The following is a 54,877-nucleotide window of genomic DNA, read 5'->3' as shown; positions in this document are numbered from 1 at the left end:
CGCGGGCGAAGGTGCAGCGGCTGTCCCTACGATCGGGTTTCCCGTCTTGCGCAAAGCGAGACACGAAGAGAAAGGAACGTCATATGAGCAAGGTCGCAGTCGTGTACTGGAGTGGCACGGGTAATACCGAGGCGATGGCGGAGTTCGTCGCCGAGGGCGTTAGCGAAGCGGGTGGAGAGGCCGACGTCATCCAGGTGTCCGACTTCTCTGCCTCGAATTTGGACGACTACGATGCGTTTGCATTCGGCTGCCCGGCCATGGGTTCGGAGGAGCTTGAGAGCGATGAGTTCGAACCTGTTTGGGACGAGATCGAGCCGGAGCTGCCTGGACGTAAGGTTGCTCTGTTTGGAAGCTACGATTGGGCGGACGGCGAATGGATGGACCTGTGGCGTGAGCGCGCCGAAGCTGCAGGCATCACGGTAGGCGACACGGTCATTGCCAAAGACTATCCCGATGAGGTTGCCGCAGGCGCCTGTCGGTCGCTAGGCGCTGCCCTCGTGTAGACGCGTTTCATGCTTCGCGCGAAGGAAGCATGATGCGGGCTGACCGCCCGCCCATGCGCGCCGTATCCGTCGTAATGGTGTCCTATACTGGCTGAACAATGCAGTCGATAGGGGAGATGGCGCATGACGGCACAGGATTGGCCTCACGTGGTTCTTGCAACCGAACGGCTCGTTCTTCGTCCGTGGCGCGACGAGGATGCCGAGGCGTTGTACGAGCTGGCACGTGACCCGCGGGTGGGAAGCGCCGCTGGATGGCCACCTCATGCAAGTGTGGCGGAGAGCCGGCAAACGATTCGCGATGTCTTGTCGACGCCATATACGTTCGCGATGTTTGAGCGCGTGGCGGATGAGGATGCCGCGGCAATCAACGCGAGTGCTGCGCGAGCTTGCGATGTGCCGGTGAGCAACGTGCGCGAAGAGGCGGCGCCCGCGTCGGACGTATCGTCAGCCGTCCAGGAAGCCGCGTCCCAGGTGTCTGCCACGGCAGGGCGGCTCGTCGGATGCATCGGGCTTACCGCCGTGAGGCATGTGGACGCAGACGACGTGTTGGAGATGGAACTCGGCTATTGGTTGGGCGTGCCGTTTTGGGGCAAGGGATATATGACCGAGGCCGCGCGCGAGCTGGTGCGTTTTGGCTTCGACGACCTGGGACTTTCGACCATATGGGCCTGCTATTTCGATGGGAATGAGCGGTCAAAGCACGTCATGGAGCGTCTGGGCATGACGTATCATCACGTTCAGGACTGTAAAGAGAGAACCGGTGGGGCACACGATCTGGAGCATGTCATGGTGCTGCGCCGCCCCTAGACTTGCTTGTCCCTGCAACCCAACATGCGCACCGCGGGGTGCGGGCGCACCATGGGGGTCGCGCGAGAGCGTCTTCGACGAGGGGATCTTCGACGAGAGGGGAGGCGTATGGACGGGCTTGAGCTAGCGCTGCTTCATGGTATCCAGACCGTGCGGTCTGTGGGGCTCGACGCGTTCATGGTCGCTGTAAGCTCCCTCGCAAACGGCGGCTTGGTATGGATCGTGCTCGGCCTAGCCTTGCTGCCGCACCGCCGTACGCGTCCGGTGGGCGTTGCAGTCCTGCTTGCCCTGGTTGCAAGCGAGCTCGTATGCGATCTCCTGCTCAAAAACATCGTCATGCGCCCGCGACCCTGCATGATCGACCAGAGCGTCGACATGCTTGTTGCCTGCCCGACCAGCTGGTCGTTTCCTTCGGGGCATGCCGCGCGGGCGTTCGCCGCGGCGGCAGCCCTGGCATCGGCGTTGCCTAAGGGCTGGCGGCGTGCGTCACTTCCCGCATTTGCCTTTGCTGTTCTGGTCGGCTTCTCTCGCCTCTACCTGTTTGTGCATTTTCCCACGGATGTTCTTGTCGGCGCGCTCATCGGAGCCGTTCTGGGCCTGCTTGCTGCGCGCGCGGCGCAGGCGCTATTTGGGCTGGCACGCAAGGCGTGAATGCGCGGGTCTGGGTGTCTCGGCAGGGCTGCATCGGCGCTGCCGGGCTCTACGCCCGGCCCATGCCGGCGCTCAGGAACATAAACAAACCGAGGCAATTTGTTTATAAATCGTGATGATACTTAGGTACCCATGAGATATTGGCTATAGTACCCACCCGGAAAAACGGAAGCATGCCCGCGCCGGCCCCCGAAGTCGTTGCGCTGGGTGTTGCAACAACGTTACCGATGGGAGCTGATTATCTTGGCCGCTTCTACCTCTGCTGTGGTGGACACCCGTCAGCGGGCGCTCATCTTCATCAACATCGTGGTGACCTGCATTGCGTCCTCAATGCTTTCGACGGCTTTGACGACGGCGCTGCCGCCCATCATGTCCGAGCTCTCGCTCGATGCTTCGACGGGGCAGTGGCTCACCAGTGGCTATTCGCTTGCCATGGGCATCATGATGCCGCTCACTGCCTTTCTCATCACGCGGTTTCCCACACGTCGTCTCTACCTTACGGCGCTTGGTACGTTTATCGCGGGCTCGGTGCTCTGCGTGATTGCCCCGGGTTTCGAGATCATGATGGTCGGCCGCGTCGCCCAAGCACTCGGTGGAGGCGCGCTCACCTCCATGGCACAGGTCATCATCCTTACCATTTTCCCGACCGAGCAGCGCGGACAGGCGATGGGATGGTACGGTCTCTCGGTTGGCGCGGCGCCGGTCGTGGCGCCCACGCTCGCCGGCATCCTGGTGGATTCGGTGGGGTGGAGGTGGATCTTCTACCTGGCAATTCTCATCATGGCGTTGTCGTTCATGCTTGCGCTGCGCGTGTTTGGCAACGTGCTCGAGACCAAGCGCAAGCAGTTCGACATCGTCTCGTTCGTGCTGAGCATCTTCGCGTTTGGGGGCGTCACGCTGGGTGTAGGCAACATCTCGAGCCTTGGTCTTGGCAACGTGCAGACGCTGGTTCCCCTTGGGGTGGGAGCGGTCGCCGCCGTCATCTTTGTGTGGCGTCAGCTGCATATGGACGAGCCGTTCCTTGAGCTTCGCATTCTGCGACAGCGCGACTATGCGCTCTCGGTAATAGGCAGCATGCTGCTCTATCTGGTTATGATGGGTTCCTCGGTGCTTATGCCGCTGTATGTCCAGAACATCCTGGGCGAGAGCGCCACCGTGTCCGGCTTGGTCACATTGCCCGGCTCGCTTGCCATGGCCATCGTGAGCCCGTTTGCCGGACGTATCTACGACGCGCTGGGCATGAAGCGCCTTTTTGTCGCGGGCGCAGCCTTCATGCTTGTCAGCAACATAGGTATGACCTGCGTGAATCTTGAGACCAGTGTGGCCGTGGCCGCCGCGTTCAACGCCGTGCGCTGCGTCGCGATCGGTTGCCTCATGATGCCTCTGGTCACCTGGGGAACAAGTCGCATCGGGCTCGACCTGACCGCCCACGGAACCGCGCTGCTCACGTCGCTGCGCACCATTGCGGGCGCCATCGGTTCGGCGGTGTTCGTAGGCGTAATGACGAGCGTCGCCGCTGGAGTCGAGGCGGGCGCGGAGTCACAGGCGGCAGCCTCTATGCAGGGCTTTTCCATCGCCTTCATGGCGATGTCCGTCGTGACGGCGGTGCTGCTGTTCATAGCGGTGTTCCTGGTTCGCGGCAAGCGCGCTCGTCGCACGGGGACGTGTCGCTAGCGGTCGCTGCCGCCCTGCGTCTTGCTGTCTCCGGCCGCACGGGGAACACGTATGGTGACACGCGCCCCTAGGACGTCTCCGTTTGCGTCGCGGCGGTTTTCCAAGCCAAGCGATCCGCCGTGTGTTCGAAGCGTCTGGGCCGCGGCGAAAAGCCCTATGCCATAATGGCCGTCTCCGCCGCGCGCGCTGTCATCGCGGAAGAAGCGCTCACAGCCGTGCTCGAGCGCCGCCGGCGTGAAGCCGGGACCGTTGTCATCCACGACGAGGACGAGCTCGCGTGCATCCATGTGCGCGGACAACTTCACCGAGGTGCGCGCGTGGTCGCAGGCGTTCGAGACCACGTTTGCAACGGCGCGCTCCAGCGCGGGCGCGTCAGCCAGGATTGTGGCGCTTGCTAGCGTCGGGTCAACAGCGGCGCGAAACGATATGCCGGCCGCACGCGCAAGTCCGGCCGCCTCGTCCTGCACGTTGCGAATAAAGGCAGCGACGTCGACGGCCTCGCGCCCCAGGGGCTCCGCGTCGCCGCGGGAAGCCTCGATCAAGAGGTGGATGTAGGCATCGAGGCGCGTGGCTCCGCGGGCTATGTCGTTTGCCGCCGCAACAAGGTCTACGAGCTCCTTGGAGGCGGGCAGCGCGGCGGCCTCCTCGGCCACAAACTCGGCGTTTGCGCGCACGATGGTGAGCGGCGTCTTAAGGTCGTGCGCAAGGGCCGCCACCTGCTCGCGCTGAGCTCGCTCGGCCTGGAAGCGCGCCTCGAGCGACGCTTTGAGCTCGATGCGCATGCGGTCCATGGCCAAAAGGACGTCGTCGACCTGGCGGACGTTGCTTGTGCCTACGGGCTGATCGAGGTCCTGGTGGGCTATGGCGTCTGCGGCGGCGGTGAGCGGCGCCATCTTGCGGGTGAGCACGCGGCTAGCGCGGTGGGCGACGGCCGCAATCACCAGGATGCTCGTCGCGCTGCCGGCGACAAGCAGCAGGTCCTGGGGATTAGGCAGGGCGTCGCGCAGGGCGCGGTCGGCAAACTGGGGCAAATAGCTGCAGACCAAGATGCAAGCCGTTCCGTCGTCCAGCGCAAACGCCGTATAGGTCGTGCCGTTGCCGCCGCCAAAGACCGCGGGTTCGGCGGGGTAGACTGCGTCCTCCGATGCGTCGCGGCCTGCAAGCTCGGCCCGCACGGCTGCAAGGGCGTCTGCCCGCTGCGTGGCGGACAGGTCGCCTTCCACAACATTGCCCGCAGCGTCCAAGTGAAGGTACCGGTAGGCGGTCGGGATGGTCTGCGCGTCAAAAGAGGTCTTGTCCTGCAGGCTCCGAGCCACCTCGGCGGCATGGGCCGGACCGAAGTTGGCGGGATACACGAAACCGAGGTTCATGGAGACCGAGAACGCGGCGAACAGAACGAGCCACGTCGCGGCAAGGCCGACAACGATATAGGCGAAGTACCGGGCGATTACCAGCGCAAGCGGCATGCGCCACCGGCTCGCACGGCTGCGAGAGGCTGTGTCGCACGAATCTAGAGCTGCCATTTATATCCCATTCCCCAGACTGTCGCGATGGGGTCTGCCCCTGCCGTGGCGAGCTTCTTGCGAGCGCGGCTCACGTGCATGGAGACCGCCGCTTCATCAGCCTCGCGTTCCCAGCCAAAGGCCGCCTCAAGGATTTGCGAGCGCGAAAGCACCTGGCCGCGCCGGCGCGCCAGGAGCTCGCAGATGGCGTATTCGGAGGGCGTGAGGGCCACGACCGTGCCATTTACAAGCAGCTGGCGCGCGCCGAGGTCGATGCGCACGTTCCCAAACGAGAGTGCGTGGGTGTGGGCGCGCCGCTCGCGTCGCAGATGCGCCTGCACCTTCGCGCGCAGCTCGGCGGCCCCAAACGGCTTGCGAATGTAGTCGTCTGCCCCCATGCCGTAGCCTGTGACGGCGTCGTCTTCGGCGACCTTCGCCGTGAGGAAGAGGATGGGGCCGTCGAAGCGCGGGCGAATCTGACGCACCAGCTCGAAGCCGTCGATTCCCGGCATCATGACGTCGCAGAGCATGAGGTCGAAGCGCCCCAGGTCGAGCGAGGTGACCGTTAGGGGGTCCGTGACGGCGGTAACGTCGTGGCCGTCGCGCTTGAGGATGCGCGCGAGCGTGTCTAGGATCGCCTGCTCATCGTCGACGGCAAGGATGTGCGCCATGACCTTTGTCTCCTTTCCGGCTGCGTCTGTGCGTATGCCTCCTGGCATCATAGCGGTCCCGACGCTAGTGCGGGGCGTCAGTGTCATCGAGGGCGTCGAGCGCTGCCTGGGGCACCTCTGCGTCCTCGACCGTTTGGTAATGCGCACCCGATGCCCCCTGCGCGTCGATTTCGAGCCAGCCCGTGCCCGCTGCCTTGCGTCCAAAGAAGATGACCGTGAGCGTGCGCAGATCGCCGCGTTCCGTTGCGGCCTCGACGCGATAGACGTAGTTGGTTCCCGCTCCCGTGGCGTCGCCATACGACTCGACAAAGGAGTCGGGCGCGGGGGCGGGCGCCCACATGGTCACCTGGGGGCTCGTGAGCCGGTCGAGCACCGACTGAGCTGCGTATCCCCAGGCTCCGCACCCGGAGAGGGTGGTCGTGCATACAAGAGCGGCTACGAGGGCGCAGATCGTGAGTGCTCGACGGCGTGCCGGGCGGAGCGTGCGGGGTGCGTCGGCTGTGTGGGGCACCCGGGGCATGCGGCGTGCACGGGGTGTGCGGGCTGCGCGGGCAGTGCCGGCTGTATGGGGCTCCCGGCGTATGTGGGGCGTGCGGAACGCGTCGGCCCCGCGCCACGCCGTACCGGGTGTGTCGGTCACGTTGGTTGCGCGACGTGTGTCGTCAGTCATGGCTACTCCCATCTTCGAAGCGGTCGAACCAGATCACCAGTGCGATAGTGCTTACGACCACAACGATGAGGGCCGTGGCAGCAAGCGTGAGGTAGGAGCCCTGAATGGCGGAGAGCAAGGCGCCGCCGGCGTGTTCCGCCGCGATGCCGGCTTCGATGCCAAGCGATCCCAGGCGCGCCGGCCAGGAGAAGGGAATCCATCCAAGGACGCCCGCAGGCGCGGCTCCGGTGAGCTCGCCGGTCATAAGGCCATGGGCAAGGCCTCCCACCGAGAAGAACGCGATGACGAGCCCCGCGGCGCCGACGGCTATGGAGGCGTTGCGTCCCCATCTGAGGGAGAGGGCGACCATAAGCACATAGAATGGGGCGCTTCCCACGGCAAGGCCGCCCAGGGCGGCGACGAGGTGGGCCGGTCCGAGTACAAGCCTTCCTGTGGCGGCAAGCACGGTGCAGAAGATGCCAAGGGCAAGGGCCAGCGCGCCTGTTCCCATGATCCAGAGGACTGCCGCTTTGGCGGTGATTGCGATGCGGCGTGAAGGTACGGCGACGAGGTTTGCTAAGCGGCCCGCGCGGCGTTCCTCGTCCAGGGCGAGCCCGCAGACGATGCCTGCCATAAGCGGCATCATGGCACCGAGGAATTGCACGTAGGCGTCGACGCCCATGTTCGGATCCCAGGGCGCGACGGAGAAATAGGCTCCGCAGGCAAGGCCAGCGGCAATCGCGCAGACAAGGTGCACGGGTAGCAGGGCGGAGCGGACGAGCCGCCGTACCTCAGAGCCCAGCGCGCGGGGCATATTCATGGCTGCAGGCGACATCATTGCAACCATCACCGCCCCTCCGATCGCGAGAACCAGGCGGCTCCGAGTGCGGTGAGAAGCACAAACGCACCTGCGCACACAACAAGGCCGAAGGCGATGATTGCTCCTCCCTGGGCAAGTGCCCCGCCCAGCGCGACATCTGCTCCAAAGGGCTCGCCGCTCGGCAGCACAGGGATGAACGCCGTGGGTATGACCATGGTCGCCGACGGCGGGAAGAGCTGCGGCAGTGGGATGAGCGACCAGGCAAAGCCTCCTGCGAGCTGGATGGCGAGCGGCGCGAAAATGCCGGCGAGCATGCCGGCTCGCACGGTGAGGAAAAGTCCCGCAGGAATCATCCACGAGCAGGTGAGGGTGTTGACGCCTGCGCAGGCAAGCATGGTGAGCGTGCCTGCCGGCGTGATGCCCTGCGCCGAGAACGCCGAGCCTGCAAGATAGACCAAAAAGACGACAAGATTGGAGAGCGCGCTCAACGCGAGGCACAGGAGCGCCTTGGCCCACCAGGAGTGGGCGGGCGGAGTGCCCTGTCCCAGCACAGAGCGCATACCCAGGCGTGCGTCCGCCTGGGCGACGCATGCGGCGATTAGCGCCGAGGCGACCGGCATGAAGAGCGCGTACCAATAGTTCCAGGCCGAGAAGGACTGGTAACCGTGGTATGGCATGGCGCCGAGCAACGGCATCGGCAGCGCCAGGCCGATGGCGAGGCGGAGCGGGGCGGCATGCCGGAACTTGCGGGCCTCGGCGCGAAGCGTCGCGATAAAGCCTGGACGCGCGTTCGGCGCAGGACGTCCGGACGGCTCAGCGGCCGTCGGGTTGAGATGGGTCGCGACTGAGTTCGTCATGCTGCCCACCCCCTCTTGCCGGCGCGGCTCGTTCGGCAGACATCCATAAACAGCCGTTCGAGGTCGTCGCCGGGACGCAGCTCGTCCTCGTAGGCAAGGCGTCCGTCTGTGATGATGCCAATGCGGTCCGCCATCTGCTGGACCTCGGAGAGAATGTGGCTCGACACGAGCACCGTGATGCCCTGGGCGGGAAAGTCCCGTATCAGGTCGCGGAGTTCCTCGATGCCGATCGGGTCGAGGCCGTTGGTGGGTTCGTCCAAGATGAGCAGCCGCGGGTGTGCGAGCAGCGCGAGGGCGATTCCCAGGCGCTGGCGCATGCCCATGGAGAACCTGCCGGCCCGCTTCTTGCCGGCGCTCGTCAGGTCGACGATCTCGAGGACCTCGTCGATGCGCTGCTCGGGCAGCCCGAGCAGTGTGGTGCGCACGCGCAGGTTCTCTCGCGCCGAAAGGTTGGGGTAGACGGGTGCCTCCTCTATGAGCGAGCCGATCTCGTAGAGGTCGTCGCGCCGCCAGGGGTGCCCGTCGAACACGATGTCCCCGGAGCTTGGGCGAAGCATGCCGCAGATCATCTTCAAGGTGGTCGACTTACCCGCACCGTTCGGCCCGAGCAGACCGTAGACGCGCTGCCGCTCGACGTGGAGGCAAACGTCCTCGACGGCGGTCTGCGTGTCGTGTCCGCGGCCGAACCGCTTGGTGAGTGCTCGCGTCTGGAGTATGCAGTCCATCGGAATCCTTTCCAGTCGTGTGGTTCCTACGCCTTCAAGGATGGATGCCGTCTCTAACGAATCCCTAACGGCGGCGAAAAAAGTGATCCCGCCTGCGATGAGCCGCCAGGGTGCCGCCACGCAACGGGCTGTTGCTTGCGGCTGCCTGTGGGCCGGGGGATACTGTGGTCAGCGGTGACCGCCGACCTGCAACGAGCCGACGAGAAGGGAATCGTCATGGCAATCAAAGACGTGCTGCCCCGCTTGCGCAACGAACGCGGGCTTACCCAGGAGGACCTGGCGAGCAGGCTCTTCATTACCCGTCAGGCGGTGAGCCGCTGGGAATGCGGCGAGACGACGCCGGGAATCGACATGACCAAGCTCATAGCCCGTGAGCTCGATGTCCCGGTGACGGAACTGCTTGAGATGCCCGACCACTACTGCCAGAGCTGCGGCATGATGTTCACGGGGCCCGATCAGCATGGGCACGAAGCGAACGGCGCCGAGGTCGCCGACCTCTGCCGCTGGTGCTACGACGACGGGGCCTGGGTGGAGGACATCTCGATGGAGGACATGATCGAGGACTGCGCGCCACGGATGGCTGAGGCCGTGGGCTGGTCTGTCGACGAATGCGCCTCACTGATGGGCGCCGTGCTGCCTACGCTCAGACGTTGGCGCGACGACGCGGCGGAGGACGCCTTCAAGTAGCTACGTGATGTTGAGGACGTGGGGAAGCGTGCTGGAACGGAGGCAATCATGGACTTGTCTCGTATCGATGCCGTGCTGCCTTCGCAGCCGGGCGCATCCGAAGGCCCCTGCGCGTGTCTGATAATGGCACTGCTGTCTGCGTTCGAGCTCGCGTTCAGCGATACCCTGACCGACACCACGAGCGGACTCTCGGCTGTGTGGCCTTCTTCGCGCCGATTCTCTCGTTGCCGGCAAGCTGAACGGGCAACACGGCCGCCCCCCGGCCTCGGCGAGGCGTTTCTGAGCCGAGGTGGACAAATAATCGAGAAGTCTGTAGCCAGGGCCGCGGATTCGGGTTCATGTATAAGCTTTTGGGCGATATAAGGCCCGGAATCGCATTAACCGACCCTCTGTCGGGCCCCGATTCGGGCCGTCGCGTACAGACTTCTCGAAAATTTGTCCACCCCGGCCGCTCTGACCGCCGCCGTGCCCCGCCGGGAGCCCAGAAGCCCCCGAATCCTATGCAAGCCGGGCTCGATATTATGCATGCCGGGAATCGTGCGGGGCGTCGCGCCGGGAGGGACGGGGCCGGGCTGCGGCGGGACGCTCTATAAAGGCCACGGCGGCCTTTGTCGTAAACGAGCGCGGCTCGCAGCCCATACAAAGGCTGCGAGCCGCGCGGTTTTCATGTTCGATCATCGGCGATAGAGCCACGTCGCTCTGAGGCCGCCCGAAGAGGCGAGCGCCGTTGCTGGCTATCGTACGTCGATGGTGACGTTGACCTCCTGTACAGGCACATCGTAGAACGGGTCCTCGCGGCGCCCCAGGAAGTCGCGAGCCTGCTCGGGGAAGAGAGCGTAGGACAGCACGTCTTCCTCAGAGCGTGCGTAGCAGGCGATCTCTTCGCGAAGGCGGGGCAGCTGCGGCTCGATAAGGTCCGCCGGCCTGCAGGAAATGACCTCGTCGTCACCGATGATCTGTCGGCGAATGCTCTTCGAGATGGATACCGGGGGCCGCCCATACATACCGCGCACGTAGTCGCGAATCTCTTTCGGAACCACCTTGTAGCGCTCGCCTGAAAGTACGTTCATAAGGGCCTGCGAACCCACCATCTGCGAGAGCGGCGTCACGAGCGGAGGATAACCCAGCTCGGCGCGGACGCGCGGCACCTCTGCCAGGACTTCGCCATAGCGGTCGCTCGCGCCCAGGTCGGCAAGGTTGCTGATGAGGTTTGAAAGCATGCCGCCCGGCACCTTGTACAGCAACGCCTTGGGCTCGACCTCGAGCACCTTGGGGTTCAGTCCGCCGTCGGCGATGAAGCGGTCGCGCACCGTCGCGAAGTGTTTCGCGATGCGGTCGAGCCCGTCCACGTCGAGCCCGGTGTCGTAGCCCAGCGCGTCGAGCGCGATGGCGAGCGACTCGGTCGCGGGCTGCGAGGTGCCTTCGGCGAAGGGGGACAGGCAGGTATCGATGATGTCCGCGCCAGCCTCGACGGCCTTGAGGTAGGTCATCTGGGCGATGCCGGCTGTTCCGTGGGTGTGTACCTGAAGCGGCAGGTCGGTTGCTTGCTTGATTTCGCGCACCAGGTCGTATGCGACGTCGGGCGTGAGAACGCCGGCCATGTCCTTGATGCAGATCGAGTCCGCGCCGGCGCGCTCCATCTCGCTTGCGAGCGACACGAAGTAGCGGATGGTGTGTACGTCGCTCGTGGTGTAGCAAATGGCGGCCTGCACCTCGCCGCCGGCCTCCTTGGCGGCGCGAATCGAGGTGGTCAGGTTGCGCGTGTCGTTGAGCGCGTCGAAGATGCGCAGGATATCGATACCGTTTTCCACGGACTTCTTGACGAAGGCCTCCACGACGTCGTCGGCGTAGTTGTGGTAGCCCAGCAGGTTCTGGCCGCGCAGCAGCATCTGCAGCTTGGTGTGCTTCACGTGCTCACGGATGATGCGCAGGCGCTCCCAGGGGTCTTCGTTGAGGTAGCGCAGGCAGGCGTCGAACGTCGCTCCGCCCCAGACCTCCAGCGCCTCAAAGCCGCACGAGTCGAGCGGCTCCAGCATGGGGATCATGTCCTCGATGGGCATGCGCGTGGCGATCTGGCTTTGCTGGCCGTCGCGCAGGATGGTCTCCATGAAACGGATCTTGCGGGTCATATGGGTTGCACCTCCTTCAAGGTGGCGAGGTTATTCGTTCTCGGGCGGGAACATCCGCGAGAGCACGAGGGAGACAAGGTAGATGACGAACATCACCAGAAAGATGCCGCCCCAGCCCAGGCCGAGGATCTCTACGGCGATCACCAGGTTCTCAGACATGTGTCACGCCTCCTTTTAGAGCAACAGGCCCAAGATCAAGCCGCCGGCGACGACCGAGGCGATCTGGCCGGCAACGTTCGCGCCCGCCGCCTGCATGAGGATGAAGTTCTGCGGGTCCTCTTCGGTGGCAAGCTTTTGGATCACACGCGAGCTCATGGGGAAGGCCGAGATGCCCGCCGCGCCGATCATGGGGTTGATCTTCTCCTTGCGGAACAGGTTGAGCAGCTTAGCAAACATGACGCCGCCCACGGAGTCCATGACGAAGCCCACGAGGCCGAGCGCCATAACGATGAGGGTGTCGACCTGAAGGAATTCGCCCGCCTGCATGCGCACGGAGACGCACAGGCCCAGCAGGATCGAGATGAGGTTCACCAGCTCGTTTTGGGCGGTGTTGGACAGGTTGTTGAGCACGCCGCATTCGCGCAGCAGGTTGCCGAACATGAGGAAGCCCACGAGTGGCAGCGAGTCGGGGGCAACGAGGCCGGCGACCACGCAGATGATGACGGGGAAGAGGATCTTGGCCGTCTTGGAGACCGCGCGCGGGTTGTAGGTCATGCGGATGCGACGCTCTTTTTTGGTGGTGACGGCCTTGACCGCGATGGGCTGGATGATGGGCACGAGGGCCATGTACGAATACGCCGCCACCATGATCGCACCCATATATTTCGACCCCAGCGAGTTCGCAACGAAGATCGAGGTGGGGCCGTCCGCCGCGGCGATGATGCCTGTGGAGGCCGCGTCGGCGATGTCGAAGCCCAGAAGCGTCGCCACGATGATGACGAAGAAGATGCCAAACTGGGCGGCGGCGCCAAAGAGCAGCAGGAACGGGTTCGAGAGCAGCGGGCCGAAGTCTATCATCGCGCCGATGCCGATGAACAGCAGCAGCGGGAAGAGCTCGGTCTCGATACCCATATTGAAGAGCACCTGGAACGGGCCGTCGGCGCCTCCTGTCGAGAGCACGCCCGAGTTGGGGATGTTCACCAGAATGGTGCCGAGTCCCATGGGAACGAGGAGCGTCGGTTCGTACTCCTTCTTGATGCCGAGATACATGAGTATGCAGCCGATGACCATCATCACGATGCGGCCCGGCTCGGCTGCGAGCCCCATCACTCCTTCAATCAAAACTTCCAACGGAAATCCTCCTGTCGGTCGCATGCCGCCGCGACGAGATGCGCGGCGCCGGCACACGAAGCCTGGTTATTCGATGCTGAAGAGCGTGTCGCCCGGATTGACCATGTCGCCCTTGGCGACGTTGATGGAAGCGATGACGCCGTCCTTCTCGGCGACGATTTCGTTCTCCATCTTCATGGCCTCGAGCACCATCACGCGCTGGTTGGCGGTCACGGCGTCGCCCACGTTGACGTGGATGTCGATGATCTTGCCGGGCATGGGGGCAGCCTGGACGTGCGCCCCTGCGGGCGCGGATGCCGACGGGGCCTCGGCGGTAGCGGGAGCCGGAGCCGGCTGTGCGGCGGGGGCTGCGGGAGCAGCAGGCGCCGCCGGGGCGGCAGGTGCCGGTGCGGGCGCGGCGGCAGGGGTTGCGGGAGCGGGGGTCGGCGCGCCGATCTCCTCCATCTCCACAAGGTACTGGGTCCCGTCGATAGAAATCTTGAATTTACGCAGCATGGGTGTTCTCCGTCACTTTCTTTCGATAGATGCGTTTAATCGTGAACGAGCTTGTTTCCAGCGCCCCCGCGCCCAAAGCGGTGGCGATGCACGCCACGCGCGTGTACTCGGGGTTTGCCACGCTTATCCGACGCAGCACGAGGTTACTCTCGGCGTGCTCGCCGGCAGCGATGGCGGCGGCGACGATGCACGCCACCTTGTGACCTGCCGGGTCGACGGGGAGGTATGCAGGCAGCTCTTCCCAATCGGCCGCGGGGCAGCCGGGCGCGATCATCTCCACATGCGGTGCCGCGGATCCTCGTGGCGGACGGGCCCGCCTGTTTCCACGGCGCCGTGCCATGCGCGAGAAGCGCTCGCGCAACCAGGAGCGAAATCCCATAGACCGTCCTCTCCCGCGCGCCTGGAGGCGTCGCCCGGCTTCTTGGGGGCGGCGCCGCAGGGGCGCGAAGTCCAATAGTGATGATTGTATAGAGAATTTGAGGACATGCGAAGGGATGGATGTCAAAAAGCGGTGGACGGTAGGCGGTTGTCGTCGCTGCTATGTACGGGCAGGTGGCATCTGTTTCATGGCGCGACGCCGGCGGGCGCGGGCGCGTGCCGTGGGTGGAGGGGGTGTGGTCTGACCCGCGCGAGATTAGCTGACATGCATGAGGGGAATACTGGAAGGGATTGTAGACAGACCGTTTATATCTTGAAGGGATATCGATCATGGCAACGTTTTACAAGGACTCTCAGGGCAATCTATTCGCGGCGTTGAAGGCCGACGCGCCCGCCCCGCAGGGCTTCGAGGCTATCGAGGCGAACTCGGTCGACGCCGCTCAGGAAAAGCACGTGCCTGTTGTCGACCTGCAGCGCGACGGCCACGTGGTGCACGTGACGGTGGGCGAGGTCGAGCATCCCATGCTCGACGAGCACTATATCGAGTGGATCGCGCTCGAGGCGGACGGCCGTCTGGAGGTCCACGAGCTCAAACCGGGCCAGACCCCTGCCACCTTCTTCGCCGGCGGCATGAAGACGGGTACCGTGTACGCCTATTGCAACCTGCACGGCCTGTGGAAGAAGTCGTTCTAAAGGCCATGCAGCCTGCAGCAGACCGCTTGACGGAGCGCTGAGGTCCGCCGGAAGGTCAGCCCGACCAAACCGCGTCTCGGCGTACCGTCGCGCCCCCGGTTGGAGTAAGGTTGCTATAACGAGGGGTCGCCTTCGGGCGACCCCTTTTCGCGTTCGAAAGGATGGTGGCGTCGGTGAACATCGCGCTCGCGCAGATTGACATGCGCCTTGGCGATATCGAGGGTATCTGCGCCCGGGTCGAGAGTCAGGCTGTTCTCGCGAAGCAGCAGGGGGCAGACCTGCTCTGCGTCCCCGCCCCGCTGCTTGGCGGCATCATGCCCGGCGGGCTCATCGACGCCACCAACTACGAGCACGAGCTCGTGTGCAGCCTGGAGCGCCTGGCGACCCGTCTGGAAGATCTGGGCGTGGTGGCGCTCGTGCCGGCCATGGTCTCGTACGGAGGGGCACCGCTGTTCGAGGTCTTCGTTTTGGATAGGGGACATGCAGTTCCCGCCCGCACCATGCTTGCCTATCGACGCGAGCAGAACTCCGACGACCTGTGGGCGCCGCCGGTCTTCGACGTCGCGGGCACGCGCATCGCGGTGACCTTTGACGCCCGCCGGGACCTCGAGCTCTTGCCGCGCGGCTGCGACATCGTCGTCTATTTCCAGGCGAATGCCTTCGACGTGCACGACGAGTCGTCGAGCGCCGTCGCTTCGGTTGCCGACGGGCATTTTCGTCGCAAGGTGGCCGATGCGGGGGTCTGGCTGGCCTGCATGGCCCCGGTCGGCGCGTTCGACGAGGCGGTGTATACCGGCGGCTCGTTTGTGATGGACGAGGCAGGTCGCGTCGTGGCCGCAGCGCCTTGCTTTGAGGAAGCGCTGCTGGTGCAGGAGGTGCGCCGTGGGATGCAGCTGCCGTGCATCGAGACGCACGAGCTGCCGCAGTACCGTCGCGAGGAGTGGCTCTGGGAGGCGCTCGTGCTCGCCGTTCGTGACACCGCTGCTGCCCGCGGTTGCCATCGCGCCGCGCTGGTGCTCGCAGGGGATTTGTCTTCGTCGCTTGCCGCGGCGCTGTGCGTCGATGCGCTCGGCCCCCGCAACGTGGTGGGGCTGCTCGTCGAGCGCTCGGAAGTCTTCACGCCGGCACAGGAGGCCGAGGAGCGGGAGCGTGTGGAGCAGGTGCGGGCACTTGCCACAAATCTGCATATCCGCCTTGTCGAGCACGAGGCGCCGGACACCGCCGCGCTTGCCGACCGCACCCTGACGCGTCGGGAGGAGCCGTTGCTGCGCGAGCAGGCCGAGGGCATCCTGCTGGAGGACCTCGCGCGCCAGGAGCATGCTCTGCCAGTCTCGTCGATCACCAAGACGGATGCCGCCATCTCGGCGCCCGCCCTCGCGTCCGCATACCGTGGCGTCATGGCGCCGTTCGGCGACGTGTATTTGTCGAATCTGGAGTTCCTGGCGCGCGTGCGCAACCGTTCGGGCGCTGCGGTTCCGGCTCGGCTCGTCACGCTGAACGCCGTCGAGCATGCGCTCTCGGAGGCCTTTGCGCGCGCCATGAGGGGTGGTTGGGACGAGACCGAGTGGGCGGACCACATCGCACGCGTCCTCACGCCGCTCGAGCCCAGCCAGGTCGATGGCATCCTTGAGGCCCATGTCGACCGCAACCTGCCCTTTGAGGACCTACCGTTGGTGGAGACCGACCGCGAAGCCGTGTCGCTGCTGCTGGTGTTGGTGCGGCAGGGGGAGTATGCCCGCCGCATGCTGCCGATGGCGCCGATCGTGTCGGGTCGCTCGTTTTCCGAGCGTCTGTGGCCCTCATCGCTTGCCTGGTCCGACCTGGGACGTCACGGCGAGGAGCCGCGCGGGGTCGATGCGCTTGCGAGGGAGGAGCTCGGCCGCATCTCTAAAAAGGGTGACGAATACGGAGAGCGCGTGCGCGGCGAGGTCATGGGGCTCATCGGGGACATGCTGGGCATCACGCCCGAGCAGCTCGAGCACCTGCAATCCGAGGAGGGGCAGCGAAAGATTCGCGAGAACCTTCAGCGATTTGAAGGACAGGTGCAAGAGGCCATCAACCGCATAATCGAACATGCGGGCCAAGAAGGGCCGTCCGATGGGCGTCCCTCGGCTGCGGGCGGTTTCGAGGTGCCGCATCCTGACCGGAATTTCCCGTTTTTCTCGCAGAACTAGGCGCGCGCACATCGGTCATGCTATAGTAGAACAGATGTTCGAAGATGTGCGGCTGCACCGCGCATGGCATGCGAGAAGGAGGTGCCCGTGGTCATTCTGGGTCTCGATCCCGGCCTGGCTAACACCGGCTGGGGCATCGTCGAGGAGCGCCGGGGCGAATGCCGCTGCCGTGCCTACGGGTGCATCCACACCACCACCGATCAAGAGCTCGCGCCGCGTCTCAGGCACATTGTCGATGAGCTCGCCGCGGTCGCGCGGCGCTATCATCCAGACGTCGCGGCCATCGAGAGCATCTTTTTTGGTGCCAACACGCGCTCGGCCATTCCGACGGCGCATGCGCGCGGGGCGGCGCTCGTGGCCTGTTCGCTTGCGGGGCTCGAGGTGGGCGAGTATACGCCCATGCAGATTAAGCAGGACGTCGTAGGCACCGGCGCCGCCGACAAGCGACAGGTTATATATATGGTGCGCAACCTGCTGCACCTGGACCACGATCCTCGTCCTGACCATGCGGCCGACGCCCTTGCCTGCGCCATCTGCCATGCCCACCGCTGCTCCACGGCGGAGCTCACGAACGGCCGGTTCGTGCAAGAGAAAGGGAATCCGTACTCATGATCGCTCAACTGCGTGGAACGCTGCTGGAAGCCACCATGTCCACCGCTGTGCTGGACGTAGGGGGTGTTGGCTACGAGGTGGGCATTTCGGGTACGACGGCCGCCGCGCTGCCCACACCCGGTGAAGAGGTCCGTCTCTATACGCGGATGCGCATCTCGAACGACGTCGTGTCGCTCTTTGGGTTCTCGACCGCGGCAGAGCGCACCGTGTTCGACCGGCTCGTCTCCGTTTCGAGCGTCGGGCCACGCCTGGCGCTGTCGGTTCTCTCTAAGTTCACGGTGGGACAGCTCTACACCGTCGTGCTCTCGGAGGACGCCAAGGCCATGGCGACGGTTCCCGGCGTGGGCAAGAAGACGGCACAGCGCTTGATCTTGGAGCTCAAGGGCACCTTTGCAAAAGACCGCGGCCTGGCCGGGGAGGCCGTTCCGGCCGCCGGGCAGCTTCCCATCGGGGCCGCCTCCTCGGACGCGCTCGGCGATGCGCGCGAGGCGCTGCTCTCCATGGGCTTCAGCCCGCAGGAGACAGACCTTGCTCTCGAGGGGTATGATGGCCGTGACATGCGGGTCGAGGATATCCTCGCCGCCGCGCTCAAGCGACTGGGAATGGGAGCATGATGTGGGAAGCCGATGACTCGCGAGACCTGTGGGAGGACGTTCCGACAAGCTCCGGCTCTGCCGTTTCCCACGGCGGGGCGCATGGCGATCGGTTTGTCACGGGCAGCCTGACGAGCGACGACCTGGATGTCGAGCGATCGCTACGCCCGCAGCGCCTGGACGACTACTGCGGACAGGACCATATCAAAGAAAGCCTGCGCATCCTCATCGAAGCGGCGCAGAGCCGCGGGGAGTGCCTGGACCACGTGATCTTCTCGGGCCCGCCGGGCCTGGGCAAGACGACGTTGGCCACCGTGGTCGCCAACGAGCTTGGCTCGCAGATCAAGACTACGTCGGGCCCGGCAATCGCGCGGACGGGCGACCTCGCCGCGATTCTCACCAATCTCCAGCCCGGAGACGTGCTCTTCATCGATGAGATTCACCGTCTCAACCATTCGGTTGAGGAGGTGCTCTATCCCGCGATGGAAGACTTCGCGCTCGACATCGTGATTGGCAAGGGGCCGGCGGCGCGCTCCATTCGCTTGGAAATTCCCCATTTCACACTGGTGGGCGCGACGACGCGCTCTGGCATGCTTACAGGTCCCCTGCGTGACCGCTTCGGCATCTCGTTTCGCTTGGACTATTATTCGGTGCGCGACCTGGCCCAGATCGTGACCCGCTCGGCGACGATTCTCAACGTGCGTATCGATCAGGAGTCCGCCGAAGAGATCGCCTCGCGCTCACGCGGCACGCCGCGCCTGGCAAACCGTCTGCTCAAGCGCGTTCGCGACTACGCGCAGGTGCGCGGCGGGGGAGACATCGACCTTCCGATCACCCGCGAGGCACTTGAATTCTTCGAGATCGACGAGCTGGGGTTGGACTGGATGGACATCCGCATCCTCGAGACGCTGGCGCGCACGTTCCGCGGAAGGGCGGTGGGTCTGAGCACCCTGGCGAGCGCGGTGGGAGAGGACCCGGCCACGTTGGAGGACGTCTACGAGCCCTATCTGCTGCAGCGCGGCCTCATGGTGCGCACCAAAAACGGTCGCATGGCAACGCTTGCCGCCTACGACCATCTGGGCATGGAACCCCCTGCGAATCTGTAAATGTGCTTACGCGGCAGTATTACAAAAGAGAAGAGGCCTGTCTCGCACGAGCGGGGCAGGCCTCAAGGCATATTGTGACGAGTGCTCAGCATACAACGCAGTTCTCATAGAGCTCTTCCGGCGCTATGTCCACACCGCACGGCCAGACCGCCGTGAAGCCATCCGAGCAAACGGAAGCGAACTCCGAAGGGCTGGAGAGTTTGGCAAACACGCCTTTCCCAATGAGCGGCGCCATATCGTATGTTCCGTGGCGTCCGTCCTGGAATTCCAGGTAGAGGGTTGAGTTGTCAATAGCTTTGGCAAGCGTGACGTGATACTTCATGGCGACTCCTACAGCGGGCGGATTCTGAAAAGCTCCTGTTTGTTGCGAGCCAGTTCCCAGTTTGCGTTGAGCTCGTCAGTGTTGAGTACGGCCCATGCTGCTACGAGTTTCTTCTGCTTGGTCGGAAACTCTTCTTGTAGAAGCTCTCCGTCAAAGGTGAAGCACGCTTCTTCGTCTTGATAGCGCGCATGAAAATGAGGCGGTACGTGATCTTGGTAGTACATGTAGATGATGATGCCATAGAACATCGAAATTGCTGGCATACCAACACCTCCATATGGATGCGTTGTTACATGCGGTTACAATGCCTTTGAAGGAGCGCATGCGGTCCCGTTGAGAAAGATCAGTGATAATTATGCCCATTTTTGCTCATAGCACCATCGTCAGTGTTTTGCGAGCATGCTGCGTCATCGTTGGCGCGGGAGTTGCTTATGGACGGCTTGAGCTGATGTATTGAGGAGATGTCCGGAGAATTAGCTCGAGAGAACGCACGGACATGACTTCAGCCAACTTGAGTATTGTATCGAGCGGCTATGCGGGAAAGAAAACAAAACGGGGCGTCCCACGCCAGCTTTTGATCTGAGCTCAGAAGCTTGAGGGGACGTCCCGTTTAGCGCTGCAGCGGCTTAGCCGATCTTCCTCACGTTGAGGGCCTGTGTCTCGCCCGGCTTCTTGCCCGGACCGACCTCATACTCAACGCGATCGCCCTCGTCGAGAGACTTGTAGCCATCCATCTGAATGGCGCTGAAATGCACGAAGACGTCGGAATGAGGAGCGTTTTCCGGAGCCTCGTCCGGCTCGATGAAGCCATACCCCTTCTCACGGAAGAACGATTTCTTAAGCGTACCGGTAGCCATGCTAACCCTTTCTTCGTAGGCCCCGCGCGGGGCTCATGCGGTGTGTCGCGGTCGCGGCACACTGATTGGGCATCATACCCCGGGACGCGCCGCCTCATGCATGAATTTGACAGATTGCAATCCGCCGACGACAGAGCGTTTCCGCGCAGCCCGACCACGTCTGCAAGGTACCTCTCTTCGCGTGTCGGGGGTGTCTGCGTGCTACCCTGTGGAAGGTATGACTTCGATCTCAGGAGGAACCCCATGGCATGTACCACCATCTTGATCGGCAAGAACGCCAGCTATGATGGGTCGACCATCATCGCCCGCAACGAGGACTCGCCCAACGGGCAGTTCGAGCCCAAGCGTATGCACGTCGTGAGCCGCGAGGAGCAGCCGCGCGTCTATACGAGCGTCGAGTCGCATCTTACGATCGAGCTTCCCGAGGAGCCCATGCGTTACACCTCCGTTCCGGACGCTCTGCCGGGTCACGGCGTGTGGGCGGCCGCGGGCTTCAACGAGCGCAACGTGGCGATGACCGCGACCGAGACCATCACCTCGAACGAGCGCGTGCTGGGCGCGGACCCGCTTGTGGTCTACACGCCCGCCAGGGGCACCGAAGGCGAGGACGGCTATGTCCCCGAGGTGCCCGGCGGCATCGGCGAGGAGGACATGGTCACCCTCGTGCTGCCCTATATGACAAGCGCTCGTGACGGCGTGCGCCGCCTGGGCGCCTTGCTCGAGCGCTACGGCACCTACGAGATGAACGGCATCGCGTTTTCCGATGTGGACGAGATCTGGTGGCTCGAGACCGTGGGCGGTCACCATTGGATCGCCAAGCGCGTGCCCGACGACGCCTATGTGACCATGCCCAACCAGCTGGGCATCGACTCCTTTGACCTTGCAGACGCCGAGGGTGAGGCGCGAGAGCACATGGCGAGCCCCGACCTGCGCTCCTGGATGGCCGAGAACCACCTGGACTTGACGCTTTCCAGCGCACGGGTCGGATTCTCTGCGGAGCGCTCCGCCAAGGGAGGTTCGGTCTTCAATCCGCGTGACGCGTTTGGCTCGCACAGCGATTCGGACCACGTATACAACACGCCTCGCGCCTGGTATATGCAGCGCTGTCTCAACCCGAGCGATCGCTGGGACGGCCCAGCCGCGCCGCTGCGTCCCGAGTCCGACAACATTCCGTGGTCGCGCGTTCCCGAGCGCAAACTCACCATTGAGGATGTCAAGTATGTCCTTTCGGCCCATTACCAGGGAACACCTTACGACCCGTATGGCAAGGCGGGCACCGACGCGACGCGCGGCATGTATCGCCCCATCGGCATCAACCGCAACGGCCAGCTCGCGGTGCTGCAGATTCGTCCGTATCGTCCCGAGTCCTCGCGCGCCGTGCAGTGGATGGCCTTCGGGTCCAATCCGTTCAATGCCCTCGTGCCCTTCTATGGCAACGTCGACGAGGCTCCCGAGTACCTGTCCAACACGACGGCGCGCGTGACCACAGAGAGCTTCTATTGGGCGAACCGTGTGATCGCGGCGCTTGCCGACGCGCGTTTCCACGAGAACTCCGCCGCGGTCGAACGGTATCAGGAAACGGTAGGGGCGCTCGGCCACAAGATGCTGCGCGAGACCGATGCGGCCGTGGCCGACCTGCCCGCCGCCGAGGTCCCTGCCGCTCTGGCAAAGGCCAACGAGCGCATGGCGGCGACGCTCAAGAAAGAGACCGAGGGGCTGCTGGCGAGCGTGCTCTATACCACGAGCTGCGCCATGAAAAACGGCTTCGCGATGTCCGACAACGAGCGATAGCGAGCTCTGTTCGGGGCCGTCGGCACACGGCGGCCCCGCAGCGGGGCGCGCCGTCTGTCCGCACGCCTCGTTATGCTGTGAGCCAATGGGGTACAAGGAGGGAAACGCCGGCCGGCCCAGCACCGCCGGCTTCCAGCAGAAAAAGGAGACACCATGGCCACGACTTTCGAAGACCTCGTCAACAACATGGTCAATATCGGCATCGGCATGGCTGCGACTGCGGCCGAGAAGGGCAAGGAAGTTCTGGATGACTTCAACGCCAAGGGCGAGCAGGTTCGCAGCGAGAAGCCGACGTCCGATTTCGCGCGCTCCATGTCCGACGTGTTTGTGCGGGCCGGCGGGGCGTTTAGCGATGTGACCGAGCGTCTGAGCTCCCAGGGTTCGACTGTTGCCGAGCGCGTGCTCGACGAGCTGATCTTGGCCCGCGTGCGCACGCTTACCATGGCGGAGCGCACCGCCTTCCTGGCTCATGTGCGCGACCTCGTCGATTCGGTTGACGATGCGACGGTCACCGTCGAGGTCGAATCGGTCGAGGAGGACTCCGAGGAAACCGCGCAGCCCGATGCGGACGCGGCGGACGCCTCGAGCACGGACGGACAGGACGCTTAAGCACATGCCTATCGATGCCGGCAAGCCTGAGACACATCGCGAGCCCCTCATTCCCGAGGAGCCCGGCTTTACCGAGGATGAGCCGTTCATCCCCTCGCGCTCGATGCTCCATCGTGAACGGGCGGTGGACGAGTTTCCCGAAGAGCCCGAGGTCATGGCTGAGACGGAGAAGTACCAGCTCAGCTTTGCCGGCCGTCGCAAGCGCATCGCAGAGATCTTCCGCCTGGCGCGTAAATACGAGGTCTGGAACAACATCACCCCCGTGCGTCTGCGCTGCCTGCTCGAGGAGCTTGGCCCCATGTTCGTCAAGATGGGGCAGATTCTTGCCAACCGCTCTGAAATCCTGCCGCAGCGTTTCTGCGATGAGCTGCGCCGTCTGCGCACCGACGTGGAGCCGGTTCCTTATCCGGTGGTTCTGGAGTGCCTTGAAGCGGAATACGGCAAGAAGCTGGGAGATCTTTTCGACGCCATCGATCCCAATCCGCTTGGCAGCGCTTCGCTCGCCCAAGTGCATCGCGCGCGCCTCGTTTCCGGCGAGGACGTGGCCGTAAAGGTCCAGCGACCCGGCGCCCAGCAGGTCATGGCACAGGACATCGACATCATGCGCTCGCTGGCCCGGCATGTGTCGCGCTTCATCAAGACCGACCAGATCGTCGATTTGCGCGACGTGGTGGAAGAGCTGTGGCAGTCCTTCCGCGAGGAGACCAACTTCCTCATGGAGGCACGCAACCTCGACGAATTCCATGCGTTTCATGCGAGTGCCTGGGGCATCTCGTGCCCTCGATCCTACCTTGACCTCTGCACCGAGCACATCGTGGTCATGGACTACATCGACGGCATCTCGATTGCCGAGCCCAAGCGGCTGGAAAAAGCGGGATACAAGCTTCGCGACATTGGGTCGAGAATCGTCGACGACTATGCGACGCAGGTACTCGACGACGGTTTCTTCCATGCCGACCCCCACGCCGGCAACATCATCCTTTCGGACGGCGTGATTTACTTTATCGATTTGGGGATGGTTGGCCGCATGTCCTCCCATGACCGCGGCGTGGTGAAAGAGATCATCTTTGCCGTGGCGCAAAACGATGTGCCGCGCCTCAAAGATGCCTTCATGCGTTTTGCCGTCTCGCGTGGGGACACCTCTCAGATCGACCACACCGCGTTTCTGACGGACCTCGACTATATCGTGCAGGACTTCGGTGGACGCGACCTGGCAGATCTTGATATCGGCCGCTTCCTGACCGCCCTTATCAATCTCGCACGCAAAAACGAGATCGAACTACCCAGCGTGGTCACCATGTTCGCACGCGGCATGGTCACACTTGAAGGGCTGCTTTCCGAGTACATGCCCGACGTGAACATGATCCAGATTATCTCGGAACACATTGCCAACGAGACGAGTTCCTTCGAGCGCGCCGAGCAGGCCCTGCGCGATTTGGTCTCGGGGACCGGCCGCGCGGTCAAGGGATCTCTTGAGGCTGCGGAGTACCTGGGCCTTGCCTCGCGCATGCTCACGCGCGGGCAGCTCAAGGTGAACACGGAGCTCATGGGCTCGGAAGAGGTGCTGCGCCATGTGGGCGGCATCGTGGACCGCGCTTCGATGGCCATCGTCATCGCCGGCCTGTTCATCGGGTCGTCGGTGGTGTATTACGCAAAGATCGAGCCGGTCATCTTCGGCATCCCCGTTATCGGGTTTCTAGGATATCTGTCGGCGCTCGTGCTCGCGTTGATGCTGGGCCGCGAGATTTGGCGCAACTCCCATGGGAAGCGCCGATAGCGGACATTCCGGTTGGCGCCCTTCTGATTCCCCGCGGGCGTTTCCCGCAGGCGAAGCCGAGGACCACGCCCGCGGGGAATCAGAAGGGCGCCTTGCGGCGGAGTCTTGGCTCGAGCTTAGGCCTGGTCCGCCTGGTTCACGATGCGGGTGTTGGTGAACGTGTGGTCCTTGGGGTCGTAATCAAAGACAAGGATGCAGCAGTTGCCCAAGAAGACGTCTTGGGGGCATGTTGCGCGGGATTCCCAGGCGAGTTTGAACTGCGTGATGATCGCCCCGTGCGCGACCGCTAGCACGTTTTGGCCGGGGTGCTCGTCCATGGCGCGCGTAAGCGCCTCGACGATGCGCTTACGCGCATCCAGCTCACGGTCGCCGCCACATGCCACGAGCTCGTCGTGGGGGTTCCACGGGCTGATGGGCATGTCGGCCATCGGGCCTGCCTCGTAGGTGCCGTAGCAGCGCTCGATGAGGCCGGGCTCGTCGGCTCGCGGGACGCTCGCAAACGCCGGATTCTCATCGATCACGATGCTCAGGGTGTCGTGGGCGCGCCCGAGGGGAGAGGAGCATGCATAGCCGATCTCGACGTTTTGGTCGGCAAGCCATCGCGCCGCCTCGCGTGCCTCGTCGATGCCCTTTTGGGTGAGCGGCGAGTCGCAGTGACCCTGCACGAGGCCCTTGAGGTTGTATTCGGTCTGGCCGTGTCGCATGAGATACAGCCGTTGCATGGTGCTCATCTTCCTTCCAGCGGGCGCGTTCCCGCAATCTGAGGTCTCACGTAAGGGACGTTACAGCAGCTTTTCATAGCCGATGCGCACGACATCGGTCTCCTGGTCGCCCTTGGTGGCAAGCTCGAAGCGCCCAAGCTCGGTAAAGCCGTTGCGCTCCAAAAAGCCACGCATAGCCAGGTTGCCCGGATGTGTGTCGATGCGGATGCTCTGGCGACCCGCTCCACGCGCGACGTCCTCGGCGGCAGCAAACAGGAAGCCCATCACCCCCCGTTTGAGCGCAGACGCGGCGGTCGCGCAGCGGTGGATGGCAGCGTAGGGGACGGGCTCTTCCGTGGGGTTCGGGGTAAGCCAGGGAATGTTGGCAATCGAATACTCGGGGTCGACGTCAAGCCGGAGGGCGAGCGTGCCCACAAGCTCCCCTTCATGGTCGACGGCGACATAGCAGGCGTTCTGGGCAAGGTCTCCCTGCACGGAGTCCAGGTTGGGGTAGCCGCACTGCCACTGCTCGATGCCGAAGCGGGCGATTGAGCGCTTGCCGTCTTCAAGAATTTCAAGTACGCGCGTCGCCTCTTCGGGGAGGGCGCGGCGCATGGTCAGCGTATCGGTCATCTGTGCCTTCCTATGCCTTTCGGTAACCGGTCACATGGATTGCATGCGGCGCAACTTCTTGGCTGCACTACGATAGGCCATCTTTTCGCCGGCGTGTCGTTCGCTTGCCGACTTGAGCAAACCGGCACAAAAGGCTGCCTGTCGTGCTGGCTTGCATCGTGCTTTCGGCTCCACGTACGGCCGGGTTGCGTCTCTAGGAGGCTGAACCCGGCCGCCCGCGCCTGTGGATTCGGTCCACGTGCCGCGCTGCGACGCGCTGTGCTACGAGATCTTGCGGAAGTAGGCAAGCTGCCCCGCGTTGCCGGAGACGATGGCGTGAAGCTCTTCGATGATGTCGGCCGAGTCTGCCATCTGCTGGTACATGTTGCGGTTGCAGATCCACACCTGGCCGTTCTGTACGGCGCGGAACTGTGCGAGCAGCGGGTTTTTGGCCACGAGGTCGTCGATGGCGTCAATGCTGTCGTCGGTCGTGCCGTTGTAGATGATGATGTCGGCATCGCGGGCCATGGCATAGAACTGTTCCATCTCGACCGTGACGGTGGAGGACGAGGTCCCGTCATCGCCGGGGAGGTCCGAGAAGAGGTACGTGCCGCCGGCGAGCTCGATCATCTGCGATACGTAGTCGTTCGAGCGCCGGGTCACGGCCGCTCCGTTGGAGTTGATGTAGAAAAACGCCACCGTCTTGCCACTCGGCTCGTCCGCCGAGACCTGCTCGATGCGCTCGCAAGCCTCGTTGAAGAAGCTCGTCGCCTCGCTTTCGCGTCCGAAGAGCACGCCGAATAGCTTGACCCACTCCAGCCGTCCCAGGACCTCGGTCTCGCGGCTCGAGAGCTCGGTGAGGACGGTGACTCCCAGGTCTTCAAGCTTTTCGCGAACCTCGGGCGTGTGGTAGATCATGGTGTTCTCGACGGCGAGCGTGCAGCCGGCTTCGGTGATGACCTCGTAGTCGGGGGTGTTGTAGCGGCCCGCATAGGGGATGGACCCGTCTTCGATGGCGTCCTTCAGGCGCTCGACCGAGCAGGTCTGAGGGGTTACCGAGGTCGCGGCCACATGGTCGAGCGCATCGATCTTATCCACAAGACACGCCACGGCCGACGACACCAGATAGACCTGGTCTGCCGGCTGCGCGACGACGCGGATGTCCGAGGCAAGGCCCTCCGGAGCCTGCTTGCCCTCGGGAACGAGCAGGTACCTGCTGCCATCGGCAATGCAGATGAGCCGATAGCCGCCCTCGTAGTCATCGACTGTGAAGTTCTTCGCGTGTGAGAGGTCAAGCGACGAGACAGGCGCCCATCCACAGCCCAGATCGGGATTGTGGTAGTCGGCGACCAGGATCGCGTCCCCATCGCTTGCCGTAGAGGCACCTTGGTTTTCGTCGCCAGCATCGCCAAGGTGCAGGGTGTAGGAGATGAGGTGCGGGTCGCCCATGGCGGTGGTCCGCGCCTCGACCGCCACGTTGCCTTCGAGCGCGGGCACGGCGATCTCGAAGGTCGAGCCGTCCTCGGTCGAGGTGGGCGCGTATTCGACGCCGTCTACGACCATGAGGTCATAGTTCGAGCTCGACCACACGACTTCAAGCGTGATGCGCCCATCCTCCACACGCGCCTCGGCAGGGCTTTCGACCGTCGCCCTGCCGGAGCCGCCCTCAAGCTCAAGCGATACCTGGTAGGAGCCATCGGCGGGCGTACCGTCGGCTGTAGGCGCCGAGGTGCATCCGACGGCTGTCAGCAAGGCGAGCACCAGCAGCGCGACGCATGCGAGGCGTGCAAAGGGGGCTCTAGTCGTGGAGGCGCGCATCATGGGGATCCTCGTTTTTCGATTAGGCGTTGGCTGCGAAGGCGTCTGCCGGCAGGCTGTCGGAGCGGAACACGAGCACGCGGTCGTACCACTTCTGCTTGCGGATGCTGAACGCCGCGCAATCGACGTCGCTGTCCAGGGCGGGAACCGCGACGGTGTAGGAGTAGGAGCCGTCGGCGCCCTCGACGAAGTACGAGCAGTCCTCATCCGGGGCTGCGGCGGCCTGCTCGCCCGTGCCCATATAGAGCTTCTCGTAGCCGGTGCCCGAAAGCGTCATGGTGCAGGTCATGCCGTCGTTCGTCACGTCGAGCGTCGCTGCGACGATGCGGAACATGCTGGAGCTCGAGTCGACGTCGATCTCATAGGACCCCGGCACGAGCATGTCGGCCGTGATGGGCGTCGTCTTTTCGCTGGAGGACGCGTCCGTGGAGCCTGTGGATACGACAGCGGAGCCTGTGGCCGCCGGCGCGGAACCGTTTGTCGCTGCTGGCTGAGCGCTGCAGCCGGAAAGAGCGACGATAAGGGTGAGCGCGCACGCGCCGTAGGTGAGCTTCATGAATACCTATCCTTTCAGGCTGTCGATGGCAGCCGAGACGTGGTCGACGTAGATTGAATCGATGCCGGCGTACTGACCCAGGCCGGCGAGGATGCAGGTGGTCTCGATGCCAGCCGCCTCGAAGCGCGAGACCCAGGACTCGGGGTCGTTTCGGTCAGCCATGTCGTTGGTTGCATGGTCGCCGGCGACGACCATGAGCGGGGAGAGCGCGGCGCGCGTATAGCCGGCCTCGGTCACCGCGCGGATCACGTCGTCGCAGGTGGGTTCGGCCTCAACCGTGCCCACGAAGAACTGGTGCTGCCCGCGGGCGTCGAAGGTCTTCTGCAGGGCGGCGTAGACACCGTTCGCGTCGGATTCGGTGCCGTGCCCCATGAGGACGAGCGCGCACGATCCGTCGTCGTAGTCGGCGAGTTCCTCGGTCAGCGCGTCGGCGACGGCGTCGAGGTCCTCCTGCGTGTCGAGAAGCGGCCGTCCGAGCACCACGTCGTCAAAGCTGTCGCGCACCTTCTCGAGCGCGTCGGCGAGGTCGGTGTACTCGTAGCCCTCCATGAGATGCGTGGGCTGGACCACCAGGGTGCGCACCCCGTCGTCGATGCAGCGGGAGATCGCCTCGTCGACGTTGTCGATGGAGATGCCGTCGCGCTCTTTGAGGATGTCGATGATGGTGTCAGAGGTGAACGCGCGTCGCACGTCATACGTGGGCTGGAAGCGTTCGCGGATCGCCGACTCGATCGCCCCGATCGTGCTGTGACGGCTCGAGGCATAGCTCGTGCCAAAGCTCGTTACGAGGATGACGGGCTTGACGGCGGCCTGCGCGGCCGTCTGTGCGGCGTCGTTGGCGCAGCCGGCGAGCATCGCGGCGGCGGCTCCGACGCCTGCCACCGTCGCTCCTTTCACCAGGTTTCTGCGAGTCATGCTGGTTTTGGCCATGGCTTCGTCCTTTCTTTGTGCGTATGGGGTCCGCCCGTGCGGTCGCACGGGCTCACGGGACGTCTCGCGCATACGAAAAACGCTCTTCGACCGGTCGGAGAGCGCACAGGACGAAGCGCCCGCCGGCCTCCATGCCGACGCGGCTCTTGAATGTGCGGTCCCTCCGGGGTTCACGGAAGGTCGGCGCCACGGCCTCGAGGGCCGAGAGGGGACGGCAAAGCAGTCTGGCTCGCGCGGTGAGGCCGCGCACACAGTAATGGCCCTTGCTCAGGATTCGCACCTGATTCCCTTTGATGACCCGGCGGTACGAGCGCCGGCCGTCTCCTGGTTCATATGTCGGCCGCCCCGCTGAGAAGCGGCACCGCCCCATCTTAACGCGTCGCGCCCCGCGCGTCTCACGGAGCGGGGCTGCAGGCTAAATGTGCGCAAGGAATCCGCAGCAGGTCCGTCGGCGGCGGACATGGGTGGCCGTGCGCTACAATGCTCCCACACGCGCCCGGCCGGACGGGCGCCGCCATGACGAAGGGAGCGACCCCTATGGTGCATTTCGTGGGTGCCGGCCCCGGCGCGCCCGACCTCATCACGTTGCGCGGGGACGCGCTGCTGCGCCGTGCCGACATGGTGATATGGGCGGGCAGCCTGGTGAATCCCGAGCTGCTGAAGGTCTGTCGCGAGGACTGCGAGATCCTCGACAGCGCCCGCATGACGCTCGAAGAGGTTCTCGATGCCATGGAGCGCGCCGAGCGGGACGGCCTTGAGGTGGTGCGCCTGCACACGGGCGACCCAAGCGTCTACGGCGCGATCCAGGAACAGATGGACGCTCTGCGCGAGCGCGGTATCCCCTTCGACGTGGTCCCCGGCGTGTCGAGCTTCTGCGGCGCGGCGGCCGCATTGGAGCAGGAGTTGACCCTGCCGGGAATCAGCCAGACGGTCATGCTCACGCGCCTGGCAGGGCGTACCCCCATGCCTGCAGGGGAAGACATGCGGAGCTTGGCCGCCCATGGTTCTACGCTCGTGATCTTTTTGAGCGCGGGGCATCTTGAACGGCTGCAGGAAGAGCTGCTCGCCGCGGGCCGCAGCGAGCGGGAACCGGCGGCGATCGTCTACAAGGCGACCTGGCCCGACGAGGTCGTCCTGCGCTGCCAGGTGGGAACGCTTGCGAAGACGGGCAAGGAGCACGGCATCCGCCTGACCGCCCTCGTCGTGGTGGGGCGTGTGCTCGACGCATCCTACGAGCGCAGCCGCCTGTACGACCCCGGGTTTGCGACGCTGTTCCGCCCGGCGCACGACGCAGGTGCCGACGCCCACGTCGACGGCGAGCCGCGCGAACCTTCGTCTGCAAGTCCGGGCTGCGAGGCGTAAGGCCATGGCGCTCGATTTGTACCGCTGGTCGGGCAACCGGAGGCTTCGCTGCGGATACACAACGGGAACCTGCGCCGCCCTGGCTGCGCAGGCTGCCTGCACAGGCCTGTTGCGCGGCGCCGTCCCTCCGCGGGCATGGGTGACCACGCCGGGAGGGGTCGTCGTCGAGGCCGAGGTGCTCGATTCCACCGTCGCCTCGGGCGTTGCGCGTTGCGCGGTGCGCAAGGATGGCGGCGACGACGTGGACGCGACCGACGGCATGCTCATCTACGTCGAGGCGCGTCGTTCGCGGGACGGCATTGCGATCGATGGCGGCGAGGGTATAGGGCGCGTCACCCAGCCGGGGCTTGAGCAGCCGGTGGGCGAGGCCGCCATAAACTCTGTGCCCCGCGCCCAGATCGCCGCCGCGGTACGGGAGGTCTGCGCAGCTTGCGGCTATGAAGGAGGTGTTGCGCTCACGGTGTCCGCGCCCGAGGGGGAGCGCATCGCCGAGCGGACCTTCAACCCGCGCCTCGGCATTCGCGGGGGCATATCGATTCTGGGGACCACCGGTATCGTCGAGCCGCGCAGCCTTGACGCCCTGCGCCGCAGCGTCGAGCTCGAAGTCTCGCAGGCGATTGCCGCCGGTGCGCGCGATCTGCTGGTGACCCCCGGCAACTATGGCGAGGCCTATATCGAGCGGAGCTTGCCCCGCCTCGATGTTCCGATGGTGGTATGCTCCAACTTTATTGGGGCCGCCCTCGACGCCGCCGTGCATGCGGGGGCCGAGGGCGTCCTGGTGGTCGGGCATATCGGCAAGATGGTCAAGGTCGCCGCCGGCGTCATGGATACGCATTCGCAGGTAGCCGACACCCGGCTTGAGACGCTGACGGCCCACGCTGCCCTTGCGGGCGCTGGGGTCGACGTAGCGCGGGCCATCATGGAGTCGCCGACCACCGACGCCGCGCTCGACGCGATTGCGGACGCGGGGCTGCTTGCCCCCGTGTCGCAGAGCCTTGCCCGGGCCCTTGGTCGAAGGCTGGCGTATCGCGCGGAGCGTGCGCGCGCCGATGGGGCACCACCCTGTACGGTGGCGGCGATTGTGTTCAGCAACGTGCGCGGCGAGCTCTTCCGCACCGATGGGGTGGACGAGCTGCTTGCTCGGATGAGGAGAGATCATGCGTAAGGGCATCCTGTATGGCGTGGGCGTGGGGCCGGGAGACCCTGAGCTCATCACCTTCAAGGCGGTGCGCACCATCCAATCGTGCCCCGTCGTGGCGGCGCCCATGACGTCGGGCGGCGGAACGCTTGCGCTCGACATCGTGCGCCAGGCCGTCGACCTTGCCGATAAGCGTATCGTCCGGCTGTCGTTTTCCATGAGCAGGGACGCCGCCGAACGGGACCGGGGCTACGAGCGTGCGGCGGCGGAGCTTTGCGAGCTGCTTGGCTCGGGCAGCGATGTGGCCCTGCTCAACCTGGGCGATCCGAGCATCTATGCCACCTTCCAGCGCGTCGCCGGTCTTGTTCGCGCGGCCGGGTTCGAGACGCATGCCGTGCCCGGCGTGCCGAGCTTCTGCGCGGTGGCGGCTCGTCTAGACGCAGACCTCACGCCGTCCGAGCGCGAGCCGCTCCATATCGTTCCCGCCCGCGCAGCCGGGCTGTCGGACGCGCTCGCCATGCCGGGCACCAAGGTGGTCATGAAGGCCGGGGCGCATCTCGGCGAACTCAAGCGCGACCTTGCCGAGGCCGGGGTGTACGAGCGAGTGTCGCTTGTGGCCGACTGCGGCATGCCGGGGGAGCTTGTCGTGCGCAACCTGGACGAAGCACCCGACAAGGGCTCGTACTTCACGACGCTGGTGATACGTCCATGAGACTTGCCGCCATTGCGTTTACCGAGCGCGGCTGGAAGCTGGCGTCGCGGGCGTGCCGTGCGCTCGACGGCTGGGATTGTGAGGCCGCCCGCGGCTTTGGCGAGGGCAAGCGCCCGCTTGCGGCGTGGACGGCAGAGGCGTTTGCCGACGCCGACGCACTTCTTTTCGTGGGCGCTCTGGGCATCGCCGTGCGCGCCATCGCCCCGCACGTGCGCTCAAAGGCGCATGACCCCGCCGTCGTGGTCATGGACGAGGGGGGAACCTGGTGCATCTCGCTGCTCTCGGGGCATCTGGGAGGGGCGAACCGCCTGGCCGAGCAGCTTGGGCGGGCGGTGGGGGCAACCCCTGTCATCACCACCGCGAGCGACGTGCGCGGTGTGTGGTCCCCGGACGGATGGGCGCACGACGCGGGGCTTGCCGTCGTTGAGCCCGGACGCGTGAAGGGTGTGTCGGCGCGCCTGCTCGCAGGGGATGCCGTCACGGTCTATCTGGACGGCGTGCTGGAAGGCGAGCTGCCGCGCGGCTTGGAGCGTGTCGTTGCGCGGGACCAGGCGCAGGTGATCATGTCCCCTGTCGTGCATGCGGAGGAGAAGGCGCTGCATCTGGTGCCGCCCTCGGTGACCGTCGGCGTCGGATGCCGGCGTGGCATCGCGGCCGCGGCGGTCGGGCGCGCGGTCGAGGCCGCGCTCGCACAGGCGTGCGTCCCTCGCGCGGCGGTTGCCTCTGCGGCGAGTATCGAGCTCAAACGCGACGAGGAGGGTCTGGCCGGCTGGGCCGAGGCATGGGGATTGCCGCTTGCGTTCTACGGGGTGGACGAGCTCGCCTCCGTCGAGGGCAGCGTCTCGTCGTCACCGTTCGTGGAGCAGGTGTGCGGGGTCGATAACGTGTGCGAGCGCGCGGCGCTTGCAGGCGGCGGCGCGCTCATCGTGCCCAAGCGCGCGCAGGACGGCGTCACCGTCGCGCTCGCATGTCGAACCTGGACCTATTCGTTTGAGGAGGAAGCATGAGAACCCTCTATGTGGTGGGCATCGGGCCGGGGCGTCTCGACGGCATGACCGACGAGGCGCGCGCCGCCCTCGAGCGAGCCGATGCCGTGGTAGGCTACAACGCCTATCTCGAGCTCGTAATGCCGCTCGTTGCGGGTAAGCGATGCGAGTCGACGCCCATGATGCGCGAGGTGGAACGCTGCCGTCGTGCGCTCGAGATCGCCGATGCGGGGACGACCTGCGCCCTCGTCTGTAGCGGGGACGCGGGCGTCTACGGCATGGCCGCGCCCGTGCTCGAGCTCGCGCCGGACTATCCTGAGGTCGAGGTCGAGGTCGTGGCGGGCGTCACCGCGGCTCAGAGCGGCGCGGCCCGCCTCGGTGCTCCGCTGGGGCACGACTTTGCGGTCATATCGCTCTCGGACCTTCTGACGCCGTGGGATGTCATCGAGCGGCGGCTTGTCGCGTGTGCCTGGGCAGACCTGTGCGTCTGCTTGTATAACCCCCGCAGCAAGAAGCGCAGGGACCACCTGGCCCGCGCGGCGGAGGCGCTGCTTTCTCATAAGGCGCCCGAGACCGTGTGCGGCTGGGTGCGCAACATCGGTCGTGACGGTGAGGAGGCCGGTACCCTGCCGCTCTCTGAGCTGGGGTCGTTTGAGGCCGATATGTTTACGACAATCTTTGTGGGCAACGCCGCCACGCGCCTGGAGGGCGGGCGCATGGTCACGCCGCGTGGATATCGGGAGCTGGACCGATGAGAAGCGTCACGGTAATCGGATGCGGTCCTGGCGCCGCCGACCTGCTTGCCGAGCGCGCCCGCGCGGCGCTGGGTGCATGCGACGTGGCGGTGGGGTCGCCCCGTCTGCTGGAAGGAACTTCGCTGCCGGACGGCGTGGCTGCGCACGCGGCAGTGCGTGCTCGCGACATCGCGTCCTTTTTGGCGGGCGACGCCACGTGGTCGCGCGCTTGCGTTCTCATGAGCGGAGATACGGGGCTCTTCTCGGGTGCGGCGGGTGTGCTGCGCGCCCTTGCGGACGAGCCGGCGCTTGCGGATTGTGCCGTGGAGACGGTGCCGGGCATCAGCTCGGCGGCGTATCTGGCATCGCGTCTTGGCAGGCCGTGGCAGGACTGGCGGTTTGCAAGCGTGCATGGCGCTGCATGCGACCTTGCTGCCGAGGCGGCGCGCGGTGGGACGCTCTTTCTGGTGACAGGGGGCTCCGAGGGCCCCGCGTCCGTCTGCCGCGAGCTCGTGGCGGCTGGATGCGGCGACGCTGCCGTGACGGTGGCCGAGCAGCTCTCCTATCCAGATGAGCGCATCGTGCGTGGCGTCGCCGGCGAGTTCGTGAATGTCTCCTTCGCTCCGCTCAACGCTATGGTCATCGACTTCGCTGCCGACGCGTCGCGCACCGCGTGGCCCTGGGTGACCCCGGGCATTCCCGATGAGTGTTTTGAGCGCGGCCGGGTGCCTATGACCAAGCAGGAGGTCCGTGCGGTCGCTTTGGCGAAGCTGCGTGTCGGATCTGGCGACATCGCCTATGACATCGGGGCGGGGACCGGCTCGGTGTCGGTGGAACTTGGGCTGCTTGCCCGTGCGGGCCGGGTCTTCGCAATAGAGCGGGCGTCAGAGGCCCTGGAGCTCATCGACGCCAACGTTCGCGCTTTCGGGCTGCGCAACGTCGAGGTGGTGGCGGGCGAGGCACCCCAGGCCCTGCGCGGGCTGCCGGCGCCCGACGCCGTCTTTATCGGCGGGTCTGCTGGGAAGCTCTCCGAGATCTTGGACACCGTGCGTGCCAGCGGGGGACTGCCGCGCGTCTGCATCACCTGTATCTCGCTTCAGACACTCTCGGCGGCGCTGCCGATCCTATCCGGTCCCGGGTTTGCCGACATGGAGGTGTCGCAGGTGGGAGTGGCCCGCGCCCGTCGCGTCGGCTCCCACGACCTGATGCGCGCCCTGAATCCCGTCTTCGTCGTCTCGGCGCGCATGGTTGCGGAGGAGGAGCTATGAGCGAGCTTCCCGCACGTCTCATGGTGTCCGCCCCGTCGAGCGCCTCGGGTAAGACCGTCTTCACCTGCGCGCTGATTCGGCTGCTCGAGCGGTCGGGCCTGAGGCCCGCCGCGTTCAAGTGCGGACCGGACTACATCGACCAACGCTTTCATCGCCGCGTGAGCGGGGTCGCCGCCGGCAACCTCGACGCCTTCTTTTCGAGTGCGGCCGACCTGCGTGCCCTTCTGGCCCGTGGGGCGGCGGGAAGCGACATCGCCGTCATCGAGGGGGCGATGGGCTTCTACGACGGCATGGCCCCCGGCACGACCGACGCGAGCGCATACGACGTTGCCCGTCTGACCGATACCCCCGTCGTGCTGGTGGTATCCGCCCGCGGCGCCTCGCTGTCGCTTGCCGCGCTCGTCGACGGCTTCGCCCGCTTCCGATCGGATGCCTGCGTGCGCGGTGTGGTCTTGAACGGCTGCTCCGAGGCGGCGTATCGCTATGCCGCGGGCGCCATCGAGGACGAGACGGGCGTGCCGGTGCTCGGGTACCTTCCGCAGGACGACCGCTTTCAGCTGGAAAGCCGCCACCTTGGTCTGGTGGGTGCCGACGAGGTCGAGGACCTGCGCGGGCGGGTGGATGCCATGGCGGACGTGTTGGAGGAGACACTCGACGTCAAGCGCCTCGTCGATGTGGCACGCTCCGCGGCGCCCGTCACCGCTGCTCCCTATCGAACCGAGCGACTGCCCTATGAGGGGCTCCGTTGCGCCGTGGCGGACGACGAGGCGTTCTGTTTTCGCTATGCCGAGAACCTGCGCATGCTTGAAGACCTGGGTGTGGAGCTTGTTTCGTTCAGCCCGTTGCGCGACGAGAAGCTGCCGGCGGGTGTGACGGGGCTCTATCTTGCCGGCGGCTATCCCGAGCTCCACGCGCAGGAGCTGTCGGACAACGAAGGCATGCGCGCCGCCGTCCGCGCAGCCGTGAAGGCGGGGATGCCCACGGTCGCAGAGTGTGGCGGGTACCTGTACCTGCTCGAGAGCCTCGACGACGACCGAGGTACCTCGTGGCCCATGGCAGGGGTGCTGCCCGGAGGGGCTTACCGAGGGCGCGGCTTTGGCCATTTCGGCTATATAGAGCTCACGATGGCGTGCGCCGGTCCCTATGGGCCGGCGGGCACGGTGTTGCGAGGTCATGAGTTTCACTACTGGCGTGCCGAGCGCGAAGGGGACAGCGCCTGGGCGGCAAAGCCGCGTCGCAACCGGGGCTGGGCATGCATGGACGTGACGCCGACGCTTGCCGCCGGCTTCCCGCACGTATACTATCCCTCGAATCCAGACGCCGCCCGCGCCTTCGTTCGGGCGCAGGCACGCTATCGCGAGGAAGGAGGCCGCTGTGGCAGCTGAGGATATCGAGGCACGGTTTCACGCCGCCTTTGATGCCGCGGCATTGCCCGGGCCGGGTGACGGCGCCCTCGAGGAGCGTCTCGGCGCGCTTCTCGAAGTGGTGCGACCGGTCGATCGGGAGGCGTCGCACGTGGCGCGGGAACGCTGGGACTCCGTCGCCAAGCCGCTCGGAGGCCTGGGGCTTCTCGAGGAGGCAGTCACGCGCATGGCGGGCGCCCAGGGCACGCCGGATGTCGTGTCCGAGCCTCGTGCGTTGGCGATCTTTATCGCCGATAACGGCGTGGTCGCCGAGGGCGTGTCGCAAAGCGGCCAGGACGTGACGTGGACCGCGGCGCGCAACATGGCCGCAGGTGCGGCGAGCGTGTGCCGCATGGCGCGCGTCGCCGGCTGCGCGGTCGTGCCGGTCGATGTCGGCCTGGCTCGCGAGCTTACTTGTGAGGGGTTGTACGATGCTGCCTGTGTGCGCGGCACCGCCGACATCGCATGCGGGCCGGCCATGAGCCGCTCGTGCGCCGTTGCGACGATTCTGGCGGGGGCCACGGTGGCGCGTCTGCTTGCAGAGGGCGGCGCCCGCCTGCTCGCCGCCGGCGAGATGGGCATTGGCAACACCACCACAAGCGCGGCCGTTGCCTGCGCGTTGCTGGGCATTGCGCCCGAGGACGCCGTGGGTCGCGGTGCTGGCCTCAGCGACGAGGGGCTCCGCCGGAAGCGCGCCGTGGTGACCCGTGCCCTTGCGGTCAACGCCCCCGACCCTGCGGATCCGGTGGGCGTGCTCGCCTCGGTGGGCGGTCTCGACCTCTGCGCGATGTGCGGCTTTTATCTGGGTGCCGCCGCCTCACGATGCCCAGCCGTGCTCGACGGGGTCATCTCGTGTACGGCGGCGGCTGTCGCCTCCGCACTGCGACCGGACACGCGGGACTATCTGCTGGCCAGCCACTGCTCGTCGGAGCCTGCAGCGCGTCTGCTTCTGGGAAGGCTGGGGCTCTCGGCGCCGCTCGAAGCCGGCATGCACCTGGGTGAGGGCACGGGGGCCGTCGCGCTCATGCCGCTTCTCGACCAGGCGCTTGCGGTCTACCGCGAAGCCGCGACGTTCGACGAGAGCGGCCTGGACGCCTATGAGGAGCTGAGCTAGCGTGCAGGCCTTGGTCATCGGCGGCGCCGCAAGCGGTAAGAGTGCCTTTGCGGAGGAGCTGTGCACGGCGCGCGGAGGGACGGTTCTCTACGTGGCGACCATGGAAGCCGCCGGGACGGAGGCTGCTCGTCGGATCGCACGGCATCGCGAGCTCAGGCGAGGCAAGGGATTCCGTCTGCTCGAATGCTCGCGCGACCTCGCGCGGGCGGTGGTTCCTTCCACGGACGTCGTGCTCGTCGAGGACGTGGGCAACCTGCTGGCAAACGAGCTTTGGTCACCGGATTCGGCGGGAGTCGCGTGCGGAGGCACGCTTGCGGAAGACCGCGTCGTCGAGGCCGTTCTCGATGGCATCGACGTCGTCGCCGCGGCCGCACAGGACTGCGTGGTGGTTACGAACAGCATCGCCTCGGACGGCGTGTCCTATGCGCCCGAGACCGTCAGCTACCAGCGCGCGATCGCGCGGGTGAACGCTCGGCTGGCACGGCGGGCCGACGCGGTGGTCGAGGTCGTCGTGGGCCTGCCGGTCTGGATGCGTGGAAACGAGGAGATGTGGAGGGAGCGCGGACGATGAAGCTGATCGATGCCGTCGCTGCGGCGTTTTCGGTGTTCTCGCGCATTCCGGTGCCCCGCGCCCTTCTTGAGCGTGTCGACTGGGACGGGGGCAGTGCGCTGGCAGGTTTTCCGGCCGTGGGCGTGGTTCAAGGGCTCACCATGGCGGCGTGGACGATGCTCGCCGGCGCGCTGGGCGTGCCGCCCCTGGTCGAAGGGGCCGTGCTCACCGCGATGCCCCTGGTGGTGAACGGAGGCATTCACCTGGACGGGCTCTGCGACACGGCCGATGCGCTCGCCAGCTATGCGGACCGCACGCACCGGCTGGAGATCATGAAGGATCCGCGCGCGGGCGCCTTCGGCGTCATGGCGGTCGGATGCTACCTGCTGCTCTTTTTCTCGCTCGCTGCAAGCTGGAGGCCCGGGGTGCTTCAAGCGGTCGCTCTCGTGCCACTCTTCGCATTCTCCCGTGCGCTTTCGGGTGTGGCGGTCGCTTGCTGGCCAAAGGCCCGCCCCGAGGGCATGGCCGCCTCGCTTGCCGGGGGAGCGGATGCCGCGGCGTCGGTCCGTCGCGCGCTCACCGTGCAGGCGGTCGTCTTTGCGGTTCTGCTCATCGGTGTCGGCGGTTGGGTCGGCGCCGTCGCCGTGGCGGTGGGCCTTGTGGGATTCGCATGGTATCGGCACATGGCATTTGGCCTCTTCGGCGGTGTGACCGGGGACCTTGCCGGATGGTTCGTGCAATGGGACGAGCTCGCGATGGTTGCCGTGATCGTGCTGTTGGGAGGCATCTCATGATCTTGATCGTGGGCGGGATGGGGTCTGGCAAACGTGCTTTTGCCTGCACGAGGCTTGGGCTTGGTCCGGAAGACTTGTCGAACGGATGCGTGGACGAGCGCCCTGCCGTCGAGCACGCCGAACAGCTTGTGCATACGCTCTCGCCCGAGGAGGCGGCGCGGGTGCTGAGTGGTAAGCGGGCCGTGCTCATGGACGAGGTGGGCTGCGGCGTGGTGCCGCTCGATGCCGGTGAGCGCGCCTGGCGCGAGGACGCCGGCCGCCTGGGATGCCTGCTTGCCGAGCACGCCGAGGCCGTAGTGCGCATGGTGTGCGGCTTGCCGCAGGTAATCAAGGGGGTCTTGTGAGAATCTTGCTCTATCGGCACGGTGCCACGGAGGGAACCGTCGCCCGACGCTATGAGGGCGCCGGGACCGACGTCGCCTTGTCCGAGGCCGGTCGCGCCGCCCTGTCGATGCTGCCTGTCGATGAGTGCGTGAGCACGGTCTACACCAGTGGCATGCTGCGCTGTGCCCAGACCGCACAGATTCTGTTTCCCCACGCGCGCCAGATAGCCGTGCCAGGCCTGCGCGAGATGGATTTCGGCTCCTTTGAAGGCAAGGCGTTTGCAGACCTCGCCGACGATGGCGCGTATCGCCAGTGGGTCGAGGGTGGCTGCTGGGGCGTCTGTCCCGGCGGCGAGGACCGTTCGGGCTTCACGCGCCGCTGCGTCGGGGCCTTTTCTGACCTCGTCGACGACCTTGGGCGTGCGGGCGCTGAGCAAGTCGTTATCGTGGCGCATGCGGGCACCGCCCGCGCGATCATCTCGTCGCTTGCCGTGCCGGCGATGGAGTACTTCTCCATCGAGACGCCGCCGGGTGGCTGCTGGGAGCTCGAGGGGGACGGGCGTCGGCTCGAGGTGATCTGTCCTCCTTCGCAGGAGGGTTGCAGCGGCGGGAGGGGCTGCGCATGATGACGCTTGCCGCCGTGGCGATCGGCGCCGTGCTCGACCTCGCCCTGGGCGATCCGCGCTGGCTTCCGCATCCGGTGGTCGCCATGGGACGGGCGATCGGGTGGGCGGAGCCTCGTCTGCGCTCGCGGTTCCCCGACACCGCGGCAGGACGCCGCGCCGCCGGCCGCGTGCTTGCCGTCGCATTGCCGCTTGGCTCGTTTGCAATCTGCTGGGCCGTCCTTGCCGCGCTCGGTGCGATCCATCCGACGCTTTGTCTCATCGCTGAGTCCTGGGTGTGCTACCAGCTGCTCGCCGCATGTGAGCTTCGGCGCCAGAGCATGGCCGTGTTGGCTGCTCTGCGCGACCAAGGTCTCGCTGCCGCGCGCACAGCGGTGTCGTATATCGTCGGGCGCGATACCGAGGCGCTTGACGAGGACGGTGTCGTGCGCGCCGCCGTCGAGACGGTGGCCGAGAACGCGAGCGACGGCGTCGTCGCACCGCTGCTGTACATGATGGTGGGTGGCGCGCCCCTTGCTGCCGCGTATAAGGCCGTCAACACACTCGACAGCATGGTGGGGTACAAAAACGAGCGGTACATCGACTTCGGTCGTGCCTCCGCGCACCTCGACGACGTCGTGAACTTCGTGCCGTCACGCATCGCGGCGCTCTGCCTGGTTGCGGCCGCCCCGCTGACGGGGCTGTCCGGTGCGGGTGCCTGGCGCATCTGGCGGCGCGACCGCAGGCGTCATGCAAGTCCCAACGCCGCACAGACCGAAGCCGCCATGGCGGGTGCCCTCTCCGTGCGTTTGGCAGGGCCGGCGTCGTATTTTGGGCATATGGTGGAAAAACCCACTATCGGAGACGACCTTCGTCCCATAGAGCCCGAGGATATCCGCCGTGCTAACCGACTCATGTATGCCGCTGCCGCGCTGGCGTTCCTGGTGTTCGCAGCCGTGCGCATCGTCAGCGTGGTAGTCTGGTCGGGTTAACGGGCGGCCGTCCCTTTGGCGTGCGATGTATTCGCAAGGGGCGGAATTGTGGCAATCCACACGCTTGCTCGCTATCGTGTGGCAATCTACACGCTCAGGTGCCTGTTTTACGCCCTTGAGCGTGTATATTGCCACAAAACAGAAGGTGGGCGTGTAAATTGCCACAATTCTGGGGGCAGCATGGTGTCAGGACGAGATGGAGGGGAGATGACGGGATATGGAAGATAGGAAACCCCGTTCCCACCGTTCCTATGGGCACGGCGGCGACGTCTGGACGGCGCGCGAGCGCTGGGGATCCAACGTCATCGACTTCTCTGCCAACACGAACCCGCTGGGCATGCCCGAGGCGGTACGAGCGGCCGCGGCGCGCGCCCTGTCCGCGTGTGATCGCTATCCCGATCCACACTGTCGGGAGCTTGTGGAGGCCATTGCCCGGCACCATGACATCGCGTCCGAGGCGGTGCTTTGCGGCAACGGCGCGGCAGATCTCATCTGGCGCCTCGTGGCGACGGTGCGTCCCCGGGCGATGCTGCTGACGGCCCCCACCTTTTCGGAATATGGTGCAGCCGCACGGTTCTATGGTGCGCGCGTCTGTAGCCATGCGCTCGATGTCTCCTGCGGGTTCGTCCTCGACGAGGGCTTCTTGGCGGCCATCGACGATGACATCGACCTGGTCTTCCTGTGCAACCCCAACAACCCGACTGGACGGACGGTCCCTGTGGAGCTTATGGGTCGCATCGTCGAGCGCTGCCGGGCCGCGGGTGCGCTGCTGGCGGTCGACGAGTGCTTCTTGGGATTTGTCGCCGACGGTGCGGAGCGTACGCTTGTGCAGCAGGCGGCTGCAGGGGAGAGCGTCGTGGTGCTGCGCGCGTTCACCAAGCTCTATGGGATGGCCGGTCTTCGCTTGGGATACTTGGTATGCGGGGACGCCGACCTTGCCGAGCGCGTCTATGCGGCGGGTCCTCCATGGAGCGTGTCCACGCCGGCTCAGGCGGCGGGTGTGGCCGCGCTTGCCGACACGGCGTTTGTCGAACGAACCCGGGAGCTTATCGCCGCCGAGCGAGCACGGCTTGTGGCGGGTCTTGGCGCCCTTGGTTGCGCAGTCGTTCCCGGCGAGGCCAACTACCTACTTGTTCGGTCGCCGCTCGAAGGGTTTGCCGAGCGTGTTGCTGCGCACGGGGTCATCGTTCGGGATTGTGGAAACTACGAAGGCCTGCCTAAGGGCTACGTGCGGGTTGCCGTACGGACGCCTGAGGAGAACGATCGGTTGCTCCAGGCGTGCACAGGTGCGCTTAAGGCCGGCGGCACGGAGGAGGACTCGAGGTCATGGCGCGATCGCTGATGATTCAGGGCACCATGTCGAATGCGGGAAAGAGCCTGCTTGTGGCGGGGCTCGCCCGGGTCCTTGTTCAGGACGGGCTTCGCGTGGCGCCGTTCAAGAGCCAGAACATGGCGCTCAACAGCTTTGTTGCTGCCGACGGGGGCGAGATGGGGCGCGCCCAGGCCATGCAGGCCGAAGCCGCCGGCATCGCTCCCGACGTTCGCATGAACCCGATCCTGCTCAAGCCGGAGGGGGAGCGTGGCAGCCAGGTGATCGTTGGCGGACGCGCCCGCGGCTCCATGAGTGCGCGCGACTACTTTACGCACCGACGCGATCTCGTGCCTGAGGTCATGGCGGCGTATCGCGACCTTGCCGCCTCCTACGACGTCGTGCTGGTGGAGGGCGCGGGATCGCCTGCCGAGATCAATCTGCAGCGCGACGACATCGTGAACATGGGGCTTGCCCGCCTCATCGACGCGCCGGTGCTGCTGGTGGGAGACATCGATCCAGGCGGGGTCTTTGCCCAGTTGGTGGGCACCGTCCAGCTGCTCGATGCCGCCGACCGGGAGCGTGTGCGCGGGTTGGTGATCAACAAGTTTCGCGGCGACGTGTCCATCCTGCGTCCCGGGCTCGCGCCGCTCGAGGAGCTCTGCGGCGCACCTGTGCTGGGTGTCGTCCCGTATGTGGATCTTGACCTGGATGACGAGGACAGCCTGTCATCACGGCTCGACGCGCGGTCTTGTGCGCGGGTGATCGACATCGCGGTGGTGCGCCTGCCGCACCTGTCCAACTTCACCGATTTCTCGCCCCTCGAGCGCAATCCTGCAGCCGGCGTGCGCTATGTCGCCCGCGCCGAGGACCTGGGTCGTCCCGACCTGGTGGTCCTGCCGGGAACCAAGCAGACCCTCGACGACCTCGCATGGCTCAAGGAGGCGGGTCTAGCAACATGCATCGAGGTACTTGCGGCGGCGGGTACGCCGATTCTAGGGATCTGCGGAGGCTATCAGATGCTCGGAGAACACATCGAGGACCCCTTGGGCACCGAAGGCGGAGGGTCGGCCGACGGCCTTGGGCTGCTGCCTGTGCGCACTTCCTTTGCTGCGGATAAACGCCTCGCCCAAACCGAGATGGAGCTGTGCCCGCGCGAGGGAATCTTTGCGTGCTGGAACGGCCTTGCAGCGCGAGGCTACGAGATCCATGCAGGCGCGACCGTCTCTGCGGCCGCCTTCTTTGCGGTTGCGCGAGGCGATGCGTCGCAGAATATGGGGGCTGTACGCGAAAACGTTGCAGGCACGTACCTCCACGGGCTCTTCGATGAGCCGGCGGTGGTCGACACCCTGGTCGACGCCCTGCTTACGGCTCGCGGTCTGCCGTCCAGCGCGCCGCGGGTCCATGATGCCCAGGCCTACCGGGAGCATCAATACGACCTGCTTGCCGATACGGTTCGCGCATCGCTTGATATGGAGGCCATCTATCACATCATCGAGGAAGGCGCCGCCGACGCGCCCTCCATGCGAAGAGAGGGGGCATGATGACCCATGCCTACACCGCTCCGGCGGACATCGAGCGCCGAAGCTTCGAGATCATCTCCGAAGAGTTGGGGAATCGAGTCTTTGACCCGCTGGAGGAGCCCGTCATCAAGCGGGTCATCCATACCACGGCGGACTTTTCCTATGCCGACAACCTCGTCTTCACGCCGCATGCGGTGGAGCGGGGTCTCGACGCGCTGCGCTCCGGCGCCACGGTGGTGACGGACACCAACATGGCGCTTGCCGGCATCAGCAAGGCCTCGCTTGCCGCGCTGGGTGCCCGCGCGGTCTGCTTCATGGCCGACCCCGACGTCGCGGGTCGTGCCCGAGCTGCGGGCACGACCCGCGCACACGCCTGCATGGACCGCGCCTGCGAGATCGACGGGTCGATCATCATCGCCGTCGGCAACGCGCCTACGGCCCTGCTGCATCTGGCCGAGCTCATCCGGGCGGGCCGCATCGACCCTGCGCTCGTGATCGGGGCGCCGGTGGGGTTCGTGAACGTCGTCGAGGCGAAAGAGGAGCTTGTCGCCATGCCGGAGGTCCCTTCCATCGTGGCGCGGGGCCGCAAGGGCGGCTCGACGGTCGCTGCCGCTATCGTGAACGCCCTGCTCTACCAGCTTGCGCGTCCGGGAGCATCGCGATGATGGAGGCTGGGCCGCTTGCGGTGTTTGCCGGCACGTCGGAGGGCCGCATCCTGTGCGAGCGCCTTGCGGCGCATGGCCGTGCCGCGCGCGTGTTTACGGCGACCGACTACGGCGGGGAGCTTGTGGACGACCTTCCCGGCATGGAGGTCCATACCGGTCGGCTTGACTGTGCAGGCATGGCCGCGGCGCTTAAGGGTACTGCCTGCGTGATCGACGCGACGCATCCCTTTGCCGTTGAGGCAAGCAGGACGATTCGCTCCGCCTCAGCGGCGTGTGGAGCAAGCTACGTGCGTCTTGCCCGGGACGGCGTCGCCCGACAGGACGGGGCCCGCTATGTCGCTTCTGCCGAAGAGGCCGCCGCGATGCTGCGGGAACAGACGGGAGCCGTCCTGTTGACCACGGGCACCAACACGATTGACGCTTTTGCGACGCCCGACCTCATCGAGCGCGTGTACGTGAGGATTCTGCCCGTGGTGGCATCGCTGCAGCGTGCGCTCGACGCCGGATTTCCCCCGTCGCACATCATCGCCATGCAGGGGCCGTTTACCCAAGAACTCAACGCGGCGATGCTGCGCCAGATAGGTGCCTCATGGTTGGTGACCAAGGAGTCCGGCACCGCCGGGGGTCTGGAAGAGAAGGTCGCCGCCTGTCGCGATGCCGCCGCGCAGGCAATCGTGATCGCCCGCCCTCGTGAGGATGCGGGCGCCCGGTCGCTCGGCGAGGTCTGCGACCTGCTGGGGGTCTAGAGAAGGCCTGCCGATGCCGTCGACGTGCGGCATCGACGGGACGCACGGGCGCGACGGCGCGACGCAGCGTTTTCCTAGACGGGGCGAGCTATGACATCGACGAGGCGAAACGTCTTCGTCGCGCTGTCGTGACGCATGACGACGATGCATCCGTTGGACAGCTCCTGGGGTGTGAGCCGCCTGCTGCTTCCGCTCTCGGCAAGCGTTGCGTCGACGAAGAGCTTCATGGTGGTTCCATGCGATACCGCGACCGCGCTGCCGGCGCTTTGCTCCATGAGGTCGTGCAGGGCGCAGAAGAGTCCGTCCGCCACGTCCCGCACGGTGTCGCCACCCAGGTCCTGAAAGTCTCGGCGCGGGTTCCAAGGGTCGCCGGCAAGGTCGTGGACAGGTGTGCCGTCCGCCGTACCATAGCTATATTCGCGCAGGCAGGAGAGGGTCTCGCGCCGCGCTGCGGCAAGGACGGGCTCGGCTGCACACATGAGGTCGAGCGTCCGCTGGGCGCGCCCCTGCGGCGAGCATGCCGCTACCGCGAACGCGGCTTCGTGACGTGCAAGCCACCGCGCCGCGCGCTCTGCCTGCTTGCGCCCCTGCGGCGTAAGCGGAGAGTCGAGTCCTCCCTGGACGATGCCGCGGGCGTTCATGACCGTCTCGCCGTGTCTCACCAGATAGAGCAATCCCATGTGCACCTCCGTTCGCGCGTCTGTTTTTGTCTTTAGCCGGCGCCCGGTCTCCGACGGGCGCTGCGCTACAAAATCGGGCCCGGCGGACACTCGCTGTCCCCGGGCCCGGTCTGATACCTTGTGAGCTGCTTGCCTGCGTTAGAACGAGAAGAAGTCGAAGCGGGGCTCCAGCTCGACGATGGCGTGGGTGCCCGGCTCTTCGCCAAGCGACGCCACCAGCTCGTCGCAGGTATCGAAGATGTGGTCCCACGAGAAGAAGACGGCGGGATCGATCGCAAAGTGTTCGCAGATGAGCTCGCAGCCTGCCGGGACGATGCCGTGCATAAGGACGGTGGCCACGCGCAGCTCGTGGAAGGCGTCGATGAGCGCCTGGGTCATGGCTGTATCGTCGCCGGCGTTCTTGGCGGCCTTGCTGGCGTCGCTCCAGCGCTTGTTGGCCGCGCGCAGGAAGCCGTCGCAGACGGACAGGGCGCGGTTCAGCTCGAAGCGGTGCATGGCCTGCTCAAAGGCTAGTGTGGCCTGCTCGGCGGCGTCGCGCGCCGCATCCGAGGGGTCGCCTGCGGGGATGCATCCGGTGCGGTAGGGGGCATCGTCTCCGTCCTTTGTGGCCACGCCGTAGAAGCAGGAGCGTGCCAGGCGGTTGAACACACCGGTGAGCAGCGCGCTCTCTTTGAGGACGGGGTCGATCACGCGTTTGTCGTCGCGTGCCAGCAGCGGTGTCCCGTCCGGGTTCTTGCCGGTCTCGCGCGTGTCGTAGGCCTTCGGGGAGAAGCTCACCGGCTTTTCGCCCAGACCGAGCGACAGGAAGTGCGCACGCAGCTGCTCGGCGGCGTAGTGGTCGAGCAGCTCGCTGGCGGGCGGCGGCGGGGTCTGAGAGCTGGAGCTCGCCTTTTTACCCATGTAGAGCACGTGGTAGTTGGCCACGAGCGTGCTCTGCTGCATGCCGCAGCCCAGGGCTTCCCACAGCGCCGTCTGCGCGATGCCATAGAAGTAGATGTTGTCCTGGCCGATAAACTGGTAGGCATGCGCGTCGGGCGAGCACCACCAGTCGTGCCAGTCAAGGCTTGCGTAGCGGTCGGCATAGCCCGTGCGCTCGGCCTCTGAGAGGGCGGTGCGGGTGAAGCTGATGGGTGCCCACAGGCTCTCGGGCCAGACCCAGCAGGTAAGGCCCGAGCAGCCGCATTCGTCGGTAACGGGAACGCCCCACTCGATGTTGCCCGTGATGCGGAAGGGGACGAGCGCCTTGCCAGAACGGAAGCGCACGCCGCCCGCGGCGAGCACCTCATGGGCTGCGTCGCGCTCCACCCAGCTTGGGAAGGTCACGGTAAAGGAGCTCTTGTTGCCCTCGGGCTCGGCGACACTATGCTCCGGCAGCTGGTCCTCGATGGCATCGAAGGCCTCGCGGAACTTGTTCTGGATGTAGAGCTGCGGCGGGTTCAGCCACTCCTCCATGGTCTTCACCACCACGGAGCGTACCGTTTCGTCGCCCTCCATCTGCTTCGTATAGTCCTTCAGGAAGTCCAGATACGCGGGCAGGTCGAAGTAGATGTTGTCGACCGGATGCAGCTCAGGCGTCTCGCCGGTGATAGCAGACTTGGGGGCGATGAGCTCCTCGGGTTCGAACTGATGGCCGAGGTCGCATTCGTCGGCGTAGGCCTTCTCGGACTTGCAGCCCTGGATGGGGCAACGGCCGATGACCTGGCGGCCGTTCAGGAACTGGCCGGCGACCGGGTCGTAGAACTGCTTGGTCGCGCGCTTCTGCAGCACGCCGCGCTCTTTAAGGCGCATGATGACCTCGTTGGTGACCTGCTCGTGCACATGCACGGCCGGCTCTAGCGCGCTGCCGCCAAAGAAGTCTGGCTCGACGTCGTAGCCGGCAAGTGTTGCGGCCTGACGGTCGTGGTTTTCCTGGACGTAGTCCGAGATGTGCTTCTGATAGCCGTGTTCGTCGTGCAGCTTGCGATAGCTCTCCATGATGGGCGAGCCGTAGCAGTCGGTGCCGGAGACAAAGAGCACGTTTTGGGCACCGAGGCGGTCGCGCAGGAAGCGCGCATAGAAGTCGGCCGGGACGAACACGCCGCCCACATGGCCGAAGTGCAGGTTCTTGTTGCCGTAGGGCATGCCCGCCGTGACAATGGCGCGCTTGGGCCAGCTGGGCCGTGCCGTGCGGCTGAGCTTCTGGGCCATGAGACCACTCCCTTGGTAGTGGGTCGTTCCAATAGATACGAGATAGCAGGGCCACATTATCGCACACGAGCGCAGGAATGCGTGTATCCTTGAACGCGTGAGAAAACGAAGCGACATACATACGTTTGAAGACAAGGCGTTTTTGCGCTGGATTGCCCGAATGACCGTCATCGTCCTGGCGGCGGGCATCGCCGTATGCGTCGCTCTTACGGCCGTCTTGGCCGTTGTGACTCCCAACCTGCTTGATTCCGGTCTGCGCGGCCTGTTCGTTTCGGGAGATTCCGGTGTGTGGTCCGCGATCGTGTGGCTCGTTGCCGTGGCCGTGGGCACCTGCTTGTCGCTTCTGGTCCATGAAGGTGTTCACGCTGCCCTTTTCAAGGTGTTCGCGCCGCATGATTCGCGCGTGACCTTCGGGGCGAATTGGAAGATGGGTATGATCTATGCCTGCGCCGAGGGTATCGTCTACACGCGCCGCCAGTATATGGCGGTCTCCCTTGCCCCAAGCATCGTGGTGACCCTGCTTGCTGTCGCTCTGGGCGTCCTGGCGGGATGTCCCGTCATGGGCGTGGTCATTGCCGTGCTGCACCTTTCGGGCTGTACAGGTGACTGGGGATACGCGCGCGCGATTGCGGGCGATCCGAATATCGCGTGGTGCGAGGACACCACATGGGGTGTGCAGTTTTTCGATGACGGCGACGCCGCGCGTACAGAAGAAGACGCGTCCGGCCGATGCGGGTCCGCCGTGGATGGGGGAGATGCCGCATGACCGCGCTGCTGCTTCACGCCTGCTGCGCCCCGTGTTCGCTTGAACCCCTGCGGATGCTGCGCGAGGAAGGCTTCGACCCTACCATTTGCTGGTGCAACCCCAACATTCAGCCTGCCGAGGAGCACGATCGGCGCCTTGCCGAGCTAAGACGGTACTGCGCCGCCACCTCGACGCCGCTGATCGAGGCACATGAGGACTACGCCGCCTGGGAACGCGGGGTCGCGCCCGTCGGTGCCCGCAACCGGGAGCGCAGATGCCGCGCCTGTTACGCGCTGCGCCTTGCCGAAGCCTGCCGCGTGGCGGAGCGCGAGGGGTTCACGCACATCGCGACCACGCTTGCCGTGTCGCCCTACCAGCTGTTCGAGGTCTGCAACGAGGTGCTCGAGCGGCTCGCCGCCGCGCGTGGCCTCGTGCCGGTGATTCGTGATTTTCGCCCATGGTATCCCGAGGCCACGCGTCGTTCGCGCGAGCTTGGCATGTATCGACAGAACTACTGCGGCTGCCGGTTCTCGGCTGCCGAGGCAGTGCTTGACCGAGCGCGCCTGCGCGACGAGCGCCGCGCCGCAAAGGTCGCGGCGCACGACGCGCAGGCTGCTGCTCAAAAAGCCGCTCAGCCAAAGGAGGAGCACCATGAGGTTTCGGTCTGCCGCGCGTGAGGACGTCTCGCTGATCCTTGCGTTTATCAAAGAGCTTGCCGACTACGAGCACATGCTCGATCAGGTGGTTGCCGATGAGGCGACGCTCGAGGAATGGTTGTTCGACCGCCGGACTGCCGAGGTCATCTTCGTGCTAGACGATGAAGGCAAAGAGGTTGGGTTTGCCCTGTTCTTCCACAACTTTTCAACGTTTTTGGGTCGCGCGGGGGTCTACTTGGAAGATCTGTATGTGCGGCCAGAGCATCGCGGCAAGGGATACGGGCGTGGCCTCATCGTTGAGCTTGCGCGGATCGCTCGAGAGCGCGGCTGTGGGCGTCTTGAGTGGTGGTGCCTGGACTGGAATGAGCCAAGCATCGCGTTTTACCGCTCACTTGGAGCAGAGCCCATGGACGATTGGACTGTCTACCGCATCACAGGCGACACGCTCGATGCCCTCGCGGCAGAAGGACAGGCGTCTGGGGCAGATTAGGCGCTGCAAGATAAGCGCCTGTCCGGTTTCCCTGGGCGCTTGCGCCATTGTGGGCCAGGATGTGAAGCGGCGTGAGTATCGCTGGCCTGTTTTAGAGGGGTTAGATATAAGTCTCTCCAGCCAAGTGTTCAAAATCGCGTTTTTTCGGCTCTGCCGGCGTGTATGCATTGCTGAAACAAGTCCATCTTGAGCTCCTAGAGCAGCTTGTGGGCAAAATAAGCGCTATCCGACGCAACGCGCAGCAGAGCAAATGCATGAAGAAGTTCGTGAGGGCACCAGGGCGTGACGGAGCCGCGCCGCGTTGCGCTAGGATAGGTGTGTTTGAACTTTCGCCGCACTATGCGGCTTTATGAAAGAGGATTTCATGCGTACCGACGACTTTGACTACGACCTGCCCGACGAACTCATCGCACAGGCCCCTGCAGACCCGCGCGATTCTTGTCGCCTGCTTGTGTTGCACCGCGACGACGAGCCACTTGCCACCGCTTCGCAGACCGTGCCGCTTCGTCATGGCGGCAGCGTCGAGCATCGGCACTTCTATGACATCGCCGACTACCTCGAGCCGGGCGACCTGCTTGTGGCAAACAAGACGCGTGTCATGCCCGCCCGCCTGGTGGGTCATAAGGCCGGCACGGGCGGCGTTGCCGAGACGCTGCTGCTCAAGCGGCGCGAGGACGTCGATGCGCTTGGCCATGTGTGGGAGTGCCTGGTGAACCCGGGGCGCCGTCTCAAGCCGGGTGCCGTGATCGAGTATCGTGCCGGCGGCCTGCACGCGCCCGCGTCCTCGCCGGTGGTGCTCACCGGTACCGTCGTCGACTTTGTGCCCGAGAGCAGGGGAGGCCGCCTCGTTCGCTTCGAGCCGGTCGGCGAGGGGGTCGACGGCCGCCCGCGTACCCTCGACGAGGCCATCCATGCTGCCGGACACGTGCCGCTGCCTCCCTATATCACCCAATACGAGGGTGATCCCGAGAAGTATCAGACCGTCTACGCCATGCAGGAGGAGCACTCCGCGGCGGCCCCTACGGCAGGCCTGCATTTCACGCCCGAGCTCATCGCTTCGCTCGAGGACAAGGGCATCGGGTTCGTGACGGTCGAGCTTGAGGTCGGTATCGACACGTTTCGCCTGGTGGAGGAGGACGATCCCACCCAGCATGTCATGCATACCGAGCGCTACCATGTGCCCGCCGACGTCGTCGAGGCGGTGCACGCCACGAAGGCGGCGGGCCATCGCGTGATCGCGGTTGGTACCACGGCCGTGCGTTCGCTCGAGAGCGCCTGGGACCCCGATGCGCCTGCGAGCGACCCTGCTGTCGTGGCTCGTCGGTTCGAGCAGGCGCCGGACTCCGCAGCGGTGACCGGACGCGGCGACATCGTTCCGCGCGAGAACGCCACCACGAATCTCTACCTCATGCCGGGTTCGACCTATCACGTCGTCGATGCCCTCATCACGAATTTCCATGTGCCCCGCTCGACGCTCATGATGCTCGTCTCCGCTCTGGCGACGCGTGACCAGATCATGGACGCCTACGAGCAGGCGATCGCCGAACGCTATCGGTTCCTGTCGTTCGGCGACGCGATGTTCATCGAATAGATGCCTGCCCACTTGCGCGCGGGTGCTTGGGGGTGCCCGCGCGCGTTAGCTCAAGACGAGCCAGAGGATGATCAGGAGCAGGATCACCACGACGATGGCTGCCACGACGGCGGTGAAGCGCAGGCGCGATGAGCGGGTCTGCTCGCGGACGTTCTGCTCGGCGGCGGCGAGCTGCTCGACCTCTCTGGCAACCTCGATGCGCTCAGCGCGGTCGGCGTCGAGACGGCCTGCAATCGCGTCGGTCACCTCGGGGTGCGCGTGGATGTCTTCTGCCTCGTCGATGAGGAGCTGGGCGGCCGCCTGCTCGTCGCGGGCATCCGATGCCGCCTGCTCTTGCTCGCGGCGAGCCTTCTCCTGCTCGGCGACCTTCTCGCGCAGCTCACGCTGGCGCTCGCTGGACTCCTGCTTGGCCGTCTCGTAGGCATCGCGGGCGTCATCCGCCTCTTCGCGGATATTCTCGAACTCCGCCTTGGCCGCCTCGATAGGCTTCTGCGCCTCAGCGAGCAGGCTTTTGGCGGAGGCGATGGCCGCGTCGAGCTCGGCGGTGAGCTGGGGCAGGCCGTCGCGCGCCTCGCGCAGCTCGTGCATGGCGTCCGAGATCTGCGCCTCGAGTTCGTTGGCGCGCACGTTGTAGGCGGCAGAGTTTGCGGACGGGTTGCGCTGAACCTCGGCGAACTCTTCGCGCAGAGTCTTGAGGCGTGCCTCGGCGCTTTCGGCCGCGGTCGTGGCGGCGGCGATTCCGTTTTTCTTGTCCTCCTCGGCCTTGGCGAGGTTGCGCTCTGCATCGTCGAGCCGGCGCTTCAGACGCGAGCTCGCCTCGCGTGCCGACGCCTCTTTGGCCTCGGCGGCGTCAAGGGTCGCCTTCAGGCGCTTCTCGGCCTGCGCATCGTCGGCCTTCATGCTTTCAAGCTGCTCTTTCAGCTGCTGAATCGTGGCGTCGATAGCCTTTTGCTTGGTCTCGGCATCAGAGATCGCCTTGACAGCCGCCTTCACGCGCGCCGTCTGCTCGGTAACGATGTCGTGGTAGCGGGAGGCGACGTCGCGGCGATGCTCGAGTTCCGCCTCCTCTTCGGCGATGGTGCGGTCCAGGGTATCAAGCTGCTCGCGCGCCTCGGCGTGGGCTTTCTTGGCGGCGTTCATGGCACGCACGGCGGCTGCGCCTTCCGAGAAGAAGGTTCCCACGGCGTTTGCCGCTTCGGCCGCGGCGGCAGTGACGTCCCGTTCGGGGTGCGAGCTTGCCGCATGGTGCTGGGTGTCCACGCCCGGCGCTGCCGGAGCGGGGAGGTCGACACCCTCATGGCGGATGACGTCGTTGGCGTTCGCCGCGCCGGGCGCTGTCGGGTGTTGCAGCCAGGAAGGCATGCTGCCGCCGTCGTGTGCATCGGCTGCTGCTTCTGCTGTCGGGGCATGCTCCTTGAGGGCTATGGCTTCGAGATGCTCTTCGGTTGCGGTGCCAAGTTCGTCTGCCGTGTTGGATTCCGCCTCGGCAACACGCTCCGCCGCCTGTACGGGGACGTCCTGCTCACTGTCCGTAGCAGGGGAGACCGCACCTTCGGCGGGGTCGCTCGACGCGGTGCGATTGTCGTCGGCGACCTCGTCGACTGCGACTGTATCGTCGGATGCCTGTACGTGTTCTTCAGCCGTCATGTCCGTCGCTGTTTCGACGGGCTCGTCTGTGACCGGTTCCGCGGCATGTCCATGCAGCTGCTCGTCGCCTTCATGCTCGACCGATTCGTATGCTGCCTGTTTGTGCTTCTCTTCGCCCATGCATGCTCCTATCGTCTGCGCGCTTCGGCGCGCTTCGAGTCCCGCTCCCCATAATAAAGCCCCGACCGGTCACCGGTGAGGACATGTCCACCTGTTCGGTGAAAAAGTGGATGCGCGACGAATGACCCGTAAGGGGTTGCTCGACCGAATACGCTGTCGATCGTAAAACGCCGTCTCAGCCTTGACCTTAAGCGCGCTCAAGGTCCTATGATTTTCCTGTACTGGAGTGCGGCTGCGTCGGCACGGAGATGTTGCCATGCGCGTTGGCGCTCATCGACAGAGAGGGAGAGATATCCATGCTGTATAAGGATTTTCAAGGGCTCAAGCTCTCGGCGCTCGGCCTGGGCGCCATGCGCCTGCCAGTCGTTGACGGCGACGACACGAAGATTGACCAGGATGCCGTGAACGGGATGGTCGCCTACGCCATGGAGCAGGGCATCAACTACTACGACACCGCGTGGGGCTACCACGGCGGCAACTCCGAGGTCGCTTTGGGACGCGCCCTCGCGCAGCATCCGCGCGATCAGTTCTACCTGGCCACGAAGTTCCCTGGATACGACCTCTCCAACATGGACAAGGTCGAGGAGATCTTCGAGCGCCAGCTCGAGAAGACGGGGATGGAGTACTTCGACTTCTACCTCATCCACAACGTGTGCGAGTCGAATATCGACGAGTATCTGAACCCCGCCCACGGGATCATGCCGTATCTGCTTGAGCAGAAGAAGGCGGGCCGGATTCGCCACCTGGGCTTCTCTGCGCACGGAGCGATTCCTGTCATGGAGCGTTTCCTGGAGGCTTACGGCGAGCACATGGAATTCTGCCAGATCCAGCTGAACTTCCTGGATTGGCGGTTCCAGAACGCCAAGGGCAAGGTCGACCTGCTGAAGAAATATAACCTGCCCGTGTGGGTCATGGAGCCGGTGCGCGGGGGCAAGCTTGCGCAGATCTCGGACGAGGATGCGGCCCGTCTGCACGAACTGCGCCCCGACGAGTCCACCGTGGCGTGGGCGTTCCGCTTTATCCAGGGCATCCCGGAGGTGTGCGTGACGCTGTCCGGCATGTCCAACATGGATCAGCTGAAGGAGAACATCCAGACGTTCTCTGAGGACAAGTCGCTCAACGAGGAAGAGCGGGCGGCGCTGCAGGCAGTTGTGGACGAGATGCTCGGCCGCGGCACCGTGCCATGCACCGCGTGCCACTATTGCACGAACCACTGCCCGCAGGGGCTCGACATCCCCAAGCTGCTCGAGATGTACAACGAAGCCATCGTGACAGGCGGCAAGGGCGGCTTCATCCCCAGCATGTACGTCGGAACGCTGCCCGAGGACAAGCGCCCGGACGCCTGCATCGGGTGCGGCAGCTGCGCGGCAGTGTGTCCGCAGCAGATCGATATCCCCGGCACGCTCGCCGATTTTGCCGCGAAGCTCGCCGGCTAGAAGATATGACCGATAACTAATCGGTCGGAGCCTCCCCTTTGCATGAGCGCGGGCTGGGCGACAATCGTTGTTGTCAGTGCAAACGGCGGTCGCGCACCGCAGTCAAAGAGGAGGC

The 54,877-nt window shown here is 65.3% G+C and carries 57 protein-coding genes and 1 riboswitch; of the genes, 35 read left to right on the top strand and 22 right to left on the bottom strand.

What is annotated here, in order from left to right; all coding sequences use genetic code 11:
• The first annotated feature begins 83 nt into the window (after positions 1–83).
• The 4 genes from B5F33_RS05420 to B5F33_RS05405 all read left to right on the top strand — a co-directional run bounded on the left by B5F33_RS05420 (position 84) and on the right by B5F33_RS05405 (position 3,635).
• Positions 84–503 carry a flavodoxin gene (locus tag B5F33_RS05420; protein WP_087410782.1) on the top strand — a complete coding sequence of 140 codons (420 nt, stop codon included), beginning with the start codon at positions 84–86 and terminating at the stop codon, positions 501–503.
• Positions 504–626: 123 nt separating this feature from the next.
• The gene (locus B5F33_RS05415; RefSeq protein ID WP_087410781.1) at positions 627–1,310 is read left to right on the top strand and encodes a GNAT family N-acetyltransferase; all 684 of its coding nucleotides are present in this window, start codon (positions 627–629) and stop codon (positions 1,308–1,310) included.
• 108 nt (positions 1,311–1,418) lie between these two features.
• On the top strand, positions 1,419–1,961 hold the full coding sequence (locus B5F33_RS05410; protein ID WP_158095313.1) for a phosphatase PAP2 family protein: 543 nt from the start codon (positions 1,419–1,421) through the stop codon (positions 1,959–1,961).
• A gap of 243 nt (positions 1,962–2,204) precedes the next feature.
• Positions 2,205–3,635, top strand: a complete 1,431-nt coding sequence (locus B5F33_RS05405; RefSeq protein WP_204214411.1) for an MDR family MFS transporter — start codon at positions 2,205–2,207, stop codon at positions 3,633–3,635.
• On the opposite strand, the gene B5F33_RS05400 is transcribed toward B5F33_RS05405, so the two are convergent.
• The 6 genes from B5F33_RS05400 to B5F33_RS05375 form a co-directional block, all read right to left on the bottom strand.
• Positions 3,632–5,158, bottom strand: coding sequence for a HAMP domain-containing sensor histidine kinase (locus tag B5F33_RS05400; RefSeq protein ID WP_087410779.1), 1,527 nt, complete (start codon positions 5,156–5,158; stop codon positions 3,632–3,634). The genes B5F33_RS05405 and B5F33_RS05400 overlap by 4 nt on opposite strands.
• Complete coding sequence (locus tag B5F33_RS05395; RefSeq protein ID WP_087410778.1) at positions 5,146–5,808, bottom strand: response regulator transcription factor; 663 nt, start codon at positions 5,806–5,808, stop codon at positions 5,146–5,148. The genes B5F33_RS05400 and B5F33_RS05395 overlap by 13 nt, the downstream gene beginning before the upstream one ends.
• A 64-nt stretch (positions 5,809–5,872) precedes the next feature.
• Positions 5,873–6,478: a hypothetical protein gene (locus B5F33_RS10815; RefSeq protein WP_143757948.1), complete on the bottom strand. Its 606-nt coding sequence runs from the start codon at positions 6,476–6,478 to the stop codon at positions 5,873–5,875.
• Positions 6,471–7,304 (bottom strand): ABC transporter permease, encoded by an 834-nt coding sequence (locus B5F33_RS05385; RefSeq protein WP_087410776.1) that lies wholly within the window; start codon positions 7,302–7,304, stop codon positions 6,471–6,473. The genes B5F33_RS10815 and B5F33_RS05385 overlap by 8 nt, the downstream gene beginning before the upstream one ends.
• Positions 7,304–8,134, bottom strand: a complete 831-nt coding sequence (locus B5F33_RS05380) for a hypothetical protein (RefSeq protein WP_239284844.1) — start codon at positions 8,132–8,134, stop codon at positions 7,304–7,306. Before B5F33_RS05380 ends, B5F33_RS05385 begins: the two co-directional genes overlap by 1 nt.
• Complete coding sequence (locus tag B5F33_RS05375) at positions 8,131–8,859, bottom strand: lantibiotic protection ABC transporter ATP-binding protein (protein WP_087410775.1); 729 nt, start codon at positions 8,857–8,859, stop codon at positions 8,131–8,133. Before B5F33_RS05375 ends, B5F33_RS05380 begins: the two co-directional genes overlap by 4 nt.
• A gap of 216 nt (positions 8,860–9,075) precedes the next feature.
• Between B5F33_RS05375 and B5F33_RS05370 the strand changes: the two genes are divergently transcribed.
• A complete protein-coding gene (locus B5F33_RS05370) occupies positions 9,076–9,546 on the top strand; it encodes a zinc ribbon domain-containing protein (RefSeq protein ID WP_087410774.1) in 471 nt (156 codons plus the stop codon).
• Between the two features lie 734 nt (positions 9,547–10,280).
• Here the strand turns inward: B5F33_RS05370 and B5F33_RS05365 are convergent.
• The 5 genes from B5F33_RS05365 to B5F33_RS05345 form a co-directional block, all read right to left on the bottom strand.
• On the bottom strand, positions 10,281–11,675 hold the full coding sequence (locus B5F33_RS05365) for an oxaloacetate decarboxylase subunit alpha (protein ID WP_087410773.1): 1,395 nt from the start codon (positions 11,673–11,675) through the stop codon (positions 10,281–10,283).
• A 30-nt stretch (positions 11,676–11,705) separates the two neighbouring features.
• Positions 11,706–11,834 (bottom strand): OadG-related small transporter subunit, encoded by a 129-nt coding sequence (locus tag B5F33_RS11080; RefSeq protein ID WP_087410772.1) that lies wholly within the window; start codon positions 11,832–11,834, stop codon positions 11,706–11,708.
• 15 nt (positions 11,835–11,849) lie between these two features.
• Positions 11,850–12,965: a sodium ion-translocating decarboxylase subunit beta gene (locus tag B5F33_RS05355; RefSeq protein ID WP_087410771.1), complete on the bottom strand. Its 1,116-nt coding sequence runs from the start codon at positions 12,963–12,965 to the stop codon at positions 11,850–11,852.
• A 66-nt stretch (positions 12,966–13,031) separates the two neighbouring features.
• Complete coding sequence (locus B5F33_RS05350; RefSeq protein WP_087410770.1) at positions 13,032–13,460, bottom strand: biotin/lipoyl-containing protein; 429 nt, start codon at positions 13,458–13,460, stop codon at positions 13,032–13,034.
• Positions 13,450–13,839, bottom strand: coding sequence for a hypothetical protein (locus tag B5F33_RS05345; protein ID WP_087410769.1), 390 nt, complete (start codon positions 13,837–13,839; stop codon positions 13,450–13,452). The genes B5F33_RS05350 and B5F33_RS05345 overlap by 11 nt, the downstream gene beginning before the upstream one ends.
• Positions 13,840–14,168: 329 nt before the next feature.
• Here B5F33_RS05345 and B5F33_RS05340 point away from each other — a divergent pair, with 329 nt between their 5' ends.
• The 5 genes from B5F33_RS05340 to ruvB all read left to right on the top strand — a co-directional run bounded on the left by B5F33_RS05340 (position 14,169) and on the right by ruvB (position 19,016).
• On the top strand, positions 14,169–14,531 hold the full coding sequence (locus B5F33_RS05340) for a desulfoferrodoxin family protein (RefSeq protein ID WP_087410768.1): 363 nt from the start codon (positions 14,169–14,171) through the stop codon (positions 14,529–14,531).
• 173 nt (positions 14,532–14,704) lie between these two features.
• Positions 14,705–16,705 carry a nitrilase-related carbon-nitrogen hydrolase gene (locus tag B5F33_RS05335; protein WP_143757947.1) on the top strand — a complete coding sequence of 667 codons (2,001 nt, stop codon included), beginning with the start codon at positions 14,705–14,707 and terminating at the stop codon, positions 16,703–16,705.
• Positions 16,706–16,792: 87 nt separating this feature from the next.
• Entirely contained in the window at positions 16,793–17,317 is a 525-nt protein-coding gene (ruvC, locus tag B5F33_RS05330; protein WP_087410767.1) for a crossover junction endodeoxyribonuclease RuvC, read from the top strand.
• On the top strand, positions 17,314–17,931 hold the full coding sequence (gene ruvA / locus B5F33_RS05325) for a Holliday junction branch migration protein RuvA (RefSeq protein WP_087410766.1): 618 nt from the start codon (positions 17,314–17,316) through the stop codon (positions 17,929–17,931). The genes ruvC and ruvA overlap by 4 nt, the downstream gene beginning before the upstream one ends.
• The gene (gene ruvB / locus B5F33_RS05320) at positions 17,931–19,016 is read left to right on the top strand and encodes a Holliday junction branch migration DNA helicase RuvB (protein WP_087410765.1); all 1,086 of its coding nucleotides are present in this window, start codon (positions 17,931–17,933) and stop codon (positions 19,014–19,016) included. Before ruvA ends, ruvB begins: the two co-directional genes overlap by 1 nt.
• A gap of 85 nt (positions 19,017–19,101) precedes the next feature.
• Here the strand turns inward: ruvB and B5F33_RS05315 are convergent, their stop codons facing one another.
• The 3 genes from B5F33_RS05315 to B5F33_RS05305 form a co-directional block, all read right to left on the bottom strand.
• Positions 19,102–19,338: a DUF2442 domain-containing protein gene (locus tag B5F33_RS05315; protein ID WP_087410764.1), complete on the bottom strand. Its 237-nt coding sequence runs from the start codon at positions 19,336–19,338 to the stop codon at positions 19,102–19,104.
• An 8-nt stretch (positions 19,339–19,346) separates the two neighbouring features.
• Complete coding sequence (locus B5F33_RS05310; RefSeq protein ID WP_087410763.1) at positions 19,347–19,601, bottom strand: DUF4160 domain-containing protein; 255 nt, start codon at positions 19,599–19,601, stop codon at positions 19,347–19,349.
• 363 nt (positions 19,602–19,964) lie between these two features.
• Positions 19,965–20,195 (bottom strand): cold-shock protein, encoded by a 231-nt coding sequence (locus tag B5F33_RS05305; RefSeq protein ID WP_087410762.1) that lies wholly within the window; start codon positions 20,193–20,195, stop codon positions 19,965–19,967.
• Positions 20,196–20,438: 243 nt separating this feature from the next.
• On the opposite strand from B5F33_RS05305, the gene B5F33_RS05300 reads away from it, so the two are divergent.
• From B5F33_RS05300 to B5F33_RS05290, 3 genes are all read left to right on the top strand, one after another.
• Positions 20,439–21,986, top strand: a complete 1,548-nt coding sequence (locus B5F33_RS05300; RefSeq protein ID WP_087410761.1) for a C69 family dipeptidase — start codon at positions 20,439–20,441, stop codon at positions 21,984–21,986.
• 153 nt (positions 21,987–22,139) lie between these two features.
• A complete protein-coding gene (locus B5F33_RS05295) occupies positions 22,140–22,595 on the top strand; it encodes a hypothetical protein (protein ID WP_087410760.1) in 456 nt (151 codons plus the stop codon).
• Positions 22,596–22,698: 103 nt separating this feature from the next.
• Positions 22,699–24,372, top strand: a complete 1,674-nt coding sequence (locus tag B5F33_RS05290; RefSeq protein WP_239284860.1) for an AarF/UbiB family protein — start codon at positions 22,699–22,701, stop codon at positions 24,370–24,372.
• A 116-nt stretch (positions 24,373–24,488) separates the two neighbouring features.
• Here the strand turns inward: B5F33_RS05290 and B5F33_RS05285 are convergent, their stop codons facing one another.
• The 5 genes from B5F33_RS05285 to B5F33_RS05265 all read right to left on the bottom strand — a co-directional run bounded on the left by B5F33_RS05285 (position 24,489) and on the right by B5F33_RS05265 (position 28,941).
• Positions 24,489–25,094 (bottom strand): histidine phosphatase family protein, encoded by a 606-nt coding sequence (locus B5F33_RS05285; RefSeq protein ID WP_087410850.1) that lies wholly within the window; start codon positions 25,092–25,094, stop codon positions 24,489–24,491.
• A gap of 60 nt (positions 25,095–25,154) precedes the next feature.
• Positions 25,155–25,706 (bottom strand): GNAT family N-acetyltransferase, encoded by a 552-nt coding sequence (locus B5F33_RS05280; protein WP_087410758.1) that lies wholly within the window; start codon positions 25,704–25,706, stop codon positions 25,155–25,157.
• Between the two features lie 261 nt (positions 25,707–25,967).
• The gene (locus B5F33_RS05275) at positions 25,968–27,506 is read right to left on the bottom strand and encodes an ABC transporter substrate-binding protein (protein WP_087410757.1); all 1,539 of its coding nucleotides are present in this window, start codon (positions 27,504–27,506) and stop codon (positions 25,968–25,970) included.
• 19 nt (positions 27,507–27,525) lie between these two features.
• Positions 27,526–28,059, bottom strand: coding sequence for a hypothetical protein (locus tag B5F33_RS05270; RefSeq protein ID WP_087410756.1), 534 nt, complete (start codon positions 28,057–28,059; stop codon positions 27,526–27,528).
• Between the two features lie 6 nt (positions 28,060–28,065).
• Complete coding sequence (locus B5F33_RS05265) at positions 28,066–28,941, bottom strand: sirohydrochlorin cobaltochelatase (RefSeq protein ID WP_239284842.1); 876 nt, start codon at positions 28,939–28,941, stop codon at positions 28,066–28,068.
• A 243-nt stretch (positions 28,942–29,184) separates the two neighbouring features.
• A riboswitch (cobalamin riboswitch) is annotated at positions 29,185–29,326 on the bottom strand.
• 200 nt (positions 29,327–29,526) lie between these two features.
• On the opposite strand from B5F33_RS05265, the gene cobM reads away from it, so the two are divergent.
• From cobM to cobK, 17 genes are all read left to right on the top strand, one after another.
• Entirely contained in the window at positions 29,527–30,351 is an 825-nt protein-coding gene (gene cobM, locus B5F33_RS05260) for a precorrin-4 C(11)-methyltransferase (RefSeq protein ID WP_087410755.1), read from the top strand.
• Between the two features lie 4 nt (positions 30,352–30,355).
• Positions 30,356–31,516, top strand: a complete 1,161-nt coding sequence (gene cbiD, locus B5F33_RS05255; RefSeq protein ID WP_087410754.1) for a cobalt-precorrin-5B (C(1))-methyltransferase CbiD — start codon at positions 30,356–30,358, stop codon at positions 31,514–31,516.
• Positions 31,509–32,201 carry a precorrin-2 C(20)-methyltransferase gene (cobI, locus tag B5F33_RS05250; protein WP_087410753.1) on the top strand — a complete coding sequence of 231 codons (693 nt, stop codon included), beginning with the start codon at positions 31,509–31,511 and terminating at the stop codon, positions 32,199–32,201. The genes cbiD and cobI overlap by 8 nt, the downstream gene beginning before the upstream one ends.
• On the top strand, positions 32,198–33,208 hold the full coding sequence (locus B5F33_RS05245) for a cobalamin biosynthesis protein (protein WP_087410752.1): 1,011 nt from the start codon (positions 32,198–32,200) through the stop codon (positions 33,206–33,208). The genes cobI and B5F33_RS05245 overlap by 4 nt, the downstream gene beginning before the upstream one ends.
• Complete coding sequence (cobJ, locus tag B5F33_RS05240) at positions 33,205–33,942, top strand: precorrin-3B C(17)-methyltransferase (protein WP_087410751.1); 738 nt, start codon at positions 33,205–33,207, stop codon at positions 33,940–33,942. The genes B5F33_RS05245 and cobJ overlap by 4 nt, the downstream gene beginning before the upstream one ends.
• Entirely contained in the window at positions 33,939–35,189 is a 1,251-nt protein-coding gene (gene cbiE / locus B5F33_RS05235) for a precorrin-6y C5,15-methyltransferase (decarboxylating) subunit CbiE (protein WP_087410750.1), read from the top strand. Before cobJ ends, cbiE begins: the two co-directional genes overlap by 4 nt.
• Entirely contained in the window at positions 35,186–36,574 is a 1,389-nt protein-coding gene (locus tag B5F33_RS05230; RefSeq protein WP_239284840.1) for a cobyrinate a,c-diamide synthase, read from the top strand. The genes cbiE and B5F33_RS05230 overlap by 4 nt, the downstream gene beginning before the upstream one ends.
• Complete coding sequence (gene cobT / locus B5F33_RS05225) at positions 36,564–37,706, top strand: nicotinate-nucleotide--dimethylbenzimidazole phosphoribosyltransferase (protein ID WP_239284836.1); 1,143 nt, start codon at positions 36,564–36,566, stop codon at positions 37,704–37,706. The genes B5F33_RS05230 and cobT overlap by 11 nt, the downstream gene beginning before the upstream one ends.
• A 1-nt stretch (position 37,707) precedes the next feature.
• Positions 37,708–38,277, top strand: coding sequence for a bifunctional adenosylcobinamide kinase/adenosylcobinamide-phosphate guanylyltransferase (locus B5F33_RS05220; RefSeq protein ID WP_087410749.1), 570 nt, complete (start codon positions 37,708–37,710; stop codon positions 38,275–38,277).
• On the top strand, positions 38,274–39,050 hold the full coding sequence (locus tag B5F33_RS05215) for an adenosylcobinamide-GDP ribazoletransferase (RefSeq protein ID WP_087410748.1): 777 nt from the start codon (positions 38,274–38,276) through the stop codon (positions 39,048–39,050). The genes B5F33_RS05220 and B5F33_RS05215 overlap by 4 nt, the downstream gene beginning before the upstream one ends.
• The gene (locus B5F33_RS05210; RefSeq protein WP_087410747.1) at positions 39,047–39,394 is read left to right on the top strand and encodes a bifunctional adenosylcobinamide kinase/adenosylcobinamide-phosphate guanylyltransferase; all 348 of its coding nucleotides are present in this window, start codon (positions 39,047–39,049) and stop codon (positions 39,392–39,394) included. The genes B5F33_RS05215 and B5F33_RS05210 overlap by 4 nt, the downstream gene beginning before the upstream one ends.
• Complete coding sequence (locus B5F33_RS05205) at positions 39,391–39,999, top strand: histidine phosphatase family protein (RefSeq protein ID WP_158095312.1); 609 nt, start codon at positions 39,391–39,393, stop codon at positions 39,997–39,999. Before B5F33_RS05210 ends, B5F33_RS05205 begins: the two co-directional genes overlap by 4 nt.
• Positions 39,996–40,967 (top strand): adenosylcobinamide-phosphate synthase CbiB, encoded by a 972-nt coding sequence (cbiB, locus tag B5F33_RS05200; protein ID WP_239284833.1) that lies wholly within the window; start codon positions 39,996–39,998, stop codon positions 40,965–40,967. The genes B5F33_RS05205 and cbiB overlap by 4 nt, the downstream gene beginning before the upstream one ends.
• 217 nt (positions 40,968–41,184) lie before the next feature.
• On the top strand, positions 41,185–42,309 hold the full coding sequence (gene cobD, locus B5F33_RS05195; RefSeq protein ID WP_087410745.1) for a threonine-phosphate decarboxylase CobD: 1,125 nt from the start codon (positions 41,185–41,187) through the stop codon (positions 42,307–42,309).
• Positions 42,294–43,820, top strand: a complete 1,527-nt coding sequence (locus B5F33_RS05190; RefSeq protein WP_087410744.1) for a cobyric acid synthase — start codon at positions 42,294–42,296, stop codon at positions 43,818–43,820. Before cobD ends, B5F33_RS05190 begins: the two co-directional genes overlap by 16 nt.
• On the top strand, positions 43,817–44,464 hold the full coding sequence (locus tag B5F33_RS05185; RefSeq protein ID WP_239284831.1) for a precorrin-8X methylmutase: 648 nt from the start codon (positions 43,817–43,819) through the stop codon (positions 44,462–44,464). Before B5F33_RS05190 ends, B5F33_RS05185 begins: the two co-directional genes overlap by 4 nt.
• Positions 44,461–45,210, top strand: coding sequence for a precorrin-6A reductase (gene cobK, locus B5F33_RS05180; RefSeq protein WP_087410742.1), 750 nt, complete (start codon positions 44,461–44,463; stop codon positions 45,208–45,210). Before B5F33_RS05185 ends, cobK begins: the two co-directional genes overlap by 4 nt.
• Positions 45,211–45,284: 74 nt before the next feature.
• Here the strand turns inward: cobK and B5F33_RS05175 are convergent, their stop codons facing one another.
• Entirely contained in the window at positions 45,285–45,890 is a 606-nt protein-coding gene (locus B5F33_RS05175; protein ID WP_087410741.1) for a histidine phosphatase family protein, read from the bottom strand.
• Between the two features lie 138 nt (positions 45,891–46,028).
• Positions 46,029–48,077, bottom strand: coding sequence for a class I tRNA ligase family protein (locus B5F33_RS05170; RefSeq protein WP_087410740.1), 2,049 nt, complete (start codon positions 48,075–48,077; stop codon positions 46,029–46,031).
• A 160-nt stretch (positions 48,078–48,237) separates the two neighbouring features.
• On the opposite strand from B5F33_RS05170, the gene B5F33_RS05165 reads away from it, so the two are divergent.
• The 4 genes from B5F33_RS05165 (at position 48,238) to queA (ending at position 51,559) form a co-directional block, all read left to right on the top strand.
• Positions 48,238–48,843 (top strand): DUF3267 domain-containing protein, encoded by a 606-nt coding sequence (locus B5F33_RS05165; RefSeq protein WP_087410739.1) that lies wholly within the window; start codon positions 48,238–48,240, stop codon positions 48,841–48,843.
• Positions 48,840–49,499, top strand: coding sequence for an epoxyqueuosine reductase QueH (locus B5F33_RS05160; protein ID WP_087410738.1), 660 nt, complete (start codon positions 48,840–48,842; stop codon positions 49,497–49,499). The genes B5F33_RS05165 and B5F33_RS05160 overlap by 4 nt, the downstream gene beginning before the upstream one ends.
• Positions 49,474–49,968, top strand: a complete 495-nt coding sequence (locus B5F33_RS05155) for a GNAT family N-acetyltransferase (protein ID WP_087410737.1) — start codon at positions 49,474–49,476, stop codon at positions 49,966–49,968. Before B5F33_RS05160 ends, B5F33_RS05155 begins: the two co-directional genes overlap by 26 nt.
• A 364-nt stretch (positions 49,969–50,332) precedes the next feature.
• Positions 50,333–51,559 carry a tRNA preQ1(34) S-adenosylmethionine ribosyltransferase-isomerase QueA gene (gene queA / locus B5F33_RS05150; RefSeq protein WP_087410736.1) on the top strand — a complete coding sequence of 409 codons (1,227 nt, stop codon included), beginning with the start codon at positions 50,333–50,335 and terminating at the stop codon, positions 51,557–51,559.
• 45 nt (positions 51,560–51,604) lie between these two features.
• Here the strand turns inward: queA and B5F33_RS05145 are convergent, their stop codons facing one another.
• The gene (locus B5F33_RS05145; protein WP_087410735.1) at positions 51,605–53,326 is read right to left on the bottom strand and encodes a hypothetical protein; all 1,722 of its coding nucleotides are present in this window, start codon (positions 53,324–53,326) and stop codon (positions 51,605–51,607) included.
• 296 nt (positions 53,327–53,622) lie between these two features.
• On the opposite strand from B5F33_RS05145, the gene B5F33_RS05140 reads away from it, so the two are divergent.
• On the top strand, positions 53,623–54,762 hold the full coding sequence (locus tag B5F33_RS05140) for an aldo/keto reductase (protein WP_087410734.1): 1,140 nt from the start codon (positions 53,623–53,625) through the stop codon (positions 54,760–54,762).
• The last annotated feature ends 115 nt before the right edge of the window (positions 54,763–54,877 follow it).

Origin of the sequence: Collinsella sp. An2 (assembly GCF_002160065.1) — a bacterium.
Lineage (GTDB): Bacteria > Actinomycetota > Coriobacteriia > Coriobacteriales > Coriobacteriaceae > Limicola.
Note: the sequence above shows the minus strand (reverse complement) of the source record. Positions and strands in the feature narration are given on the sequence as shown.

What these genes read in the sequence shown, in the direction of transcription:
- B5F33_RS05420 (WP_087410782.1), top strand. Translation starts at nt 84, where the DNA reads ATGAGCAAGGTCGCAGTCGTGTACTGGAGTGGCACGGGTAATACCGAG.
- B5F33_RS05415 (WP_087410781.1), top strand. Translation starts at nt 627, where the DNA reads ATGACGGCACAGGATTGGCCTCACGTGGTTCTTGCAACCGAACGGCTC.
- B5F33_RS05410 (WP_158095313.1), top strand. Translation starts at nt 1,419, where the DNA reads ATGGACGGGCTTGAGCTAGCGCTGCTTCATGGTATCCAGACCGTGCGG.
- B5F33_RS05400 (WP_087410779.1), bottom strand. Translation starts at nt 5,158, where the DNA reads ATGGCAGCTCTAGATTCGTGCGACACAGCCTCTCGCAGCCGTGCGAGC.
- B5F33_RS05395 (WP_087410778.1), bottom strand. Translation starts at nt 5,808, where the DNA reads ATGGCGCACATCCTTGCCGTCGACGATGAGCAGGCGATCCTAGACACG.
- B5F33_RS10815 (WP_143757948.1), bottom strand. Translation starts at nt 6,478, where the DNA reads ATGACTGACGACACACGTCGCGCAACCAACGTGACCGACACACCCGGT.
- B5F33_RS05385 (WP_087410776.1), bottom strand. Translation starts at nt 7,304, where the DNA reads ATGGTTGCAATGATGTCGCCTGCAGCCATGAATATGCCCCGCGCGCTG.
- B5F33_RS05380 (WP_239284844.1), bottom strand. Translation starts at nt 8,134, where the DNA reads ATGACGAACTCAGTCGCGACCCATCTCAACCCGACGGCCGCTGAGCCG.
- B5F33_RS05375 (WP_087410775.1), bottom strand. Translation starts at nt 8,859, where the DNA reads ATGGACTGCATACTCCAGACGCGAGCACTCACCAAGCGGTTCGGCCGC.
- B5F33_RS05370 (WP_087410774.1), top strand. Translation starts at nt 9,076, where the DNA reads ATGGCAATCAAAGACGTGCTGCCCCGCTTGCGCAACGAACGCGGGCTT.
- B5F33_RS05365 (WP_087410773.1), bottom strand. Translation starts at nt 11,675, where the DNA reads ATGACCCGCAAGATCCGTTTCATGGAGACCATCCTGCGCGACGGCCAG.
- B5F33_RS11080 (WP_087410772.1), bottom strand. Translation starts at nt 11,834, where the DNA reads ATGTCTGAGAACCTGGTGATCGCCGTAGAGATCCTCGGCCTGGGCTGG.
- B5F33_RS05350 (WP_087410770.1), bottom strand. Translation starts at nt 13,460, where the DNA reads ATGCTGCGTAAATTCAAGATTTCTATCGACGGGACCCAGTACCTTGTG.
- B5F33_RS05345 (WP_087410769.1), bottom strand. Translation starts at nt 13,839, where the DNA reads ATGGGATTTCGCTCCTGGTTGCGCGAGCGCTTCTCGCGCATGGCACGG.
- B5F33_RS05340 (WP_087410768.1), top strand. Translation starts at nt 14,169, where the DNA reads ATGGCAACGTTTTACAAGGACTCTCAGGGCAATCTATTCGCGGCGTTG.
- ruvA (WP_087410766.1), top strand. Translation starts at nt 17,314, where the DNA reads ATGATCGCTCAACTGCGTGGAACGCTGCTGGAAGCCACCATGTCCACC.
- ruvB (WP_087410765.1), top strand. Translation starts at nt 17,931, where the DNA reads ATGTGGGAAGCCGATGACTCGCGAGACCTGTGGGAGGACGTTCCGACA.
- B5F33_RS05315 (WP_087410764.1), bottom strand. Translation starts at nt 19,338, where the DNA reads ATGAAGTATCACGTCACGCTTGCCAAAGCTATTGACAACTCAACCCTC.
- B5F33_RS05310 (WP_087410763.1), bottom strand. Translation starts at nt 19,601, where the DNA reads ATGCCAGCAATTTCGATGTTCTATGGCATCATCATCTACATGTACTAC.
- B5F33_RS05305 (WP_087410762.1), bottom strand. Translation starts at nt 20,195, where the DNA reads ATGGCTACCGGTACGCTTAAGAAATCGTTCTTCCGTGAGAAGGGGTAT.
- B5F33_RS05300 (WP_087410761.1), top strand. Translation starts at nt 20,439, where the DNA reads ATGGCATGTACCACCATCTTGATCGGCAAGAACGCCAGCTATGATGGG.
- B5F33_RS05295 (WP_087410760.1), top strand. Translation starts at nt 22,140, where the DNA reads ATGGCCACGACTTTCGAAGACCTCGTCAACAACATGGTCAATATCGGC.
- B5F33_RS05290 (WP_239284860.1), top strand. Translation starts at nt 22,699, where the DNA reads ATGCTCCATCGTGAACGGGCGGTGGACGAGTTTCCCGAAGAGCCCGAG.
- B5F33_RS05285 (WP_087410850.1), bottom strand. Translation starts at nt 25,094, where the DNA reads ATGCAACGGCTGTATCTCATGCGACACGGCCAGACCGAATACAACCTC.
- B5F33_RS05280 (WP_087410758.1), bottom strand. Translation starts at nt 25,706, where the DNA reads ATGACCGATACGCTGACCATGCGCCGCGCCCTCCCCGAAGAGGCGACG.
- B5F33_RS05275 (WP_087410757.1), bottom strand. Translation starts at nt 27,506, where the DNA reads ATGATGCGCGCCTCCACGACTAGAGCCCCCTTTGCACGCCTCGCATGC.
- B5F33_RS05270 (WP_087410756.1), bottom strand. Translation starts at nt 28,059, where the DNA reads ATGAAGCTCACCTACGGCGCGTGCGCGCTCACCCTTATCGTCGCTCTT.
- cobM (WP_087410755.1), top strand. Translation starts at nt 29,527, where the DNA reads ATGGTGCATTTCGTGGGTGCCGGCCCCGGCGCGCCCGACCTCATCACG.
- cbiD (WP_087410754.1), top strand. Translation starts at nt 30,356, where the DNA reads ATGGCGCTCGATTTGTACCGCTGGTCGGGCAACCGGAGGCTTCGCTGC.
- cobI (WP_087410753.1), top strand. Translation starts at nt 31,509, where the DNA reads ATGCGTAAGGGCATCCTGTATGGCGTGGGCGTGGGGCCGGGAGACCCT.
- B5F33_RS05245 (WP_087410752.1), top strand. Translation starts at nt 32,198, where the DNA reads ATGAGACTTGCCGCCATTGCGTTTACCGAGCGCGGCTGGAAGCTGGCG.
- cobJ (WP_087410751.1), top strand. Translation starts at nt 33,205, where the DNA reads ATGAGAACCCTCTATGTGGTGGGCATCGGGCCGGGGCGTCTCGACGGC.
- cbiE (WP_087410750.1), top strand. Translation starts at nt 33,939, where the DNA reads ATGAGAAGCGTCACGGTAATCGGATGCGGTCCTGGCGCCGCCGACCTG.
- B5F33_RS05230 (WP_239284840.1), top strand. Translation starts at nt 35,186, where the DNA reads ATGAGCGAGCTTCCCGCACGTCTCATGGTGTCCGCCCCGTCGAGCGCC.
- B5F33_RS05215 (WP_087410748.1), top strand. Translation starts at nt 38,274, where the DNA reads ATGAAGCTGATCGATGCCGTCGCTGCGGCGTTTTCGGTGTTCTCGCGC.
- B5F33_RS05210 (WP_087410747.1), top strand. Translation starts at nt 39,047, where the DNA reads ATGATCTTGATCGTGGGCGGGATGGGGTCTGGCAAACGTGCTTTTGCC.
- cbiB (WP_239284833.1), top strand. Translation starts at nt 39,996, where the DNA reads ATGATGACGCTTGCCGCCGTGGCGATCGGCGCCGTGCTCGACCTCGCC.
- cobD (WP_087410745.1), top strand. Translation starts at nt 41,185, where the DNA reads ATGGAAGATAGGAAACCCCGTTCCCACCGTTCCTATGGGCACGGCGGC.
- B5F33_RS05190 (WP_087410744.1), top strand. Translation starts at nt 42,294, where the DNA reads ATGGCGCGATCGCTGATGATTCAGGGCACCATGTCGAATGCGGGAAAG.
- B5F33_RS05185 (WP_239284831.1), top strand. Translation starts at nt 43,817, where the DNA reads ATGATGACCCATGCCTACACCGCTCCGGCGGACATCGAGCGCCGAAGC.
- cobK (WP_087410742.1), top strand. Translation starts at nt 44,461, where the DNA reads ATGATGGAGGCTGGGCCGCTTGCGGTGTTTGCCGGCACGTCGGAGGGC.
- B5F33_RS05175 (WP_087410741.1), bottom strand. Translation starts at nt 45,890, where the DNA reads ATGGGATTGCTCTATCTGGTGAGACACGGCGAGACGGTCATGAACGCC.
- B5F33_RS05170 (WP_087410740.1), bottom strand. Translation starts at nt 48,077, where the DNA reads ATGGCCCAGAAGCTCAGCCGCACGGCACGGCCCAGCTGGCCCAAGCGC.
- B5F33_RS05165 (WP_087410739.1), top strand. Translation starts at nt 48,238, where the DNA reads ATGACCGTCATCGTCCTGGCGGCGGGCATCGCCGTATGCGTCGCTCTT.
- B5F33_RS05160 (WP_087410738.1), top strand. Translation starts at nt 48,840, where the DNA reads ATGACCGCGCTGCTGCTTCACGCCTGCTGCGCCCCGTGTTCGCTTGAA.
- B5F33_RS05155 (WP_087410737.1), top strand. Translation starts at nt 49,474, where the DNA reads ATGAGGTTTCGGTCTGCCGCGCGTGAGGACGTCTCGCTGATCCTTGCG.
- queA (WP_087410736.1), top strand. Translation starts at nt 50,333, where the DNA reads ATGCGTACCGACGACTTTGACTACGACCTGCCCGACGAACTCATCGCA.
- B5F33_RS05145 (WP_087410735.1), bottom strand. Translation starts at nt 53,326, where the DNA reads ATGGGCGAAGAGAAGCACAAACAGGCAGCATACGAATCGGTCGAGCAT.
- B5F33_RS05140 (WP_087410734.1), top strand. Translation starts at nt 53,623, where the DNA reads ATGCTGTATAAGGATTTTCAAGGGCTCAAGCTCTCGGCGCTCGGCCTG.